Below are 47,048 nucleotides of genomic sequence, written 5' to 3'. Positions count from 1 at the left end.
GGGGGGGGGGGGGGGGGGGGGGGGGGGGGGGGCGGGGGGGGGGGGGGGGGGCGGGGGCCGGGCCGGGGGGGCGGGGGGGGGGGCGGGCCCCCCCCCCCCCCCCCCCCCGCGTCCGGCTATCCGCGCGCCCACCAGGCGGCCGAGGTGTCCCGCAGGGTGTTGGTCCCGCAGTGCACCTCGCCCATGCCCAGGTGGTACGTGTAGTAGTCGTCGATGTACGACACCGTCATGCCGGCGCTGCGGTAGGCGGCGGTGACGGCCTCGGTGAAGATGTCCTTGCCGCCGACGACCGGGCCCCACTGCTGGGGGGCGAGGTAGCGGGTGCGGGAGAGGACGACGCCGTTGACCGCGCCGGGGACGTACGCGCTCGTCATGACCGTCTCGGCAGCCTTGCCCGCGCCCTCGGCCGATGTGAGCCACTTCTGCTGGCCGTGCTCCTGGAGGCGTTCGGTGAGTTCGGGGCCGACGCGGGTCAGGCGCGGGACGCTCAGGTCGCCGGTGGGCTGCGTCTCGCGCAGGTACAGGGCGGGGACGCGGACGACCTCGGCGTCCGTGATGCCCGTCTCCCGCTTGAGGGTCGCGAGGTTCGCGGCGATGCGGTCGGCGGCCAGCTTGTTGTCGGCGACGAGGTGGCGGGAGGCGAGGGCCTGGTCGATGGTCTCCTTCGGGGCCTGCGCACCGGACTTGACGGGGACGGAGAACATCTTCGTCTTCCCGTGCCCGGCCTTCTGGGCGTCGCGCAGCAGCCGCAGGCCGGCGTCGGGGTCGGCGAGGCCGATGCGCCAGCCGCGCGGGGTGTCGGCGGGCAGGAACTGCACGAACTCGTCGACGTGGCCGACGCCGAGCCAGGAGGTGTCCAGGAGCAGCGGGTCCTGGAGGCCCTGGGAGGCGAGCATCGTGCGCATCTTCTGCGAGGGGCGGGCGCCGTTGTCCTTGCGCTCGCCCATGATGATGCGGCCGGCCGGGTAGGAGCGGCCCTGGTGGGTGTAGGGCGGGATGGTCTCCAGGTTGCCCATGGAGTTGAGCGACCAGTCCTTCGGGGCGTCGGGGTTCGCGATCTGGACGACGCCGGTGTCCCGGCCGCGCAGCTTCTCGAAGAGTTCCCGGCCCGCCTCGCGGTCGGGCTGGGCGGAGCGCAGCATGACGCGCATCGCCTGCCGTTTGCCGCCGGGGCCGGTCATGCTGACGTACGCCGGCTCGACGAAGTCCTGCGCCCAGGGATCGTTGTACTTGGTGAAGGTGATCAGGGGGGCGGTGATGCCGGCCTTCTTGACCTCGCCGGCGAGGTTCTTGACGAACTTCGCCTGCTCCTGGCCGTAGAGGTCGTCGTCGTCCCCGCTGATCTTCGTGACCATCACCTGCTGGGCGTTCTGGAGGTGGTGGTGGGTCAGGAGGGGGGCGACGCGCAGGGTGACGGAGTCGGTGGTGGAGCCCTTCGGGGTGGTGACGGTCAGCTGGATCACCACGCGGCCGTCCCAGGCGGCCTTGTCGCGGATGATGTCGGTGGCCTCGACGCCGAGTTCGACGCCGGTGCGCAGTTCGGCGGCGGTGAGGCGGGTGCGCGGGGTGACGAGGGTCCACTTGCCGGCGCGCTTGACGAAGACGTGGGCGTACTTGGCGCCGGTGGTGACCGCGAGGCGGGCCCGGGTGTTGGGCTTCGCGTCCGGCAGCGGGACCGTGCGGATCCGGGCCAGGTCGGCGGCGTCCGCGTCGCCGTTGACCTGGAGGTCGGAGGCGTCGTTGCAGGCGGCGAGCTGGGCGTCGGTGCCGGTGCGGGGGCAGCGGTTCGCGTCGTCGTCGAGGTTCGGCAGGGTGAGGGCGCCGCGGGCGACGCTCCAGGTGTCCTCGCCGGCCGTGTCGCTCGCCCCGGTGACGTCGGCCTGGCCGTCGCGGTTCACGTCGGCCCTCAGGTCGGCCTGCGGGATCTGCTCCACGCCGACCGCGACCGGGACCGCGAGCACCGATCCGGCGGCGGCAAGGGCGAGCACGAGCGACCCGGCGGGGCGTATCCGTGTACGACGGCGCACGGTGGGTTCCTCTCAGTCGGGGGGGTGTCCCCCAACAAGAGGCAAAGAGGCGCCTGTGCGTTCCCTGTGGCGGGTGCGAGTCCCGCGCCGGTACCGGTTTCCGCCAGGAAAGTGCTGTTCACAGGCCCGTAATCTGGATTGACGGTCCTTCACACCTCTGTTGGGAGCACTCTCATGACACGTGTTCTGCTGATCGGCCAGGTACACGAGACGATCGACTTCTCCGACCCCGCCGTGCCGCCCGGCCTCACCATCGAGACGATCGGGGAGAGCCTTCGGGCGGGCTTGCGGCTGGTGGGCGAGCGCGGCTGGAAGGTGGATCTGATAGCGGTCATGCCCGACAGCACGGCCGGACCGGCGGTCGAGAAATGGCTGGTCTCCCACCCGGCGTACGACTGTGTGGTGGTCGGCGGCGGCATCCGCCTGCCCGCGCGCAATCTGGTGTTCTTCGAGGCGGTGGTCAACGCGGTGCACCGGGCCGCGCCGGCCGCCGCCATCGGCTTCAACACCGTCCCCGAGACGACCGTCGACGCGGCGGCCCGCTGGGTGGCCACGCCGTGGTGAGGTCACCCCTCCGCCCAGGCCGCTTCTTCCGCCTGGAGCCGGTCGTATTCGGAGCGCGCCGCGGCGATGGCGGTCAGGTGCGTCGCACCCCATCGGTCGAGCGTGCGGAAGACGGGTCGGAGGCTGCGGCCCAGCTCGCTGATCTCGTACTCGACGCGCTGCGGGACGTCCGTGACGCACCTGCGGATCACCAGTCCGTCGCGTTCGAGCTGGCGCAGACGGGTCGTCAGGACCTTGGGGGTGATGTCCACGAGGAAGCGCTGGAGTTCGTTGAAGCGCATGCTGCCGTGGTGGTGGAGGCCCCAGAGGATCGGCGCGGTCCAGCGGTTGAACATCAGGTCGGCCACGTCACCGATCGGGCAGCCCCTGATCGTGTCGTCCATGTATGTCCTCATCGCCGGTCCTCCCCGCTCAGCAGCTACTAGAACATGCCCTGCCAGGCGCCCGCGATCACTTCCTGGGGCAGGGTCGCGTAGCGGGTGCGGACGGTGTGCAGGGCCTGGTCGGCGCGTGCGGCAAGGGACTTGGTGTCGACGCCGACGAGCTTCCCGGCGCGTTTGCGCGGGACGCCGTCCACGAGGACGGTCTCGATGTCGGAGGGGCCGGTGTAGAAGACGAGGGTGACCGCGGGGTCGGTGGTGGCGCGGGCGCGGAGCGGGTCGGGGGCGACGACGGTGATGTCGGCGCGTTTGCCGGGGGTGAGGGTGCCCCGTTCGGCGTGGAGGCCGGCGGCGCGGGCGCCGGTGCTCGTCAGGAGTTCGAGGGCGGCGCGTGCGGGGAGGGGTTCCCCGGTGACGCCGCCGGCCGCGCGGCGTTCGGCGAGGAGGAGGGCGCGGGCCTCGGCGAGCAGGTCGGACCGGGTGTAGCAGGAGGAGTCGAGGCCGATGCCCGCCGCGCCGCCGCGTTCGACGAGGCGGCGTGCCAGGTAGGGGCCCAGGGCCATGCCGCCCTCGGTCGAGGGGGTGGTGGCGAGGCCGATGCGGGCGCGGGCCATGACGTCGAGGTCGTCGTCGTCGAACTGGTTGCAGTGCGACAGGACCGTGGGCCCGGCGAAGTAGCCCTCGTCGACGAGGGGCGCGAGTGTGGACACGTACTGGCCTGTGTGCAGGGCCGCGTTCCAGTGGGCGGTGATGAACTCGGCGCCGAGGGAGCGGACGCGGTCGAGGAGCGGGCGCACCAGGTCGAGGGGGAGGTAGGCGGCGGTCTCGGGCAGCGCGACGCCGAGGCGCAGCCGGCCGGTGCCGGTGTCGTCGAGGGCGGCAAGCGTCGTGCGGGCGGCGTGGAACCGCGTGTCGTGGTCCGGGTCCGGGGTGCGGGTGAGGAGGTCGTTCAGGGCGTCGGGTCCGGTGGGGGCGGCGTGCTGCCAGTCGGGGGCGTTCTGGAGGGCGTAGGCGAACCATCCGCCGATGCCGCTGTCCCACAGCCCGCGCAGGAGGGCGTCGCCGACGGCGGCCGAGGTCTGGAGGTGGGCGTGGTCGACGACCGTGGTGACTCCGGCGTTGATCGACTCCAGTCCGCCGAGGAGGCTGCCGAGGTACGCCTCATCGGGGCCGAGGCAGCCGCCGTATCCGCCGCGCACCTGGCGCATGTACCGGGGGAAGCTCCAGTCGGTGGCGAGGCCCTGGAGGAAGCCCTGCCAGCTGTGCTGGTGGGTGTCGACGAAGCCGGGGACGACGATCCGGCCGCCGGCTTCCACGATCTCGGCGCCGCCGGCGGGGAGCCTCGGGCCGACGTCGACGATGCGGCCGTCGCGGACGAGGACGTCGGCCTCCGGCAGGTCGCCGAGTCCGGGGTCCATGGTGAGGACGTGGCCGCCGCGTACGAGGATGGTCTTCATCGGCTCTCCTTGGGCGTCGGTGAGAGGACGTGTCGGTTCGTCACCAGGCTATTTCGCCGGGCCCACCGGTTTCCTGACGGATAGCGGATCGGGGTCGCTCGCTCCGCTTTGCTTGTGCGTCGGGGCCGTCGTGGGCGGCTCCGGGAGATACTTCCGGCCTTCCTGCGGGGCCTGTGAGACTGTCGAACACGGTGCGCGACGGCTCCGTGACGTTGTTTCTTCATGCGTTCGCCGACCGCGCGACACACCTGACGATCCGTCAGCATATGAGCGGCGAAAGCGCCAAGAGCGGGTAAAGCGCCAGGTCGAATCCGGCTTTCGGGAACACTGTCGAACGTTTCGCCCACCGATTCGATCCCTCGGCCCACCTGGGGCCCCCACAGGCACTCACCGATCGGTCGATTCAGTCTCAAAACTAGAGCACAAATTCCACACAACTTCTCTTCATACTGGCGCCGATGGTCTAGATTGACCGTGCTTCAGGTGTTCGGGCAGAAGGCGCCATGAGTGATCATTCGGCGCTGCGCCCTGGAAAGTCCCTGGAGCCCGGGGGGCCTTGGGCGCGGGGAGCGTCCGGGGTTTCGGCGGGTCTCCACGAGCGGGTTGCTCACGTACCTCTGCAACAGCCGGGTTGTCACGCGCAAAGGGGAGGAACAGCACGGGAGGCGGGGGCCTCCTGAGGGGGAGCGACAGTGTGAGGCATAAACGTCGAACCACTGGGGACCCGGGGGGGTTCTGTGCAGCGAGGGGGAACAGTCGGCTCGTCCGTGCCGACGCGCAGGCGTCTGGCGGACGGGACGCTCAGTCAGTACGAGATCGACTGGGAGCAGCGGTACCGACGTACCGTGATCACCAGCGACACCGTGGCCACCGCCTTCGTGGTGATGTCCATCGGGAACCTGTTCGGGGCCCGGGACGCGGCCAACTGGCACGAGAAGTGGGGGATCCTGGCGTTCGGCACGGAAGTGCTGGTGCTGGGGGCGCTCGCGATCGGCCGGGCGTGGGTGCCGGCCGTGCTCGGCCAGGGCGCCGAGGAGTTCCGCCGGCTGGGGCGCGCGCTGTTCGCGGCGACCGTCGTCCTGGCGCTCGGCGGGATCGCCCTGACCTCGCGCAACATCAAACTGTGGATCTTCGTGGCGATCCCGGCGATCGCCGTCACCACGATGACCGCGCGCTATGTGCTGCGGCTGTGGCTGCACCGGCAGCGCAAGGAGGGCCGGTGCCTGAGACCGGTGCTCGCGGCCGGGAGCCCGGCGACCGTCCGGGACCTGATCACCAGGACCCGTAAGTTCCCGCACATCGGCTGGCGGGTCGAGGCGGTGTGCACGACCGGCGCGGAAGGCGGCCTCCTGGACGGCGTCCCGGTCGTGGGCCCGCTCGCGGACGTCGCGGTGCATGTCCACCGCGACGGCTACCGGGTCGTCGCCGTCACCCCGGACCCGCACTGGTCGCCGGACCGGCTGCAGCGGCTGGCGTGGAACCTCGAAGGCAGCGACGCCGAGATGGTCGTGGCGCCGGTGCTGATGGAGGTGGCGGGACCCCGGCTGCACGTGGACGCGGTGCTCGGCATCCCGCTGCTGCGGGTCAGCATGCCCGCGTTCACCGGGGGCCGGCGGGCCGTCAAGGGCGTCGTCGACCGGCTGGGGGCCGCGCTGCTGCTGGTGCTGCTCGCGCCGCTGATGGTGTGCGTGGCGCTGCTGGTGGCGCTGGACAGCCGGGGCGGGGTGTTCTACCGGCAGCGGCGCACCGGCAAGGACGGCCAGGAGTTCACCATGGTCAAGTTCCGCACCATGGTGGCCGGCGCCGACCGGGCGAAGGCCGCGCTCGCCGCCCTCAACGAGGGCGCGGGGCCGATGTTCAAGCTCCGCCGGGATCCGCGGGTGACCCGGGTGGGGACGCTGCTGCGCCGCTACTCGATCGACGAACTCCCGCAGCTGTTCAACGTCCTGGCCGGCTCGATGTCGCTCGTGGGGCCCCGGCCCCCGCTGCCGGAGGAGTCCGCCGTGTACGGCCCGGACATCCGGCGCCGGCTGCTGGTCAAACCGGGGCTGACCGGGCTGTGGCAGATCAGCGGGCGCAGCGACCTGTCCTGGGAGGAGGCCGTGCGGCTCGACCTCAGGTACGTGGAGGACTGGTCGCTCGCGCTGGACACGGTGATCTTGTGGAAGACGCTGCGTGCCGTGGTGCACGGGCAGGGGGCCTACTGATGCGCAAGGGACATGGGGGGATGAACGCGTCATGAGAGTCAGTGTGTTCGGGCTCGGCTACGTGGGCTGCGTGTCGGCCGCGTGCCTGGCCGGCATGGGTCACGAGGTGATCGGGGTCGACGTCAACCAGGTCAAGGTCGACCTGGTGAACGCGGGCCGCGCCCCGGTCGTCGAGGAGCGGATCGGCGAGCTGATCGCCGACGTCGTGGGGAAGGGGACGTTAAGAGCCACGGCCGACGTCCGTGAGGCGATCGGCAACAGCGAGGTGTCGCTGATCTGCGTCGGCACGCCGTCGGAGCCCAACGGGAGCCTGTGCACGACGTATCTGGAGCGGGTCACCGAGGAGATCGGTACGGCGCTCGCCGAGCGGGGCGGGCGGCACACGGTCGTCTTCCGCTCGACGATACTGCCGGGCACCTGCCTCAACCTGCTGGTGCCGATCCTGGAGAAGCACGCGGGCGCCGGGGTCGACGTGGGGGTGGCGGTCAACCCGGAGTTCCTGCGCGAGGGCACGAGTGTGCGGGACTTCTTCGACCCGCCGAAGACCGTGATCGGCGAGCTGGATCCGGCGAGCGGCGACGTGGTGGCGGCCCTGTACGAGGAGCTGCCGGGCGAGGTGTTCCGGGTGTCGGTGCCGACGGCCGAGGCGATCAAGTACGCGGACAACGCCTTCCACGGCCTCAAGATCGGTTTCGCGAACGAGCTGGGCGCGGTCTACCGGGCGCTCGGGGTGGACTCGCACCAGGTGATGGACGTGTTCCTCGCCGACCGCAAGCTCAACATCAGCCCCGCCTACCTGCGCCCCGGGTTCGCGTTCGGCGGCTCGTGCCTGCCCAAGGACCTGCGCAGCCTGGTCCACGCGGCGCAGCGGGCGGACGTGTCGGTGCCGATCCTGTCCCATGTGCTGCCCTCCAACTCCGACCACCTCCAGCGGGCGGTCGAGCTGGTGGAGCGCACCGGCAAGCGGCGGGCGGGCATCTTCGGGCTGTCCTTCAAGCCCGGCACCGACGACCTGCGCGAGAGCCCGCTCGTGGAACTGGCGGAACGTCTCTTCGGCAAGGGCTACGACCTGAAGATCTACGACGCGAACGTGAGCCTGTCGCGGCTGCTCGGCGCGAACCGCGAGTACATCGAGACGCGCCTGCCGCATCTCGCGCAGCTGCTCGCGGACTCCGTCGAAGAGGTCCTCGACCATGCCGAGGTGTGCCTCGTCGGCACCCGCGACCCGGACGTCCTGGCGGCCCTCCCGCACGGCGAGGGGCCCGTCATCGTCGATCTCGTCCGCCTCCCCGACGCCGAGATGCGCCGGGCCGAACCGGGGTACGTGGGCCTTGCCTGGTGACATGAGCGGCGGCGCGCGGCGCGCGCTGGTCCTGGTGGAGAACCTGTCCGTGCCGTTCGACCGGCGCGTGTGGCAGGAGTGCGCGACGCTGCGCGACGCGGGCTGGCGGGTCGACGTGATCTGCCCGCAGGGCGGCAAGCGGGACACGGAGGCCGAGGCGGAGATCGACGGGATCCGCATCCACCGCTACCCGCTGCACGCGGCGACCGGCGGCCCGGCCGGGTATCTGCGGGAGTACGGGGCGGCGCTGTGGCACACCTTCCGGCTGGCCCGCGAGGTCGGCCCGGTGGATGTCGTGCACGCCTGCAACCCGCCCGACCTGCTGTTCCTGCCCGCGCTGTGGCTGAAGCGGCGCGGGGCGCGGTTCGTGTTCGACCAGCACGACCTGGTGCCGGAGCTGTACCTGTCCCGCTTCGGCCGGGGCAAGGACCTCCTGTACCGGGCGGTGTGCCTGCTGGAGCGGCTCACCTACCGGGCGGCGGACGTGGTGCTCGCGACGAACGAGAGCTACAAGGAGGTCGCCGTGCGCCGGGGCGGGCGCCGGCCCGAGGACGTGTTCGTGGTGCGCAGCGCGCCCGACGTCGACCGGTTCCATCCGGTGCCCGCGGAGCCGGAGCTGAAGCGCGGGAAGCCCCATCTGCTGTGCTACCTCGGGGTGATGGGCCCGCAGGACGGCGTCGACTACGCGCTGCGGGCGCTGGCGAAGCTGCGGGACGAGTGCGGGCGCGACGACTGGCACGCGGTGTTCGTGGGCGGCGGGGACACCTTCGACGCGATGGTGGAGCTGTCGAGGACGCTCGGGCTCACGGACCGGGTGGAGTTCACGGGCCGGATCCCGGACGCCGACCTGGCGCGCTACCTGTCGACGGCGGACGTGTGCCTCTCCCCCGACCCGCACAACCCGCTCAACGACGTGTCGACCATGAACAAGGTCCTGGAGTACATGGTGATGGGCCGTCCGGTCGTCTCGTTCGAGCTGCGGGAGGCGCGGGTGTCGGCCGGGGAGGCCGCCGTCTACGCGCCCGCCAACGACGAGTCCGCGTTCGCGAAGCTGATCGTGGAGCTGCTGGACGACCCCGAGCGGCGGACCCGGATGGGCGAGGTCGGGCGGGAGCGGATCGGCGGCCCGCTGTCCTGGCGCAACTCGCAGACGGCGCTGCTCGCCGCGTACGCCGCCGCCTCCAAGAGCACGGGAAAGAGGCCGCACCGTTGAGCGACGAGACCATACGCCTGGCCACGGTCGGGCGGATCCTGCGCCGGCGCGGGCGGCTGCTGGCCCTGCTCGCCGTGGTGGGCGCGCTGCTGGGCTACGGGGTCTGTCTGGTGTTCCCGCCGAGGTACACGACGTCCGCGTCGGTGCTGCTGCCGGGGGCGTGGGAGGAGCGCGAGCTGCTCACCCAGGCGCAGATCGCGACGAGTTCGGTGGTGGTCGACCGGGCCGCCGCCACGCTCGCCTGGAAGGGCGTCGACGGCGCCGACCTGAAGGGCCGGGTGGGCGCGACGGCCGCCGACGGGAACATCGTCAAGATCTCCGGTACGGCCGAGACGCCCCGGCGGGCGCAGCAGCTCGCCGACCAGGTGGCTCAGCAGTTCGTGACGTTCGCGGCGCGGGTCGCGGGCGAGAACGCCGACCCGGAGGCCGCCTCGGGCCCCGAGGAGCTGCGGCAGCTGGTCGTGCAGACGGGCCGCCGGATCACGGAGCTGGCGGACGCGGCCGGTACGGGTCAGTCGGTGGAGAGCGTGCAGACCCGTACCGAGCTGACGAAGCTGCGGACGGCGCTGCAGGAGGCCGTCACCGAGCTGAACCGGGTCAGTCCGGCCGGCGGGAAGGCCGCCATGGTCGTCATGGGCCCGGCTCCCCGGCCGGACGGCGAGGCGTCGCCGACGCGGCTGCAACTGACCGTCGGCGGGGGCCTGTTGTTCTTCCTCTTCGCGGTCATCGGGCATCTGACGGCCGCCCGGATGAGCCGCCGGCTGCGCACGGAGGCGGAGATCGCGGCGGCGCTGGGCTCGCCGCTCCTGGGCACGGTCGACGTGCCCGCCGGAGCGCGGGTGCCGGGCTCGCGCGGCCGGGGACTACGTCGGCTGCTGGGCCTGGACGTCCGCTGGGACGTGCCGCCGCCGCAGCCGTCGGGCGACGAGACGGACCGGCGGATCCGCCACCGGCGGGTGTGTGCCCGCGTCCGTGAGCAACTGCCCTTCCCGCGCAGCCTGCTGGTCGTCGTCCCCGAAGGCGACGCGGCCGCCCTCGGCGCGGCCGGCCTTCTCGTCACCGAGTCCGAGGGCGACCCCCAGCTGCGGGTGGCCGAGGTCCTGATGGACCGGCCGGTCGTCCCGGACCGTGACACGGAGTCCGGCGTCCTGGTGGTGGTCGGGCCGGGCGAGTGGACCGCCGCCGAGCTGGCCGGGGTCGCGGAGGCATGCGCCGACGCGGGCCACACCGTCGTCGGCGTCGTCCTCGCCGCCACCGTCACAGCGCGTACGGCGCGGTCGGCCGACCGGCGTCCGAAGGTCCTCGCGGTGGGAGGCACCGGATGACCGAGCCGTCCCCGACTCCCCTGCTCGACCTCCAGTCACTGGTCGTCGCCGTGCGCAGGCGCCGCCGCCTGTGGTGTTCCACGGCGGTCCTCGGCCTGCTGGCCGGGGCGTCGGTGCCGGTGCTGCTGCCGCCCGACCCGACCGCGGTGGCGAAGGTGCTGGTCGCCCACCAGGCGGACCAGCCCAACGACCCCGGAACGCTGATCCGCACGGACGTCGCCCTGCTGGGCACGACCCGCATCGCCGACGCCGCCCTCAAGGCCCTCAGGTCCCCGCAGGCACCGGAGGACTTCATGCGGGACTACAGCGGACTCGGCCTGACCAACAACCTCCTGCAGATCACGGTGACGGGCGCCACCGACGCGCAGGCGGTGGCCCGCGCGAAGGCCCTCGCGGACGCGTTCGTCGCCGACCACGTCCGGCGCATCCAGCAGGCCGCCGACGCCGAGGCCAAGGGCTTCCTCGACCAGCGCACCCGGCTGGAGCGCGAACTCGCCCAGATCGACGAGACGATCGGCGACGGCTCGGCGGGCAGCGGGCCCACCGCGTCGGCGGACCTGGAGTCCCTGTTCGCGCGCCGCGCCGAACTCACCTCGCGGATCACCGACTTCGGGCAGCGCGCCGCCGAGGCCCGGATCGGCACGCCCCAGCTCGTGGCCGGCACGCAGATCGTGGACGCGCCCCGCGCGCTCACCCGCTCCCTGCCGAAGGCCGCCGCCACGGACGGGGTGATCGGCCTGGTCCTCGGGTTCTTCCTCGGGCTCGCGGTGGCGGCGGTCGGCACGGTCGTCGCGGACCGTCCCGTGCTGCGCCGGGAGATCGCCGGACACCTGAACGCCTCGGTCACCGCCGAACTCCCGCGCCGCTCCCCCCGCCTGTGGGGCCGGCGCCGGGACCGGGCGGCCCGGGAACGCCTCACCGCGTCCCTGGCCCGCACCGTGCGGGCGTCAGCGGAGCCGCTGTCGCTGCTGGAGCTGGGGTGCGCGCGCGGCGCGGGCGCTCTCGCCCTGGACCTGGCGCGGGCGCTCACCGAGGACGGTCCGGTGACCGTCGTCGACGCGCTGCCGGGTTCGCGCCTGGCCCGCCGTAAGCCGCGGCCGGGAGACCCGGCCGTCGTCACCGAGGCCCCCGCCCTCACCGAGGGCCGGCAGATCGGGGTCGGCTCGGTGGCGCCCGGCACCGCCTGGACCGACCTGCGGCAGCTCGGCACGCGGACCGTGCTCGTGGTGCGCGCCGGGCACGGCAGCGCGGCGTGGCTGCACACGGTGGCCCGGCAGCTCGCGGACCAGCGGGTCGAGGTGGCCGGGGTGGTGCTGATCGACCCCGATCCGCGGGACCGGACCGACGGCACGCTGTGGGGCGAGCGGCCCCCGGCGCCTGCCCGGCCGTTACGGAGGAACGGGGTGGAGCGGGTGCCGAAGTGGGCGACGCGGGTCCCGGACAGCGACCAGGAGGCGCGGTAGCACATGTGCGGCATCGCAGGTACGTACCGCTGGCCGGACGGCAAGGCCGTCACCGACCGGCTCACCCACGTCCTCGCCCACCGGGGCCCGGACGGGTCGGGCCACTACAGTCACCCCGTCGGCGACGGGGAGGTCCATCTGGGGCACCGCCGGCTGGCGATCATCGACCTCTCCGAGACCGGCGCCCAGCCGATGGCCAAGGAGGGGCTGGTCCTCACCTACAACGGCGAGCTGTACAACGCGCCCGAGCTGCGGGCCGAGCTCGAAGCCGCCGGGGCGCGTTTCCGGGGCACCTCCGACACGGAGGTCCTGCTGGAGGCGTGGCGGCGCTGGGGCACGGAGTGTCTGCCCCGGCTGCGCGGCATGTTCGCGTTCGGGGTGTTCGACGAGCGCACCGGTGACCTGGTCCTGGCCCGTGACCAGCTCGGCATCAAACCGCTGTTCCTCATCAAGCGCGGCGAGGGCCTGGTGTTCGCCTCCGAGCTGAAGGCGCTCGCCGCGGTGACGGGCGGTTCGCTGGAGGTGGACCACGCGGCGCTGGTGGCCTCGCTCCTCTACTACTGGGTGCCGGACTCGCGGTGCGCGTTCCGCGAGGCGGAGAAGCTGCCGCCGGGCAGCTGGCTGCGGATGCGGCCGGACGGGCGGGTGGAGCGCGGCCGGTACTGGAACCTCAGGGACGTCGCCGCCGAGGCCCGCCACACCCCGCAGCCGGACATCGCCGCCGCCGTCGAGGAGTCGACCCGGCGTCACCTGCTGTCCGACGTACCGGTGGCGACGTTCCTGTCCGGCGGCCTCGACTCCAGCTACCTCACCGCGCTCGCGGCCCGCGACCGGCCGGGGATCTCCGCCTACACGATCGGGTTCCGCGCCGAGGACTCCCGCTTCGAGGCGATGCCGGACGACCTGCGCTACGCCCGTCAGGTCGCCGCCCGGTTCGGGGTCGACCTGCACGAGATCGAGATCGCCCCGGACGTCCTGGAGCTGCTGCCCCGGATGACGTACCACCTGGACGAGCCGATCGGCGACCCCGCCGCGATCAACACGTTCCTGATCTGTACGGCCGCCCGGGAGGCCGGGGTCAAGGTGATGCTGTCGGGGATGGGCGCCGACGAGCTGTTCGCCGGGTACCGCAAGCACCTCGCGAACCTCCTCGCGCTGCGCTACCAGCGTGTTCCGCGTCCCCTCAGGCGCGGGGTGTCCGCGGTCGTGGACCGGCTGCCGGTCGCGTCGGCCCGCCGGGGCTACCGGTCGGTGCGGTTCGCGAAGCGGTTCCTGTCCTTCGCGGACCTGCCGGAGGAGACCGCGTTCCGGCGCAGCTACACCCTGTACGACCGGGACGAGCTGCTCGGCCTGATCGACCCCGACCTGGCGGGCACGGTCGACGACGTCCTCGGCGAGCACGCGGCCACCTACGAGGACAACACTCTCGACGACTTCGTGAACCGCATGTGCCTGGGCGACGCCCGGATGTTCCTGCCGGGCCTGAACCTCGCCTACACGGACCGCTCCAGCATGGCCGCGTCGACCGAGGTGCGGGTGCCGTACGTGGACGTGGAGGTCGTGAAGGCGGCGTTCGCGGTGCCGGGCGACCGCAAGGTCGTGGGACGGCAGGGCAAGGCCGTGCTGAAGGAAGCGGCCGGCTCGGTGCTGCCCCGGGAGATCGTGTACCGGCCGAAGGGCCTGTTCAGCGCGCCGCTGCGGGCGTGGATGAGCCGGGATCTGGCGCCGCTGGTGCAGGAGGTGCTGCACGACGGGGTGCTCGTCAAGTCCGGGTTCCTGCGGCGGGAGGCGCTCGCGCGGATGGTCGCCGAGGACGCCGCAGGTCAGCACGACTTCTCCAAGCACCTGTGGCATGTCCTGACCCTTGAGTACTGGTACCGCGGCGCGACCTCCGGGTCCGCTCCCCTGACGGCGTAGAGAGACGAAGAGGCTTCGGTGAAACAGGTCGTACAGAACTACAAGAGCGGCGAGCTGGCTCTCCTCGACGTGCCGGTGCCGGGGTGCAAGCCGGGCGGGGTGCTGGTGCGCACCGCCTACTCGCTGATCTCCACCGGCACCGAGCTGATGAAGGTCTCCGAGGCCGGCATGTCGATGCTGGGCAAGGCGCGCTCAAGGCCCGACCAGGTCGCGAAGGTCGTGCAGAGCGTGGCCGTGAACGGGGTGCCGGCGACCTACCGCAAGGTGATGGGGAAGCTGGACTCCTACACGCCGCTGGGCTATTCGCTGTGCGGGGTCGTCGAGCAGGTCGGCGACGGCGTCGACGACGTGAAGGTCGGGGACCTGGTGGCGTGCGCGGGCAACGAGCACGCGCTGCACGCCGAGCTGAACTGGGTGCCGAAGAACCTGTACGCGCCGGTCCCGGACGGCCTCGCGCCCCGGCACGCGGCGTTCGGGACGGTCGGGTCGATCGCGTTGCAGGGTGTCCGGCAGGGTGAATCCCGGCTGGGTGAGGTCGCGTTGGTGATCGGCCTCGGGCTGATCGGGCAGCTCGTGGTGCAGCTGCTGGCCGCCTCGGGCGTCCGGGTCGTCGGCGCCGACCCGGATCCGGCGCGCTGCGAACTCGCCGAGCGGCTGGGCGCGGTGGCCTGCGGGGACCCCGGGTCGGCGGCCGTGGAGTCGGCCGTGGTGGACCTCACCGACGGGCACGGTGTGGACCAGGTGTATCTGGCGGCCGGCGGCGGCAGCAACCAGCCCGTCGAGCTGGCGGCCCGGCTGAGCCGGGACCGGGGCCGGGTCGTCGACATCGGCAAGTGCCGCCTCGACCTGCCGTGGAACGCGTACTACGAGAAGGAGCTGGACGTCCGCTTCTCCCGCAGCTACGGGCCCGGCCGCTATGACCCGGAGTACGAACTCGACGGCCGGGACTACCCGATCGGCTACGTCCGCTGGACCGAGCGCCGCAACCTGGCGTGCTTCCTGGACCTGGTCGCGCGCGGGCGGGTCGACGTGGAGCCGCTGGTCTCCCATGTCGCGGACTTCGCCGACGCGGTGGAGACGTACCGGCGGCTCAAGGAGGGCGAACTCAAGGCGGTGGCCGTGCTGTTCGAGTACGCCGGACACGCGGACGCCCGGCACACGGCCGAGTCGACGCCGACGACGGTGACCATCCCCGCCGTGCACATGACGCCCGCGCAGAAGCCCGCGCCGCGCAGCGCCGACACCTCCGTACGCCTCGCCTTCGTCGGCGCCGGCAACTACGCCACCTCGATGCTCCTCCCCCACCTCACGGGCCGCGACGGCGTCGAGCTGTCCACGGTCGTCACCACGACCGCCCTGTCCGCCGCGAACGCGCAGCGCAAGTTCGGCTTCGCCGAGGCGACCACCGATCTGGACGCGGTCCTCGGTGACAAGGCGATCGACGCGGTGTTCGTCGTGACCCGGCACAGTTCGCACGCGGACCTGACCCGCAGGGCGCTGCTCGCGGGGAAGGCGGTGTTCGTGGAGAAGCCCCTCGCACTCACCGAGGACGAGCTCGCCGGGGTGCTGTCGGCGGTGGAGGAGTCCGGCAACGACCGGATCCAGGTGGGTTTCAACCGCCGGTTCGCGCCGCTGCTGCGGGAGGCGAAGGAGCGGTTCGGGGCGCGCAGCGGTCCGGCGTCCCTGCGCTATCTGGTGAACGCGGGCCAGCTGACGCAGGGCAGCTGGTACCTCCGGCAGGGCACCGAGGGTTCCCGGTTCGCGGGTGAGGGCGGGCACTTCGTCGACACGGCGAGCTGGCTGCTCGACGCCGACCCCACCTCCGTGTACGCCATCGGGGGCGACGACCTCCAGGTCGTTCTGAGCTACCCGGACGGCTCCACCGCGACGATCAGCTACGTCACCAGCGGCGCGGCCGGTTTCCCCAAGGAGACCCTGGACCTGGTCGCCGACGGCAAGGTGCTGCGCCTCGACGACTTCGTGCGCGCCTCGGTCTACGACCGCAAGCGGTGGGTGAGTTCACGGCTGCCGAAGGCCCGCGACAAGGGGCAGAACGCGCAGCTCGCCGCGTTCGTGAAGGCCGTGCGCACGGGCGGCCCGATGCCGGTGCCGCTGGACTCGCTGGCCGCCACCACCGCGGCGACCCTCGCCGTGCGGGCCTCGCTGGCCGACGGGATGCCGGTGACGCTGGCGGGGGCGCGATGAGCATGGACGCGGGCTGGTACCTGCGGCGGCTGTCCCGGATGGGGCCCGCCGAGGTCGCCGGGCGGGCCGGGGACACGGTGCGCCGGCGGCGGTGGCGGTCGGCGCGGCCCGTGTGCCCGGAGGTGACCGGCGCCCGGTTCACCGCCGTCCTGCCGCCGGAGGCACTCGCCTCGGTGCCGCCGGACGCGGTGAAACGGCTCGTCGCCGAGGCGGACCGGCTGATGGCGGGGCACGCCGAGTTCTTCGGGGTGGTCCGCGACGACCTCGACGACCCGGACTGGTGGTACGACCCGAAGACCGGGCGGCGCGCTCCCTGGGGGTACGCCTTCGACGTGCCCTACCGGGACGAGGAGGCGATCGGGGACGTCAAGCAGATCTGGGAGCTGTCCCGGCACCAGTACCTGACCGTCCTCGCCGCCGCCTACGCGGTGACCGGGAACGAGCGGTACGCGCAGCGGGTCGCCGCGCATCTGCGGTCGTGGTGGTCGGCGAACGCGCCGTTGCGCGGGGTGCACTGGACGAGCGGGATCGAGCTGGGCATCCGGCTGCTGTCGTGGGTGTGGATCCGCCGGCTGCTCGACGGGTGGCCGGGGGCGGGCGAGCTGTTCGAGGGCAACCCGGTGGCGGTGGCGCAGATCTGGCACCACCAGCGCTGGCTGGCCGCCTTCCCGAGCCGGGGCTCGTCCGCGAACAACCACGTCGTCGCGGAGGCGGCGGGGCAGTTCGCGGCGGCCTGCGCGTTCGACTGGTTCCCGTCCTCGCCGCGCTGGCGGGCCGACGCGCTCAGGTCGCTGGAGCGGCACCTGCGCCGCAACACCTTCCCGTCCGGCCTCAACCGCGAACTGGCCAGCGAGTACCACGGGCTGGTCCTGGAACTGGGTCTGGCGGCACTCGCCGAGGCGGACACGGCGGGCGTTCCGGTCCCGGCGTCGGTCCGGCTGGTGCTGCTGCGGATGACCGACGCGCTCGCGGCCATCGTCGACAACCGCCTGCGCCCCCCGCGCCAGGGCGACGCGGACGACGGGTACGGCCTGGTCGTGGACGGCGCGGGCACGGACCGCTGGGCGTCGCTGCTGGCGACCGGGGAGGCGGTGTTCGGGCGGCTCGACTGGTGGCCGATGGTGCCCGCGGCCGACGTCCGCACCCCGCTGCTGGCCGCGCTCGTGCGGCCGTACGCGGCGAAGGGCCGCCCGGTGGAGCGGCCCGCGTACTTCGCGGACGCGGGGCTGACCGTCCTGCGCGGGCCGGAGGAGATCTGGTGCCGTCTCGACGGGGGGCCGCACGGGTTCCTGTCGATCGCCGCGCACGCGCACGCGGACGCCCTGTCCGTGGAGGTCCGGCACGACGGGGTGGACGTGCTCGCCGACCCGGGGACGTACTGCTACCACGGGCAGCCCGCGTGGCGGCAGTACTTCCGCTCGACGCTCGGGCACAACACGCTGCGGCTGGACGGCGCGGACCAGTCCGTGTCCGGGGGCCCGTTCCTGTGGACCCGGCACGCCCGCAGCCGGGTGCTGCTCGCGGACACGTCGGGTGCGGGGGCGGCCCGCTGGTGCGCCGAGCACGACGGGTACCGGCCGGCCGTGCACCGGAGGTGGGTAGAGCTGACGTCCGCGACGCGGGAGCTGCGGATCGTCGACGAGGTGAGCGGCGGGCCGCGTGCCGTACAGCTGCTGTTCCACCTCGGTCCGGCGGTCACCGCGCGGCTGACGGGGAGTCGGGCGCTGCTGGCGTGGACGCGGGACGGCGAGGAGCGGTCGGCGACGCTCGATCTGCCCGGGGAGCTGGAGTGGCGGGCGCACCGGGGCGAGAGCGATCCGCCGCTGGGCTGGTACTCCCCCGGCTTCGGGCGCAAGGAGCCCGCGACGACGCTGGTGGGGACCGGGGTCAGCGGTGGCGTGGACGGGTTCGTCACCGTGCTCGGGTTCCACGGCTGAGGGGGCGGTGGGGATGAAGTGGCGGCACTGGGCGGGGCCGGCGGCGGTGCTGGCCCTGCTGGCGGCGACCGGCTGCGAGGACACGCCGAGCGCGGAGCCGAAGCCTTCGGGCACCCCGGCGACGTCCGTGTCGGTGTCCGTGGCCCGGGTGTGCGCCAAGCCTCCCGCAGGGCCGGTGTCGGCGCCGAAGGGCGCGGTCACCGTCGATCCGGCGGTCCCCGGCGACCTGGCGGCGAAGACGCGCGGCAACCCGCCGAACACCACGTTCTGGCTGCGGCCGGGCACGCACCGCCTCGCCCCGGACCGCTACGCGCAGGTCGTCCCGAAGGACGGCGACCGCTACCTGGGCGCACCGGGCGCGGTGCTCGACGGGCGGAAGGTCAACCAGTACGCGTTCGGCGGCCCCGCCCGGAACGTGTCGCTGCGCTTCCTGACCGTGCAGAACTTCGTCGCGCCGCACGACGAGGGCGTCGTCAACCACGACTCGGCCGACGGCTGGGTGGTCGAGCACTCGACGATCCAGAACAACTCCGGGGCCGGTCTGATGGCCGGCGCCCGCCAGCAGGTGCGCGGGAACTGCCTGCGCGGCAACGGGCAGTACGGCATGAACGCCTACAAGTCGCAGGGCCGGCTGACCTCCCTGGTCGTCGAGGGCAACGAGATCACCGGGAACAACACCGGTGACTGGGAGCGCAAGCGGCCCGGCTGCGGCTGCACGGGGGGCGTCAAGTTCTGGGCGGTGGACGGGGCCGACGTACGGGGGAACTGGGTGCACGGCAACCGGGGCACCGGGCTGTGGGCGGACACCAACAACAACGACTTCCTGATCGAGGACAACGTCCTGGCGGACAACGACGGGGCCGCGCTGATCTACGAGACCAGCTACAACGCGGTGATCCGGGGCAACACGATCCGGGGCAACAACCTGGTCGAGGGCCGCCGGTACGCGGAGCGCGGCGACACCTTCCCGCTCGCGACGGTCTACCTGTCCGAGTCGGGCGGCGAACCCCGGATCCACGCCCGCACCAGCAGGATCGAGGTCTACCGCAACGTCCTGGAGAACAACTGGTCCGGCATCACCCTGTGGGAGAACGCCGACCGGTTCTGCAACAGCCCGGCGAACACGTCCTCCGGCGACTGCACCCTCCTCGTGAAGGACACCCGGCGCTGCGTGCGGCCGGGCATCGCGAAGGCGCCCCTGTTCTCGGACTGCCGGTGGAAGACGCGGCGCGTGGACATCCACGACAACCGCTTCGTGCTGGACAAGACCGCCCTGGACTGCACGGCCCTGTGCGACCGGATGGCGGTCCTCGCGAACTACGGCACCTACCCGGACTGGTCGCCCTACCAGGGCGAGGGCGTGGCCGAGGCGATCACCCTGAAGCAGGACAACCGCTGGCACGACAACGTGTACGTCGGCCCGTGGACGTTCGTCGTGCACGACCCGAGCCGGGTCCTGGACCCGGGGCAGTGGCGCAGCGCGCCCTACCGGCAGGACGCGGGCAGCACCTTCCGTACCCAGGACGGTGGTTGAGGTGCGGGCGCCGAAGCTCGTCGGGACGGCGTGGGGGCTGCTGATCCTGAACACGCTGGGCTCGGCCGGGGCGAAGACCGTCGTACCGATCCCCCGGTCGCTGATCCAGATGGTGACGATGGGCGCGCTGGTCGTCGCGTTCACGCTGGCGCTCGCGCTGAACCCGCGGCTGCGGGTGCGGGGCAGCGCTTATCTGCTGCTGCTCAGTGCGCTGGTGGTGGTGAGCGTGATCGCCAGCGTGGACCTGGAGTCCGGGTTCGGGGCGCTGTTCCGGTGCGCCCGCCTCGCGCTGTTCGTGGGGACGCTGTGGCTGCTGAGCCGCTGGTGGGACGGGGACGAGACGTTCGTCCGGCATCACATCCGGATGTACTTCGCGGTGCTGATGTCGGTGGCGGCGGGCCTCGCGGTGTCGCCGGGGGCGGCCATGCCCGAGCTGTACGGGGGGCGGCTGGTGGGGGCGCTGTGGCCGCTGACGCCGCCGCAGATCGGGCAGTACGCGGCGGTGATCATCGGCCTGTCGGTGCTGCTCCTGCTGGGCGGGCGCACCGACCGGACCAGTACGGCGGTGGTCGTGGTGCCGTCGCTGGTGCTGCTGGCGCTGACGCACACCCGGACGGCGACGCTCGGGCTGCTGGTCGGGCTGACGCTGGCGATCGTGTCGCTGGTGCTGACGAGTTCGGCCGCGCGCCGGTTCTTCTCGTGGACGGTGCTGATCGCGACGGTCACGGCGGTGGGGTTCGCCTCCCTGGTCCAGGCGTGGTTCCTGCGCGGGCAGAGCGAGGAGAACTTCACCAGCCTGACCGGGCGGGCGAAGGTGTGGGACGCGCTGCTCGCGGCGCCCCGGTCGACGTCGGAGCGGCTCTTCGGGACGGGCCTGGGCGACAAGTCGTTCGCGGGGCTGCCGATCGACAACAGCTGGCTGGCCGTCTACAACGAGCAGGGTCTCGTCGGGGCCGGTCTGGTCGCGGCGTTCATGGTGGTGCTGGCCGGGGTCGCCCTGCTGAGGCCGCCGTCGCTGGAGCGGGCCTGCGCGCTCTTCCTGATCAGCTACTGCGCCATCGCGTCGTACACGGAGGCGGGTCTCGGGGACGCCTCGCCGTATCTGCTGCATCTCGCGGTCGCCGCCTCGCTGCTGGCGGCGCCCTCGCGCACGGACCCCGAAGTCCCCGGAGTGCCGCGTCTGCCGTCGGAGGTGACCTGACCGTGCACGTTCTCGTGGTGCACAACCGCTACGGCTCCGCGCAGCCGAGCGGGGAGAACAACGTCGTCGACCAGGAGGTGGCGCTGCTGCGGGAGGCCGGGCACCGGGTGGGGGTGTTCGAGCGGCGCAGCGACGACATCGCCGGGCGTTCCCTGCTGTCGAAGGCCGCGCTGCCGCTGCTGGTGCCGTGGAACCCGGGGGTGCGGACGCAGCTGGCGGCGCGGCTGCGGGCCGAGCGCCCCGACGTGGTGCACGTGCACAACGTGTTCCCGCTGCTGTCCCCGGCGGTCCTGGCCGCCTGCGCCGATGCCGGGGTGCCCGCTGTCGCGACGCTGCACAACTACACGCAGGTCTGTCCGCCGGGCACGCTCCAGCGCGACGGCGAGCCGTGCTCGGCGTGTGTGGGGAAGGCGCCGCTGCCCGCTGTCCGGCACGGCTGCTACCGGGGTTCGCGGCTGGCGACGGTGCCGCTCGCGGTGAGCCTGTCGGTGAACCGGCGGCGGTGGTGGTCGGGCGTGGAGCGGTTCTTCTGCATCTCCGCCGCGCAGCGCGACGTCCTCGTGCGGTCCGGGATGCCGGCCGGGCGGCTGCGGGTGAAGCACAACTTCGTGCCCGACTCGGGCCCGCGCCGCTCCGGCCCCGGTGAGCACCTGCTCTTCCTGGGCCGGCTCGCCGAGGCCAAGGGGGTCCGGCTGCTGATGGCGGCGTGGGACGCGCTCGGCGGTGCGGCGGGGGTGCCGCTGGTGATCGCGGGGACGGGCCCGCTGGAGCCGGAGGTGACCGCGTGGGCGGCGGGCCGCGACGACGTGTCGTACGTCGGCCTGTACGACGCGCAGCAGTGCCGGGAGGTCATCGCGCGGTCGGTGGCCGTGGTCGCGCCCTCGACGTGGATGGAGGCGTTCGGGCTGGTCGTCGTGGAGGCGATGGCGGCCGGGGTGCCGGCGGTCGCCGCCGGGCACGGGGCGTTCACCGAACTCGTCGAGGACGGGGTGAGCGGACTCCTGCACCGGCCGGGCGACGCCGCCTCACTGACGGACTGTCTGCGCCGGATCATCGCGGCGGGCCCGGAGCTGGGCCGGGCGGCCCGGCTCCGTTACGAGCAGGGCTTCAGTCCGGCCGTCGGGCTGGAGCGCCTGGAGGAGGGGTACCGCTCCGCGATCGCGGGGCGGACGCAACCGAGTGGGGGGAACCACTAGATGACACGATGCCGACTCTGCGGCTCGGAAGCGATGGCCAGCGTCGTCGACCTGGGGGCGACGCCGCCGTGCGAGAGCTTCCTCGCCGCCGACCAGCTCGACCTGCCGGAAATGACCTATCCGCTGCATCTGCGGGTGTGCACGGAGTGCTGGCTCGCGCAGATCCCGCCGCTGATCACCCCGGAGGAGACGTTCACGCAGTACGCGTACTTCTCGTCCTACTCGACGTCGTGGGTGGACCACGCCCGCACCTTCGTCGACGACGCCGTCCAGCGGCTGGAGCTGGGGTCCGACGCGTTCGTGGTGGAGGTCGCGAGCAACGACGGCTACCTGCTGAAGCACGTCGTGGACCGGGGGATGCGCTGCCTGGGCATCGAACCGTCGGTGAACGTGGGGGCCGCCGCCCGCGAGTCGGGGGTGCCGACGCTGACCCGGTTCCTGGACCCGGACACCGGCGCCGAGGTGCGCGCCGAGCACGGCCCGGCGGACCTGGTGGTCGCCAACAACGTGTACGCGCACATCCCCGACGTCGTCGGCTTCACCCGGGGCCTGCGCGCCCTGGTCGCCGACGACGGCTGGGTGTCGATCGAGGTGCAGCACCTGCTGACGCTGATCGAGGAGAACCAGTACGACACGATCTACCACGAGCACTTCCAGTACTACTCGGTCGCCGCCGCGATCCGGGCGCTGGCCAGCGGCGGCCTCACGCTCGTGGACGTCGAGCTGCTGCCCACGCACGGCGGCTCGATCCGGCTGTGGGCGCGTCCCGACGCCGTCGCCGGGGAGCCGACGCAGCGGGTGACCGACGTCCTGGACCGGGAGAAGGCCGCAGGTCTCCAGGAGCTGTCCGGGTACACGGAGTTCTCCGCCCGGGTGGCGACCGTACGGCGGGATCTGCTGCGTTTCCTCGTCGAGGCGGCCGAGCGCGGCGAGACCGTCGTCGGGTACGGGGCGCCGGGCAAGGGGAACACGCTGCTGAACCACTGCGGCATCCGCCCCGACCTGCTGCCGTACACGGTCGACCGCAACCCCTACAAGCACGGCCGGTTCACGCCGGGCACCCGGATCCCGATCCTCGCGCCCGAGCAGATCGGCGTCGACCGGCCGGACTACGTGCTGGTCCTGCCGTGGAACCTGCGGGCCGAGCTGACCGAGCAGTTGTCGTTCGTGCACGAGTGGGGCGGCCGGCTGGTCTTCCCCGTCCCGGAACTCAGCATTGTCGAGGTGAAGTCGTGAAGGTCGTCCTGTTCTGCGGCGGTTACGGGCTGCGGATGCGCAGCGGCGCTTCCGACGACGTGCCCAAGCCGATGGCGATGGTGGGGCCGCGCCCGCTGATCTGGCATGTGATGCGGTACTACGCCTACTTCGGGCACACGGAGTTCATCCTGTGCCTCGGCTACGGCGCCGACCACATCAAGAAGTTCTTCCTCACCTACGAGGAGACGGCGTCCAACGACTTCGTCCTCAGAGGCGGGCGGACCGAGCTGCTGTCGACGGACATCGCGGACTGGACGATCACGTTCGTGCAGACCGGGGTGGAGTCGCCGATCGGGGAGCGGCTGCGGCGGGTGCGGGAGCACCTGGACGGGGACGAGATGTTCCTCGCGAACTACGCGGACGTGCTGACGGACGCCCCGCTGCCGCAGATGATCGACCGGTTCGCGGCGCGGGACGCGGGCGCGTCGATGATGGTGGTGCCGCCGCAGTCGTCGTTCCACTGCGTCGACCTGGGCGACGACGGGCTGGTCGGGGGCATCACGCCGGTGAGCGATCTGCCGCTGTGGGAGAACGGCGGCTACTTCGTGCTGCGGCAGGAGGTCTTCGACCACATCCCGGAGGGCGGTGACCTGGTCGCCGACGGATGTGCCGAACTCGCCAAGCGGGGGCGGCTGGTGGCGCACCAGCACCGGGGTTTCTGGAAGCCGACGGACACCGTGAAGGAACGGGCCGCGCTGGACGAGGCGTACGCGCGCGGTGAGCGCCCGTGGGCCGTGTGGGAGCGCGGGTGATCCGCCTCGGCGCCGGGCGCCTGGACCAGGTCGTCGCGGTGGGCGCGCACTGCGACGACATCGCGATCGGCGCGGGCGGCACCCTGCTGGCGCTGTGCCGGGCGCATCCGGGGCTCCGGGTGGAGGCGCTGGTGCTGTCCGGCGCGGGCACGGAACGCGAGCAGGAGGAGCGGGAGGCGCTGACCGCGTTCTGCCCGGGCGCCGATCTGCGGCTGACGGTGCTGAAGCTGCCGGACGGCCGCCTCCCGGCGCACTGGGAGGAGGCCAAGGCGGCCGTCGAGGAGCTGCGCGAGCGCACCGAACCGGGCCTCGTCCTGGCCCCGCGCACCGACGACGCCCACCAGGACCACCGGGGCCTGGCCCAGCTCGTCACCACCGCCTACCGCGACCACCTGGTCCTGGGCTACGAGATCGTCAAGTGGGACGGCGACCTCGGCCGCCCCAACGCCTACCAGCCCCTCTCCGTGGAGCTGGCGGAGGAGAAGGTGCGCCTGCTCCAGACCCACTACGCCTCCCAGCGCCACCGGCCCTGGTACGACCGCGAGGCGTTCCTCGGCCTCGCGAGGATCCGCGGCATCGAATGCCACGCCCGCTACGCCGAGGCGTTCGCGGTCACCAAACTCACTCTCGACCTGGGGGATTGAACGTGCGTGTACTGCTGACCGGGCACCAGGGCTACCTGGGCACCGTCATGGCCCCGGTCCTCACGGCCGCCGGACACGAGGTCACCGGCCTCGACGCGGGCCTCTTCGCCGACTGCGTCCTCGGCCCGCCGCCCGCCGACCCGCCGGGCCACCGCGTCGACCTGCGCGACGTCACCGCCGACCACGTCGCCGGCTTCGACGCGGTGATCCACCTCGCGGCCCTCTCGAACGACCCTCTGGGCTCGCTGGCGCCCGAACTCACCTACGACATCAACCATCACGCCTCCGTCCACCTCGCGCGTCTCGCCCGCGAGGCCGGGGTGAAGCGGTTCCTGTACGCGTCGACGTGTTCCGTGTACGGCGCGGCGGGCGGCGACGACCTGGTGGCCGAGGACGCCCCGCTGCGCCCGGTCACGCCGTACGCGGAGTCGAAGGTGCGGGTCGAGGACGACCTCAACACCCTGGCCGACGCCGACTTCAGCCCCGTGTACATGCGCAACGCGACCGCGTTCGGGTTCTCGCCCCGGCTGCGGGCGGACATCGTGCTGAACAACCTGGTGGGGCACGCGCTGCTCTCCGGTGAGGTGCTGGTGCTGTCGGACGGGACGCCGTGGCGTCCGCTGGTGCACGCGGCCGACATCGCGCGGGCGTTCACGGCGGCGCTGTCCGCCGACCGGGAGGCGGTGCACGACCGGGCGTTCAACATCGGCAGCGAGGCCAACAACGTCACGGTCGCCGACATCGCCGGGCAGGTCGCCGAGGCGGTGGCCGGGTCGAAGGTGCGGATCACCGGCGAGACGGGCGCCGACCCGCGCTCGTACCGGGTGGACTTCTCCCGCTTCCGGGCGGCGGTCCCCGGTTTCGGCTACGAGTGGACCGTCAAGCGCGGCGCCCTCGAACTCGCCGACGCCTACCGCGAACACGGCCTCACCCGCGAGGACTTCGAGGACCGTTTCACCCGCCTCGCGGTACTGCGCGCGGCGTCCGAGGCGGGCACGGTCGACGACACCCTGCGGTGGCGCCGGTGAGCGCGCCGGGCGAGGAGATGTACGCGCTGGTGGAGCGGATGTACCCGCTGTGCCGGAGCATCACGGGCGACGGGGTGCGCGCGACGCTGGACCTCGTCGGCGAGCATGTGCCGCTGGAGGTCCACGAGGTGCCGACGGGCACGCAGGTCCTGGACTGGACGGTGCCGCAGGAGTGGAACATCCGGGACGCGTACGTCGCCGACGCCACCGGCCGCAGGGTCGTCGACTTCGCCGCGTCCAGCCTCCATGTGCTGGGCTACAGCGTGCCGGTGGCGCGGAGGATGCCGCTGTCGGAGCTCCGCGAGCACCTGTACACCCTGCCGGAGCACCCGTCGTGGGTGCCGTACCGCACCAGCTACTACCGGCCGACCTGGGGTTTCTGCCTGGCCCAGGACACCCTGGACGCGCTGCCCGACGGCGAGTACGAGGTGCGGATCGACTCCACGCTGGCCGACGGCCACCTCACCTACGCCGAGCACGTCGTCCCCGGCCAGGTCCCCGACGAGGTGATCGTCTCCTCCCACGTCTGCCACCCCTCCCTGGCCAACGACAACCTCGCCGGGATCGCGGTGGCGACGTTCCTGGCGAAGGCGCTGGCCGAGGAACAGCCGTACTACACCTACCGGTTCATCTACGCGCCCGGCACGATCGGGGCGATCACCTGGCTGGCCCGCAACGCCGAGCGCGTCGACCGGGTCCGGCACGGGCTGGTGCTGGCCTGCGCCGGGGACTCGGGACAGCTGACGTACAAGAAGAGCCGGCGCGGCGACGCGGAGATCGACCGGGTGCTGGGGCACGTGCTCTCCCAACGCCCGCACGAACTCGAGGAGTTCACCCCGTACGGCTACGACGAGCGCCAGTACTGCTCCCCCGGCTTCGACCTCGGGGTGGGCTCGCTCAGCCGGACCCCGTACGCGGGCTACCCGGAGTACCACACCTCGGCGGACGACCTGGACTTCGTGTCCCCGGCGGCCATGGAGGACACCCTCGCCGTGTGCCGGGAGGCGTTCGGGGTGCTGGACCGCAACCGGCGGTACGTGAACCTCAGCCCGTACGGGGAGCCGCAGTTGGGGCGGCGGGGGCTGTACGACTCGCTGGGCGGGCGCAGTGACGCGCAGCAGGCGCAGATGGCGATGCTGTGGGTGCTGAGCCTGTCCGACGGGGAGCACTCGCTGCTGGACGTCGCCGAGCGGGCCGGGCTCGGCTTCGACAGCGTCGTGGCGGCGGCGGACGCGCTGCGCGACGCCGGTCTGATCAAGGCGTGACGCCGGTGCGGGGGATCGTGCGGCGGCTGTCCTGGGGGCTCGCGGACCAGGCGGCCTCCAGCATCAGCAACTTCGCGGTGGGCCTGTACGTGGCGCGCTCGCTGGGGGTGAGCGCGTTCGGCGTGTTCAGCCTCGCCTGGGTGACGTACGGCGTGGTCCTGAACGTGTCGCGGGGGCTGGCCACGGATCCGCTCGTGGTGCGGTTCAGCGGGGTGCCGGAGCCGGCGTGGCGGGGCGCGGTCGCCCGGTCGACGGGGACGGCGCTCGGCGTCGGTGCCGTGCTCGGCGCGGTGTCCGTGGCCGCCGGGTCCGGGCTCGGTGGCAACGTGGGGACCGCGTTCGCGTGTCTCGGCGTGGTGCTGCCGGGGCTGCTGCTCCAGGACGCGTGGCGGTACTCGTTCTTCGCGGCGGGCGCGGGGCGCAAGGCGTTCGTCAACGACGTCGTGTGGGGTGTCGCGCTGGTCCCGGCCCTGCTGGTCGCGGCCCGGGTGGGGAGCGTGGCCGCGTTCGTGCTGGCCTGGGGCGCGTCGGCGACGGTGGCCGCCGGGTACGGCTGCGTCCAGTCCGGCATCCTGCCGCGCGTCGGGCGGGCACGCGGCTGGCTGCGCGAGCAACGCGACCTCGGTTACCGGTACCTGGTCGAGAACGTGAGTCTCGGCGGGGCGAGCCAGCTGCGCGCGTACGGCCTCGGGGCGATCGCCGGGGTCGGCGCGGTGGGGGCGGTGCGGGGCGCCGAGCTGCTGATGGGGCCGTTCCTCGCCGTGCTGATGGGGCTGTCGCTGGTGACCGTGCCGGAGGCGGCGCGGGTGCTGCGGCAGGCCCCGCACCGGCTGCGCTCGTTCTGTCTCCTGCTGGGCGGCGGGCAGGCGGTGGGCGCGCTGCTGTGGGGCGGCGCGCTGCTGCTGGTGCCGGGCCGGCTGGGCGAGTTCGCGCTCGGCGAGGTGTGGCACTCCGCCTCCGAGCTCATCGTGCCGATCTCCCTGGGCGTCGCGGGCGCCGGCCTCGGCACCGGGGCCGCGGCCGGGCTGCGTGCGCTCGGCGCGGCCCGGCGCAGCCTGCGCGCCCAGCTCTTCGCCTCCGCCTGCTATGTCGGCGGCGGCCTCGGCGGCGCCGCCCTGGCCGGCCCGGTCGGCTCGGCCTGGGGCGTCGCCGCCGCGACCGTCACCGGCTCGGCCGTGTGGTGGCTGCATCTGCGGACCGCCCTGCGCGAACGCCGCCCCGATCCGATTCCCGAAGTGAGGACGCCATGACCGACCGTCCGAGGCTGAGCATCGGCCTGCCCGTCTACAACGGCGAGGAGTACCTCGCCGAGTCCTTCGACGCCCTCCTCGGCCAGACCTACGAGGACTTCGAGCTGATCGTCTCCGACAACGCGTCGGCCGACGGCACCCAGGACATCTGCCGCAAGTACGCGGCGCAGGACTCCCGGATCCGCTACCTGCGCCTCCCCCGCAACATCGGCGCGACCCCGAACCACAACCACGTCCTCGCCGAGGCCCGGGGCGAACTCTTCAAGTGGGCCTCGCACGACGACCTGTACGCCCGCGACCTGCTGAAGCGCTGCGTGGAGGCGCTGGACGAGCGCCCGGACGTCATCCTCGCCCACGCCGACCAGGCGGTCATCGACGGCGAGGGGCGGGTGACGGTGCCCTACGACTACACCCTCGACACCGCTTCCCCGTCCGCGCCCCGGCGTTTTCGCAGCGTGCTGTTCGAGCCCGGCGGCGACGACTTCTACGGCGTGATGCGGACCGAGGCGCTGCGCCGGGTGAAGCCGATGGACAGCTACCACCACGCGGACCGCACGTACGTCGCCGAGATCGCCCTGCACGGGCGTTTCCACCAGGTGCCGGAGCTGCTGTACTTCCGCCGCGACCACCCCACCCGCGCCGAGCGCGCGAACCCGTCGAAGCGGTCCCGGTGCGTCAATCTGGACCCGCGCCGGGCGGGCCTCCTGCATCCGACGCCCCGGCTGCTCGCCGAGTACGTGTGGGGGTTCGCGTCCGCGATCCGCCGGGCGCCCCTGTCGGCGGCGGACCGGCGGGCCTGCTTCGGGCATCTCGCGGCGTGGCTGACGAGCCGGGCCCGGACGGGCGGCGGTGAGCGCGTCGAGGACCGGGCGCCGGTCGACCCCTCCTCGCTGACCGTGTCCGTGGACGACCTCGTCGCGGGGCGTGAGGGGCGGTGAAGCCGGTGCGCGTCGGGGTGTTCGGCCTCCTCGGCTCCGGCAACCTCGGCAACGACGGCTCGCTGGAGGCCGTGCTCCGACATCTCCGGGACCGGCACCCGTCGGTGACCGTCGACGCGCTGTGCGGCGGCCCCGAGGCGGTCACGGCGAAGTTCGGCATCCCCGCGACCCGCCTGCACTGGTACCGGGGCGAGTACCGCACGGCGTCCCGGGCGGGCTCGATCGCCGGGAAGGGGATCGGCAAGCTCGTCGACGTGTTCCGTACGGCCGCCTGGGTGCGGCGGCACGACGTGGTGATCGTGCCGGGGATGGGCGTCCTGGAGGCGACGCTGCCGCTGCGGCCCTGGGGGTTCCCGTACGCCCTGTTCCTGCTGTGCGCGAGCGGGCGGCTGCTCGGGACACGCGTCGCGCTGGTCTGTGTCGGTGCGGCCGGGATCGGGAACCCGGCGACGCGGGCGCTGGTCCGGTGGTCGGCGCGGCTCGCGGCGTACCGCTCGTACCGCGACGACAGGGCGCGGGACGCGATGCGGGCGATGGGCGTGGACACTTCGCGGGACGAGGTCTATCCCGACCTGGCGTTCTCCCTGCCGGTGCCTTCCGGGACTCCTTCCGGAACGGTGTGCGTCGGCGTCATGGATTTCCACGGCGGCGACGACGACCGTGCGCGGGCCGACGAGATCCACGGCCGGTATCTCGACGGGACGATCCGGTTCGTGCGGGTGCTCGTCGGGGAAGGGCGTCCGGTGCGGCTGCTGACCGGCGACACCTGCGACGCGTCCGTGGTCGCCGCGATCCTCGACGCGGTCGACTCACCGCTGGTGACCGCCGCCGAACCGGCCTCGCTGGCCGACCTGATGGCGGAGACGGCGGCCGCCGAGTCGGTCGTCGCGGTCCGCTACCACAACCTGATCTGCGCGCTGAAGACCGGGACGCCCGTGCTGGCGCTCAGCTATGCCGCCAAGAGCGACGCGCTGATGGCCGGCATGGGGGTCGGCGCGTACTGCCATCCGGCGCGCGCCGTCGACGCCGACCGGCTCCTCGAACAGTTCCGGGAGCTGGAGAAGAACGCGCCCGCCGTCCGCGCCACGCTCGCCGAACACAACCGTGAGGCCGCCCGGCGCCTGGAGTCCCAGTTCGCCGCCCTGACCACCGTCCTGTACCCGTCCAGCCAGGAGGCTCCTTGAAAGCGACCGCGGTTCCCGAGATCACCGGCGCGTACCTGTTCGAACCGACGCCGTACGCCGACGAACGCGGCTTCTTCTGCCGCACCTTCGACGCCGACGTGGTCCGGTCGGTGGGGATCGACCCGGACGCCTTCGTGCAGGACAGTCTGTCGCGGTCGGTGCGCGGGGTGCTGCGCGGCCTGCACCTGCGGTCGGGGGCGGGCGAGGCCAAGCTCGTGCGGTGCTCGTCCGGCCGGGTCTTCGACGTCGTCGTCGACCTGCGGGCGGACTCGCCGACGTACCTGAACCGGGCCTTCTTCGAGCTGTCCGGCGAGACCCAGACGACCCTGTACATCCCGGCGGGGTGCGCGCACGGCTTCCAGGCGCTCACCGACACCGCCGACACGTCGTACCGCATCGACCGCCCGCACGATCCCGCCGAGGACGTGACGATCGCCTACGACGACCCCGAACTGGCCATCCCCTGGCCGCTGCCGGTCGCCTCGATGTCCCCCAGGGACCGTCAGGCACCGGGCCTCGCCGAGGTCCTGAAGCGACGGGAGGTCTGACGTGGACACCGAGAAGTCACGGCTGGCGAACGAGCGGCTGCACGCGCTGATCCCCGGGGGCGCGCACACCTACGCCAAGGGCGACGACCAGTACCCGGAGAACCTGGCCCCCGTCATCAGCCACGGGCGCGGCGCGCACGTGTGGGACGTCGACGGCAACCGGTACGTCGAGTACGGCTCCGGGCTGCGCTCGGTCAGCCTCGGCCACGCCCACCCGCGGGTCACCGAGGCGGTCCGGCGGGAGATCGACCGGGGCGGGAACTTCGTCCGCCCGTCGGTCCTGGAGGCCGAGGCCGCGGAACGCTTCCTGGCGACCGTGCCGACCGCCGAGATGGTGAAGTTCGCGAAGAACGGCTCCGACGCGACCACCGCCGCCGTCCGCCTGGCCCGCGCCGCCACCGGCCGCCCCCGCGTGGCGCTCTGCGCCGACCACCCCTTCTTCTCCACGGACGACTGGTTCATCACCACCACCCCGATGTCCGCCGGCATCCCGCCCACCGACCACACGGTGACCTTTCCGTACGGCGACCTCGCCGCCACGGAGGCCCTCCTCGCCCGCGGCGACATCGCCTGCCTGATCCTCGAACCGGCGACCCACACCGAGCCGCCCCCCGGCTACCTCGCCGGTCTGCGGGCGCTCGCCGACCGGTACGGCTGCGTCCTCGTCTTCGACGAGATGATCACCGGCCTGCGCTGGTCCGAGGCGGGCGCGCAGGGCCTGTACGGGGTCGTGCCCGACCTCTCCACCTTCGGCAAGGCCCTCGGCAACGGGTTCGCGGTCTCCGCGCTCGCCGGACGCCGGGAACTCATGGAACAGGGCGGGCTGCGGCACTCCGGCGACCGGGTGTTCCTGCTGTCCACGACCCACGGCGCGGAGACGCATGCGCTGGCCGCCGCGATGACCGTGCAGAGCGTGTACGTCGAGGAGGGCGTCACCGCACGCCTGCACGCGCTCGGCGAGCGGCTGGCGGCCGGGGTGCGTGACGCCGCCGCCGGGATGGGCGTCGGCGACCACGTCCTGGTCCGGGGGCGGGCCAGCAACCTGGTCTTCGCCACCCTCGACGCGGAACTCCGCCCCTCGCAGCAGTACCGGACGCTGTTCCTGCGGTCGCTCCTCACGGGCGGGGTACTCGCGCCGTCGTTCGTGGTGAGCAGCGCGCTGAGCGAGGCCGACATCGAGCACACGGTGGAGGTGGTGGCCCAGGCGTGCGCGGTGTACCGCAAGGCGCTGGACTCGGGGGATCCGACGCCGTGGATGGGCGGGCGCGCGGTGAAGCCGGTGTTCCGGCGGCGGGTGTGAGGGCGGCGAGGGTGACGGGCCTTCGGCCGTGAGAGCTGGGTGACGTCGGCGATCGGCGGAGAGGCAGCGGGGGGGCAGCCGAAGGGCGTCGGAGATCGGCGGGAGGGGCAGCGGGGGCCGAAGGGGCGTCGAGGGCCGACGGGATCGGCCGGGGGCGTCGGTGTGAGGGCCGGCGGGAGCGGTCCGGGTCGCGGGTGTGAGGGGCCGGCGATGCCTCGACCCGCGCTCCCGTCCCGTGCCGTCAGCGGCGTCCGTGGCGGGTCGCGTCCAGGGTCCACGCCGTCGCCGGGGTCGCCGTCAGGGCCGTGCAGCAGCCGCCGAGGACGTCCGTCGGGTAGTGCGCGCCCAGGGTGATCTGGGCCCAGCCCATCGTGGCGCCCGCGGCCAGGGCGGCGCCCAGGACGAGTGCCAGGCCGGCCGTCCGGCCCAGACCGAGGCGGCCGGCCGCGATCAGTGCCACCGACAGGGCGAGCGCGGTGAGGAACGCGGTGTGGCCGCTCGGGTAGGACAGGTTGTCGGGGCCGTGGATCGTGCGGCCCACCACGTGTTTGAGCAGCGTCGCCGTGACCACGCTGACGCCGACGGACGCGAGGACGAGCAGCGCGGCGCGGGGCCACCGCAGCAGCAGGCAGCCCGTCAGGACGGCGCCGACCAGGAGCGCGGAGCCGAGGGGCTCGCCCAGGAAGTCGACGGTCAGGGCGACGTCGTGCCAACCCGGGCCCGCCTTCTCCAGCGCCGTCGAGATCGGGGCGTCGACGCCGCCGGGTTCGCCGTCACCGGCGTACAGGATCGCGAGGGCGGCGACCACCAGCGCCGCGAGGAGTGCGGTCAGCCCGAGCCAGCGGCGTAAGGGGGGAGGGAGGGCCGGGGTCACAGGTCGGTGCTCCGCCGTCGGACCACTGCCACGCGAGCCCCCCTCGTCGTTTCCCCCGGTCACCCTAACGTGGCGGTCACCCCGTCAGTGCGGCAGCCGGGAGACAGGGACTGATATTGCGCCACGCCCGCTCGACGTACTCCTCCTTCTCCCCGACCGGTGCGACGTAGTGCAGCGCGCTCTCGGCGGCCTCGTGGCCCTTGAGGCGTGCGATGACCCACCCGGCGAGGTAGTGCGAGGCGAGGCACCCGCCGGCGGTGGCGATCGTGCCGTCGGCGTAGAAGGGCTGGTCGAGGACGTCGACCCCGGCCGCGACGACCCAGGGTTTGCTGACCAGGTCCGTGCAGGCGGGGACGGTGTCGAGGAGCCCGAGCCGCGCAAGGACGAGTGCGCCGGAGCACTGCGCGGCGATGAGCTGACGCGCGGGGTCGAGGCCGCGCAGGACGTCCATGATCGCCGGGTCCTCGACGACCTCGCGGGTGGCGATACCGCTGCCGACGATGACGGCGTCGGCCGCGCACGCCTCCTCCAGCGTGGACATCCGCTCGACGACCACCCCGTTCATGGAGGTCACCGTGGGGGTGGGGGTGGCGAGGGTGACGCGCCAGTCGTCGTCCTTGACCCGGTTCAGAACGCCGAGGGCGATGAGGGAGTCGAGTTCGTTGTAGCCCTCGAAGGTGAGGATGGCGATGTGCACGGCGGTGTTCCCTTCCGGAGGCGGGACCCCGACGGTAGGAACCAGCGGGCAGGACAGTCAAAGAATTGTCCTGCATACACTTCGGGGCATGGCGGCTTCGCGGTACAAGGTCCTCGTCGACGCGTTCGCGGCCGACATCCGCTCGGGCCGGCTCGCGGCGGGCGCACGCCTGCCGACGCACCGGGGGCTCGCGGCCCGCGAGGGCATCGCCGTGGTGACCGCGACCCGGGTGTACGCCGAGCTGGAGGCGATGGGCCTGGTCAGCCGGGAACAGGGCCGGGGCACCTTCGTACGGGACGTCGCCGTACCCGACGGGCACGGTATCGACCAGCAGATCGTCGCGACGGACGCGGTCGACCTGAACTTCAACTACCCGGCGCTGCCCGGCCAGGCCGACCTGCTGCGGCAGGCGCTGCGGGAGCTGGCCGGCTCGGGCGAGCTGGACGCGCTGCTGCGCTACCAGCCGCACCGGGGCCGCGCCCAGGACCGGGCGTCGATCGCGCGGCACCTGCGGCGCCGGGGCATCGCGCCCGGCGCGGACGAGGTCCTCGTCGTCAACGGCGCCCAGCAGGGTCTGGCCGTCACCGTCATGGCCACGCTCGCCCCGGGCGACGTCGTCGCGGTCGACGCGCTCACCTACCCCGGTTTCAAGGTCCTCGCGCGGGCCTTCCGCCTCGACCTGCAACCCCTCCCCGCCACCCCCGAAGGACCGGATCCCGACGCCTTCGAGCGGCTGTGCACGACACGCCCCGTCCGCGCGCTCTACACGATCCCTACCCTGCACAACCCACTCGGCTGGATCATCCCGGCAGCCGCCCGCGCCCGCCTGGCCGAGATCGCCCGCCGCCACGGCGTCCTCCTCATCGAGGACGCCGCGTACGCCTACCTCGCCGAGGACCCTCCCCCACCGCTGGCGGCGCTTGCCCCGGACATCACCGTCTACGTCTCCGGCCTCTCCAAGAGCGTCGCCACGGGCCTACGCGTCGGATTCGTCGCCGCTCCACCGCACCTGGTGGCGCCACTGGAGCGCGCGATCCGGGCGACCACCTGGAACACCCCGGCCCTCACCACAGCCATCGCCTGCCGCTGGCTCGACGACGGCACGGTGGACCGGCTGGAGACGGAGAAACGCGAGGACGCGCGGACCCGACAGTCCATCGCCGCACAGGAGTTGGCGGGCCTGCCCCTGATCGCCCACCCCTGCTCGTACTTCACCTGGGTACCCCTGCCGGACGACGCCCGCGCCGACCGCCTCACCGCCACCCTCGCCCGCCTGCGCATCTCGGTGAGCACAGCGGAACCGTTCACCACCACGGGCCACACCCCCCAGGCGCTACGGCTGGCCCTGGGCTCGACGGACCTCGACAGTCTGCGGTCGACGCTGCGGACGGTACGGCGAGTTGTCACCGAGGACGCGTCCGCCTGACGACGTCGGCGCCGGTCGCTCTCGCGGGGTCCGGCACCGGTGCCGGACCGCGCGAAGGCCGGCTCAGCGGACCGTCACGTCGAACACCGGGGACGCCGTGGTGCCGTTGACCATGCGCAGGTCGTTCTTGCCCTTGAGGCCGAGTTTGACGCGCAGGGTGTACGTGCCGGTGCGGGTGGTCGGGGTGGAGGCGGGCAGGGTGACCCACTTGCCGTGCTGCTTCTGCTGGAGGGTCAGCTTGGTGCCTGATGCGAGGCCCGTGGTCGTGCCGGTGACCCGGAACTCCTGCCAGGCGCGGACCGTGGCGACGGACGGCTCGGCGGTGATGGCGGGCTTGGCGGCCGGGGCCTGCTGGACGGCGGCCTGGGGCGCGGCCGGGGTGGCGGCCGTGGCCGTGCCCGCGAGGGCGAGGGAGGCGATGCCGAGCGTGCCGACGACAGCGGTGCGGAGGAAGTGACGCTTCGAGACGATCACCGGTCAGTCCCTTTCTGTGACGCGGAGAGAGCTGGTCACCAGGAACGACGACTGCGCAGCGAATCGGGTGCATCGGGATATGTCCCTGTTCTGCAACAGCCGCACCCGTCCGGCACTTTGCCGGGATATGCCCGCTCGTGACGGTTTCGGGACAGTGGTCCGCGGGGGCGCCGGGTACGTGTACGGCGCAACGGCCCGCACCACAACCGTACGAGGAGCCCCGCATGACCCTGAACCGCAAGCTCGTCACCGCAGCCGCCACCGTCCTGCTGGCCGCCGGCGCCGCCGGAACCGCCCAGGCCGCACCCCGCGCGGCCGCCGAGCCGTCGGCCTGCCGGCCCGCGAACCACCTGGCCACGATCGCCCAGGACCAGTCCAGCGCCGGGCACATCCACTTCCGGGTGACGCTGACCGCGCCGCGCGGCTACTCCGCCTGCACCCTCGCGGGCTCCCCCACGGACGTCCGTTTCTCCTCCCACGGCACGCCCCTCGCGATCACCGCCGGGCGCTACGGCGACCAGACCACCGCCGTGACGTTCGGCCCCGGCCACCCCGTCCACTTCGACATCCAGGTCCCCAACATGGGCAGCACCGTCCCGGCGGACGAGGCGTCGTTCACCCTCAGGACCCCCGGCGGCGGCACCATCCCCGGTACGTCGTTCGCGGAGGGCACGTTCCGGGTCGCGACCGGCACGCTCATCGGCCCGGTCCTGTCCGGCACCTGACCCTCACCAGGGCGCCCCCGCCGAGGGTCGGTCCGAGACGGACCCTCGGCCCCCGCCCTCGATCCGGTACCCGACCCCCGGCACGGTCACGATCAGCCAGGGTTCCCCGAGCCGCTTGCGCAGAGCCGACACCGTGATGCGTACGGCGTTGGTGAACGGGTCCGCGTTCTCGTCCCACGCGCGTTCGAGGAGTTCCTCGGCGCTGACGACACCCCCTTCGGCGGCGACGAGGACATCGAGGACGGCGAACTGTTTCCTGGTGAGCGCGACGTACCGCCCGTCGCGGTAGACCTCCCGGCGGAAGGGGTCCACCCGCAGGCCCGCGATCTCCCGTACGGGCGGCCTGCTGTGCGCGCGCCTGCGGTCGAGCGCCCTGAGCCGCATCACGAGTTCGCGCAGGTCGAACGGTTTCGTCAGATAGTCGTCCGCGCCGAGTTCGAACCCGGACGCCTTGTCGTCGAGGCGGTCGGCCGCGGTGAGCATGAGGATCGGCGTGCCGGTCCCGGAGGCGACGATGCGTGCGGCGATCTCGTCACCGCTGGGCCCGGGGATGTCCCGGTCGAGGACGGCGATGTCGTACGTGTTGACGCCCAGCAGCTCCAGCGCGGTGTGGCCGTCGCCGGCGATGTCGGCCGCGATGGCCTCCAGGCGCAGGCCGTCACGGATGGCTTCGGCCAGGTAGGGCTCGTCCTCGACGATCAAGACACGCATGGGTCCAGGCTAGGAGGCGGCGTATATCGCCGGCGTATCGAGAACCGCATACGGGGCGGCAACCGGGCGATGTCTTCACTGACGGCATGAACAGCGGCCCGAGGGTGCAGGAGCGACGATGACGCAGGTGGATACGGCGGAGCGCGTGCGGGACAGCGGTACGCGCTCCGGTGCCCCGGTGACGCCGGGGCCGTGGAGGCGTGGCCCGGTGCCGGCGGTGCTCGCGCTCGTGCTGGGGCTGTTCATGCTGGCGCACACGTGGCTCCCCGGCCGTGGCGGCCTCGGTTCCCTGGTCGAGACGTTCCTCCCCTGGTCCGGCGTGTTCGTCCCGGTGCTGCTCGTCGCCGCGCTGTGGCGCCGGTCCGCCGTCGCGGTGGTCGCGCTGCTGCTGCCCGCCCTGGTGTGGTCCGGCCTCTTCGGCGGGCTGCTCGTCGACAAGTCCCGTACCGGCGGCGGCCTCACCCTCGTCAGCCACAACGTCGGCGCCGACAACCCGGACCCCGCCGGCACCGCCCGCGCCCTCGCCGCGTCCGGCGCGGACGTGCTGGCGCTGGAGGAGATCACCGAGGAGGCCAGGGCCACGTACGAACGGGAGTTGGCGGCCGTGTACCCCCACCACTCGGTCCAGGGCACGGTCGGGGTGTGGAGCAGGCTCCCGTTGTCCGACACGCGCCCGGTCGACACCGCGCAGGACGTCGGCCCGCTGGGTGCCACCAAGCCGGCGGCGTCCCGGCTTCCCGGCAACCGGGCCCTGCGCACCACGGTGACCACCCAGGACGGCCCTCTGGCGGTCTACGTCGCCCACCTGGGTTCCGTACGCCTCACTCCCCGCGCCGGCTTCTGGACCGACTCCCGCGACAGGAACGCCCAGGCCCTCGGCGAGGCTCTCGCCGCCGAGCGCAGCCCTCGCGTCGTCCTCCTCGGCGATCTGAACGGCACGACCGACGACCGCGCCCTGCGCGGCATCACCTCCCGTCTGCGCTCGGCCCAGGCTCTCGCCGGGGACGGTTTCGGCTTCACCTGGCCGGCCGCCTTCCCGGTCGCGCGGATCGACCACATCCTGGTCCGGGGCGTGGACCCGACGCGCGCCTGGCTGCTCCCCCGGACCGGGAGCGACCACCTGCCGGTGGCGGCCCGGCTCGACCTGTGAGGTCCCGGCCTTCCGAAAAACGCATCGCGTCGACCGTTTGAAAGCGGATCTCGGCACAGTGCCGGATATCCGTCCTCCTCAATCCTGTGAATGCGCCGAGGAATGCGGAACGAAAACCCTTCCAGGTAAGGGAGTTCCGCCCCGTCAGGTAAAACGGGGCAAAAGAGGGGGTCACATGGAGGTTATGCCGGTGCGCGACGGTCGGACCGGCGGTCGCCCGGACGTGCTGCTCCGCCGTACCGGGCGACGCACGTCCTTACCCTCGCCGTCCCTGCATATTCACTCTGAATACTTCTGTCTCGGTGCCGCACGCGAAACGTTTCGGAGGGTGTCTCGGTCCATCCGTACTGTGCTCGGTCTGGGCGGTGTGCTTGCATGACCGAGCCGTTATCGACGGAGGGACGATCAATGTTGAGTACGTCCAGCGGCCAGACGCCGCAATCGAGTTCGAGTTCACTCACCGACACGACGACGATCCGGACCCGGGTCGAGGTGCCGGTCCTGAAGACCGACGGTTCCTGGCGGACCGCCGAGATGATCAGTTTCAGCGGGCTCGCGGACGGCCGGGAACACATCGCCGTCGTGTTCCCGTCCGAGAGTTCCGCGCCGCTCGTGCGGGTCCATTCGGAATGCCTGACGGGCGATGTGTTCGGTTCCGCGCGCTGCGACTGCGGCCCACAACTCACCGAAGGTGTGGACCAGTTCGCGGAGAAGGGCGGGATCCTGCTGTATCTCCGCCAGGAGGGCCGCGGTATCGGGCTGTACAACAAACTCGACGCCTACCGTCTCCAGGACGAGGGCCTGGACACGTTCGCGGCGAACCGGGAACTGAACTTCTCGGACGACATGCGCGACTACCGGGTCGCCGCGCAGATGCTGGACGCGCTCGGGGTGTCGACGATCCGGCTGCGCACCAACAACCCGGACAAGGTGAAGCAGTTGGAGAGCTACGGCATCACCGTGGCGGAGGTCATTCCCACCGGCATCCATCTCAACGAGCGCAATGAGAACTATCTGCGGGTGAAGGCCGAGTGGAGCGGGCACACCATCGAGTTCGCGGGAGAGTCACTGTGATCCAGCACCGTGGTCCCATCAGCGGTATCGCCGCCTGGGGGGACGAGTACGTGGCCACGGCCGGCTACGACAACCAGGTCATCTGCTGGGACCAGCGCACGGGCCGCGCGGTGTCCCGCTCGTTCCACGACCACCTGGCCAACCAGTGCCAGTTCGCGCCGGACGGCCGGCATCTGCTGACCTCGTCCAGCGACTACACCGCCCGCCTGTGGACCGTACCGGACCTGCGGCTCGTCGCGGTCCTCGGGGACCAGCGGGACGACGTGGAGATGTCGGTCTTCCACCCGTCGAAGGAGCTCGTGGCGACGGCGTCGCGGGACCACCGGGTGCGGGTGTACGACTTCGGCGGCCGGCTGCTGCACCGTTTCGAGGGGCACACCGCGGATGTCATATCCGTCGAATGGGCGCGCGGCGTCGACGAGTTGATCTCGTCCAGCGACGACGGCACGATCAAGCGCTGGTCGCTGGAGAGCGGCGGCATGATCGACGACCTGGACATGGACGGGGTGGAGACGGACACCATCGCCATCTCCTCCTCGGGGACGATCTTCGCGGGCAACGACGAGGGGCAGATCATCGTCGTGGCGGACGGCGAGACGGTCACGGTGCCCGCGCACGACGCGGGGATCAAGCGCCTCGTCCTCGATGACACGCGTCACCTCCTGGTGAGCCTGTCGTACGACCGCACGATGCGGCTGTGGGACGTGTCGTCGGGCTCCCCCGAGGCCCTGGACACGGCCGACCTGCCGCCGGACGTGTGGCCGCGTTCCTGCGCGTTCGCGGGCGGCACCCGGCTGGTGTTCGCGACGTTCGGCGCGACGTACCGGGGCTACGACTACCAGGCGCGCGCCTGGGACACGGCGGCGGTCGCGCCGACCGGTGGCGTCAACGCGGTCCTGCCCGAGCACGGCGGCTCGATACTGACCGTCGGTGACGCGGGCATCGTGCGCCGCGGCGGCGAGCCGGTCGCGGAGACCGGGAGCCTGTGCAACTTCCTCACCCCGCTGGGTCCGCTGGTCCTGTCGGGCGGTCAGCTCGGCAAGGTCTTCGACGCGCTGACGGGCCGTGAGCTGTACCAGCACCGCTCGCCGCTGAACTGCGGGGTGGCCTTCGAGCGCGACGGCGAGCAGTACGCGGTGCTCGGGGCCTACACCGGTGAGGGTCTGCTGCTGAAGCTGACCGGGGACACCGCCGTGCATGTGCGGGACCTGGAGCTGAACGTCAACGCGGTCAAGGACGTCGCCGTCTCCGGCGACTTCCTGTTCTCGGTGGCCGCGGACGCCTCCGCGACCTGGTACCGGCTGAGCACGCTGGAGAAGGTCGCGACCGTCGAGGACGCCCACGACAAGATCGCCAACGGCTGCACGGGCCTCGCCGACGGCTGGTTCGCGAGCATCAGCCGCGACCTGAAGCTGCGGATCTGGAGCCCCGAGCGGACCGCCGAGGTCGTGGACACCCCGCACACGCACTCGGTGAAGTGCGTCGCCGCCGACACCGACGGCCGCCTGATCGCGACCGGCAGCTACGACGGCCACATCGCCGTCTACGACCGGGCCGACGCCCGCTGGACGGTCGTCGACCGCCCCACCACCTCGGGCATCTCCTCCCTCGCCTACGACGCGGGCCGCAAGGTCTTCGTCGCGGGTTCGTACGACGGTCAGGTCTACACGGTCGCCGGCTGACCCACCCTCGGGACCGGGGCCGTGCCGCACCTCCGCCGCGCCCCTTCCGTCCGGCCTCCTCGCGTCACCCCCAGCGAAGCGCCTCCTCTCAGCGACGCGCCGCACGTGTGCGCACGGCCCCTTCCCGTTCCCGGCCCCACCCGTGCCCCCATTTACACGACAGGACGTCATCACCCATGCCCAGCCACCGGATAGCCGCCCGCTACACCCTCACCCCCGCGTCCGCCCCGCCGCTCGACGAGTCGGCGTACGCGGACGTGCTGCGCACCGACTTCCAGGACCACTACGCGCACGGCCGTGACGTGTGGACCGCCGAGCACGCCATGCGGGAGGCGCCCCGGCTGCTCCTGGCGGCGCTCGGCGACCGCACCGACGCGCCGCACGTCCTCGACGTCGGCACCGGGCACGGCCGGGACGCCGCGATCCTCGCCGACGCGGGCTGCCGGGTCACCGGCATCGACCTCGTGGAGTCCCCCGAGTGGGCCCAGCTGAGCGCCCGTACCGACGGGCGGGCGCGGTTCGAGGCGTGCTCGCTGGACGACCTCGCGGGCCCGGCGCTCTACGACGCCGTCCTGGACAACGGCTGCCTGCACCACCAGCACCCCGACGGCTACAGCCGCTATCTGGACCGGGTCTGTGAACTCCTGCTGCCGGGCGGCCTGTTCACGATCTCGGTGTTCGAGTCGGCCGACGGCCCGGGGCGTCTGTTCACCAACGACGCGAGCCGTCTGTACCGGGAGTTCACGGAGGAGGAGCTGACGGGCCTGGTCCTCGGGCACGGCTTCACCCCCGTCGACGTCCTGTCGGTGCCCCGGGGCACGGCCGGCCTGCACTACCTGGTGGGCATCTACCGCACGGCCTTCGAGGACCGGTGAGCCGGGTCCGTACCACCGCAGCCCTGCTGGCCGCGCTCCTGCTGGCCACCGCCTCCCCGGCCGCCGCCCGGCCCGCGGACGACGGCTGGGCCGGCACCTGGGGCACCGCGCCCGCGCCGGCCGCGCCGGACGGGATCTCCCGGACGGGGTTCGCCGACCGCACCGTACGGATGACCGCGCACACCTCGGTCGGCGGCAGCGAGGTCCGCCTGCGGCTGTCCAACGCGTACGGGACGAGCCCGCTGGTCCTCGGCCGGGTCACGGTGGGGCTGGCCGAGTCGTCCGGGTCGGCCGCGGCCGTGCCCGGCACGCTGCGCGCGGTGACGTTCGGCGGCGCGGCGGGCACGCGCGTCGCGGCGGGGGCGCAGACGGTGAGCGACCCGCTGCCCTACGACGTGCCGGCGGGCGCCGATCTGCTGGTGAGCGTGTACCTGCCCGAGCCGACCGGGCCGGCGACCTGGCACTGGCTCGCCCAGCAGACCGCCCACGTCTCCGAGCCCGGCGACCACACGGGCGCCGCACTGCCCGCGGCCTTCACCCGCGCGGAGACCTCCTGGTTCTTCCTGACCGGCGTCGATGTGCGCGGCGCCGGTGCTCGTGGCACCGTCGTCGCGCTCGGCGACTCGCAGACCGACGGCTCCGGCTCCACCCTCGACGGCAACGGCCGCTGGACGGACGCCTTCGCCCGCCGGCTCGCCGCCGACCCCGCGACGCGCGGCACCGGCGTCCTCAACAAGGGCATCGGCGGCAACCGGGTCCTGCGCGACGGCACCGAGACGGAGCGCCCGCAGCGCGGGACGCGGGCGCTCGGGCGGCTCGACCGGGACGTCCTGGACCAGTCCGGGGTGTGCGCCGCCGTCCTCTACGAGGGCATCAACGACCTCCAGCTCGCGCCGTTCGCGAGCGCCGAGGAGGTGCTCACCGGGCTGCGCACGCTCGCCGGGCGGCTGCGCGAACGGGGCGTCACCGTCGTCGTGGGCACCCTCACGCCGTTCAAGGACTCGCCGTTCTGGACGGCGGACGCCGAGGCGCGGCGGGCCGCCGTCAACGCCGTGCTGCGCACCGCCCCGGAGTTCGACGCGGTGGCCGACTTCGACGCGGCCGTCCGTGATCCGGCCGATCCCGCGCGGGTGCGCGGGGAGTTCGACTCCGGGGACCACATCCACCTCAACGACGCCGGCTACCGCGCCCTGGCCGGCGCGGTGCCCGTGCCGGCGCTGACCGACTGTGCCCTCCAGGGGAGGAACCGATGACCGACGCCCCCGTGCTGGCCAACCCCAACACCCTCTCCGACCGGGCGGCCATGGGGCTGCCCGACGTCCACGTCGCGCGGACCGGCGGCTGGCCGCTGCGCGAGCACCGCGACCTGCTCGCCGTACCCGCCGAGGCGCTCGTCGCCGTCGCGGAGGATCCCGGGCAGTCGTTCGCGCGCCGGTACGCGGCGGGCACCGTCCTCGGGCTGATCGGGGACCCCCGGATCCGGCCCGACGACCCGCCGATGGCGGACGTCCCCGCCGCGCGGGTCCGGCTCGGCCTGGACCCGGACGACGCCGGGCAGGTCACCGCGCGCTGGCGGCACGCGGGGGTGATCGAGGAGTGGATCGTGAAGGAGTGCCCGGCGTACGAGGTCGAGGTGCCCGCGTTCCGGATCGCCCTGCACCCGGTCACCAACACCGAGTACCGGCGGTTTTTGGAGGACACCGGCGCCACCGGGCTGCCGACGTCGTGGCGGTTCGGCGTCCACCCCGACGGGCTGGGCAACCATCCGGTGTGGACGGTGTCGCCCGAGGCCGCCGACGCGTACGCGGCGTGGCTGTCGGTGCGCACCGGCCGTGCCTTCCGGCTGCCGACCGAGGCGGAGTGGGAGTACGCGGCCGCCGGGCCCGCGGGGCGGGAGTTCCCGTGGGGTGAGGCGTTCGAGCCGGGCCTGGCCAACACGGTCGAGTCGGGGCCGCTGACCACGACGCCGATCGGCGTGTACCCGGGCGGGCGTTCGCCGTTCGGGGTGCACGACATGGCGGGCAACGTCGAGGAGTACACGGCCGACGACTACCGCCCCTACCCGGGCGGCAGCTTCGTCGGCGACGACCTCGCCGTCACCCGGGGCGCCTACCGGATCGCGCGCGGTGGCAGCTTCACCCGCTTCGGCGACCTGGCCCGCACCCGCCGCCGGCACGGCTGGTACGAGCGGGACATCTACGCCATGGGCTTCCGCCTCGCGGAGACGCCGTGAGCGCCGGGACCTACGAGGCCGCGATGCGCCGCGCGGTCGAGCTGGCCGCGACGGCGCTGGGCGCGACCAGCCCGAACCCGGCGGTCGGCTGCGTGATCCTCGGCGCGGACGGCACGGTCGTGGGCGAGGGCTTCCATCCCGGCGCCGGGCAGCCGCACGCGGAGGTCGGGGCGCTGGCCGCCGCCGGGGAGCGGGCGCGGGGCGGGACCGCGGTGGTCACCCTGGAGCCGTGCGCGCACACCGGGCGCACCGGTCCGTGCGCCGAGGCCCTGCTGCTGGCCGGGGTCGCCCGGGTCGTGTACGCGGTCCCGGATCCCGACCCGGCCGCGGCCGGGGGTGCCGAGCGGCTGCGGGCGGCCGGTGTGGAGGTGATCGGCGGGGTGCTGCGGGCCGAGGCCGAGCGCGGCAACGAGCTGTGGCTGACCGCCGTACGCCTCAAGAGGCCGTGTGTGACCTGGAAGTTCGGGTCCACTCTGGACGGGCGGACGGCGGCTCCCGACGGGACCTCGCGGTGGATCACCGGGGCGGAGTCCCGGAGGGACGCGCACACGCTGCGGGCGGTGCACGACGCGGTGCTGGTCGGTTCGGGGACACTGCGCGCCGACGATCCGCACCTGGGTCTGCGACACGGGGTGGCGGGCCGGCCGCCGCTGCGGGTCGTCCTCGACCGGGAGGGCCGCCTCCCGCCGGGCGCGCGGGTCCTGGACGACGCGGCGCCGACCCTGGTGGTGACGGGCCCGCACGTGCCGGGGCCCGCGGTCGACGGGCGGCACGAGGTGCTGCGGGTGCCGGTCGTCGACGGGGCGCTGGACGTCGGTGTCCTGCTCGACGCCCTGTGGGCGAGGGACGTGCGGTCCGTGCTGCTGGAGGGCGGCGCCCGCCTCGCCGCGTCGTTCGCCGCGCGCGGACTCCTGGACCGGGTCGTCGCGTACGTCGCCCCGCTCCTGCTCGGCGGCGGCGCCCGGCCCGTCCTCGACGACATCGGTGCCCCCACCCTGGCGGCGGGCCTGCGGCTGCGGCTCGGCGAGGTGACCCGCCTCGGCGACGACGTACGGCTGCTGCTGCGCGCGGCCGACCTGCCCGGCGGCGAGGAGGGCGCGCGGTGAGCCCGCGGATCGCCGTGATCTACCACAGCCGGCGCGGGACGGTCCGGACGCTGGCGGAGCTGGCGGCGCAGGGCGCGCGGGAGGCGGGCGCCGAGGTGCGGCTCCTGCGCGTCCCCGAGGAGACCGGGGAGACGGCGGACCCCGGCTGGCCGGAGGAGGTGGCCGAACCGGAGGACGTCCTGCGGGCCGAGGGCCTGGTGCTGGCGGCGCCGACGTACTACGGGACGGTGTCCTCGCCCTTCAAGCGGTTCCTGGAGTCGACCTCCCCGCTGTGGGGTCAGGGCCTGCTCGCCGACCGGGTCGCCACCTGCGTGACCGTCTCCACGCAGCGCCACGGAGGCCGGGAGGCGACCCTGACCTCGCTGCACCACACCCTGTGCCACTGGGGCTGCTGGGTCGCCGGCTCCGACCCGGCCGACCCGGCGACCCTGGCGGCGGGCGGCACGCCGTACGGGCTGGCCGCCGACAACAGCCAGGGCCGGCCGTCCGCCCCCGAGCAGGAGGCGGCGCGGGCCCTGGGGCGCCGCCTGGCGGATCTCACGGCACGTGCGCATCCCCGCCGGGGGCCGGTGGGCGCCCGCATCCCGCCGCGCCGCTCCGTCCTGCCCACGCCCCCGGAACTCCAGGACCCGGCACAGCGGCGTCCCGTGCGGCTGGTCGTCGTCCACCACGGGGAGGATGCCGCGACCCGGATCCTCGCCCAGGAGGCGGCGGCCGCCGCGCGGGTGCTGGGGGCCGAGGTGCGGTTGCGGCGGGTCGGGTCGGGCGGCCTGGGGCGGGACGCGGTCTGGCTGGGGCCGCGTGCCGTGCCCGCCGCGGCCGAGGACGTCGTCTGGGCGGACGCCGCGTTGTTCGGGGCGCCCGTCCGGCTCGGCGCGCTGGCCGCGCCGCTGCTGGAGTTCGTGCAGAGCCTGGAGCCCGCGGACGGTGACCGGGGGCCCCTGTGGGGCAAGCCGGCCGGGGGTTTCGCGATCACCCCGGCGCGGCACGCGGGCGCCGAGACGTCCCTCCTGGACCTCGGCCACATGCTGCTGCACACGGGCGCCCTGCTGGTCCCGCCCGGCTACACGGACCCGGCGGTCGAGGCGGCGGGCGGCAACCCGTACGGCACCTCGTGCTCACGCGCCCCCGACGGTCTGCCCACCGCGCAGGCCAGGGCCGCCGCCGCGCACCAGGGCCGCCGTACCGCCTTCGCGGGCGACCTCCTGCGCCGCGCCCCGCAGCCGGCCGCACCGACCCCCGTCCCACCCGGCCCCGCCGGGCCGCCGACATCGATTGGAAGCGCGGTATGAGTGTGAGCGTGCAGCAGTACGACGGCATCGGCGAGACCTACGAGGGGTTCAAGTCGCTGCCGATGGCCCGGTGGGCGGAGTGCCCGAGCTTCCTGTCGATGCTGGGGGACGTGCGGGGGAAGTCGGTCCTCGACCTCGCCTGCGGTACGGGGTTCTACAGCCGGCGGATCAAGCGGCTGGGGGCGGCGCGGGTGCTGGGCGCGGACGTGTCCCCGGCGATGGTGGAGGCGGCCCGGGCGATCGAGGAGCGGGCTCCGCTGGGGGTGCGGTACACGGTCGCGGACGTGACGCGGCTGCCGGTGCCCGAGCGGCCGTTCGACGTGGCGAGCGCGGTGTATCTCCTCAACTACGCGGAGGACGCGGCGGAGATGGAGGCGATGTGCCGGTCGGTGCGGCGCAGCCTCGCACCCGGTGCCCGGTTCTGTGTGCTGACGCAGGCGCCGGAGTACCGCTTCGAGGGTCCGTCGACGGCGAAGTACGGGTTCACGTACGAGCCTGTCGCCACGTCGCCGATCGGGCCGCGGGTGCGGATCGTCGCCGGGCTGGAGCCGCCGGTCGAGTTCGAGACGTCGTACCCGCGCCGTGAGGTGTTCGA

At 73.1% G+C, this 47,048-nt stretch carries 40 protein-coding genes (1 of these 40 running past the window's edge); 33 read left to right on the top strand and 7 right to left on the bottom strand.

The window, feature by feature from the left end; genetic code table 11:
• Positions 1-116 precede the first annotated feature (116 nt).
• Complete coding sequence (locus tag ACLZOT_RS38555) at positions 117-2,027, bottom strand: protein-arginine deiminase domain-containing protein (protein ID WP_416973814.1); 1,911 nt, start codon at positions 2,025-2,027, stop codon at positions 117-119.
• A gap of 174 nt (positions 2,028-2,201) precedes the next feature.
• On the opposite strand from ACLZOT_RS38555, the gene ACLZOT_RS38550 reads away from it, so the two are divergent.
• Positions 2,202-2,591 (top strand): hypothetical protein, encoded by a 390-nt coding sequence (locus ACLZOT_RS38550; RefSeq protein WP_416973813.1) that lies wholly within the window; start codon positions 2,202-2,204, stop codon positions 2,589-2,591.
• A 2-nt stretch (positions 2,592-2,593) separates the two neighbouring features.
• On the opposite strand, the gene ACLZOT_RS38545 is transcribed toward ACLZOT_RS38550, so the two are convergent.
• Complete coding sequence (locus ACLZOT_RS38545) at positions 2,594-2,986, bottom strand: winged helix-turn-helix transcriptional regulator (protein WP_416973812.1); 393 nt, start codon at positions 2,984-2,986, stop codon at positions 2,594-2,596.
• A gap of 26 nt (positions 2,987-3,012) precedes the next feature.
• The gene (locus tag ACLZOT_RS38540; protein WP_416973811.1) at positions 3,013-4,428 is read right to left on the bottom strand and encodes an amidohydrolase family protein; all 1,416 of its coding nucleotides are present in this window, start codon (positions 4,426-4,428) and stop codon (positions 3,013-3,015) included.
• Positions 4,429-5,165: 737 nt separating this feature from the next.
• Between ACLZOT_RS38540 and ACLZOT_RS38535 the strand changes: the two genes are divergently transcribed.
• Genes ACLZOT_RS38535 through ACLZOT_RS38435 form a run of 21 tightly spaced genes read left to right on the top strand, consistent with a single transcriptional unit; the run spans position 5,166 to position 32,134 of the window.
• The gene (locus ACLZOT_RS38535) at positions 5,166-6,635 is read left to right on the top strand and encodes a sugar transferase (protein ID WP_416973810.1); all 1,470 of its coding nucleotides are present in this window, start codon (positions 5,166-5,168) and stop codon (positions 6,633-6,635) included.
• 31 nt (positions 6,636-6,666) lie between these two features.
• Positions 6,667-7,977 carry a nucleotide sugar dehydrogenase gene (locus ACLZOT_RS38530; RefSeq protein ID WP_416973809.1) on the top strand — a complete coding sequence of 437 codons (1,311 nt, stop codon included), beginning with the start codon at positions 6,667-6,669 and terminating at the stop codon, positions 7,975-7,977.
• A 1-nt stretch (position 7,978) separates the two neighbouring features.
• The gene (locus ACLZOT_RS38525; RefSeq protein WP_416973808.1) at positions 7,979-9,190 is read left to right on the top strand and encodes a glycosyltransferase family 4 protein; all 1,212 of its coding nucleotides are present in this window, start codon (positions 7,979-7,981) and stop codon (positions 9,188-9,190) included.
• Positions 9,187-10,515 carry a polysaccharide biosynthesis protein gene (locus ACLZOT_RS38520; RefSeq protein WP_416973807.1) on the top strand — a complete coding sequence of 443 codons (1,329 nt, stop codon included), beginning with the start codon at positions 9,187-9,189 and terminating at the stop codon, positions 10,513-10,515. The genes ACLZOT_RS38525 and ACLZOT_RS38520 overlap by 4 nt, the downstream gene beginning before the upstream one ends.
• Positions 10,512-11,978: a Wzz/FepE/Etk N-terminal domain-containing protein gene (locus ACLZOT_RS38515; RefSeq protein WP_416973806.1), complete on the top strand. Its 1,467-nt coding sequence runs from the start codon at positions 10,512-10,514 to the stop codon at positions 11,976-11,978. The genes ACLZOT_RS38520 and ACLZOT_RS38515 overlap by 4 nt, the downstream gene beginning before the upstream one ends.
• A gap of 3 nt (positions 11,979-11,981) precedes the next feature.
• Entirely contained in the window at positions 11,982-13,895 is a 1,914-nt protein-coding gene (gene asnB, locus ACLZOT_RS38510; protein WP_416973805.1) for an asparagine synthase (glutamine-hydrolyzing), read from the top strand.
• Positions 13,896-13,913: 18 nt separating this feature from the next.
• Positions 13,914-16,100, top strand: a complete 2,187-nt coding sequence (locus ACLZOT_RS38505) for a bi-domain-containing oxidoreductase (protein ID WP_416973804.1) — start codon at positions 13,914-13,916, stop codon at positions 16,098-16,100.
• Complete coding sequence (locus ACLZOT_RS38500; protein WP_416973803.1) at positions 16,097-18,037, top strand: alginate lyase family protein; 1,941 nt, start codon at positions 16,097-16,099, stop codon at positions 18,035-18,037. The genes ACLZOT_RS38505 and ACLZOT_RS38500 overlap by 4 nt, the downstream gene beginning before the upstream one ends.
• 7 nt (positions 18,038-18,044) lie before the next feature.
• On the top strand, positions 18,045-19,571 hold the full coding sequence (locus tag ACLZOT_RS38495) for a right-handed parallel beta-helix repeat-containing protein (RefSeq protein ID WP_416973802.1): 1,527 nt from the start codon (positions 18,045-18,047) through the stop codon (positions 19,569-19,571).
• Between the two features lies 1 nt (position 19,572).
• A complete protein-coding gene (locus tag ACLZOT_RS38490) occupies positions 19,573-20,772 on the top strand; it encodes an O-antigen ligase domain-containing protein (protein WP_416973801.1) in 1,200 nt (399 codons plus the stop codon).
• 2 nt (positions 20,773-20,774) lie between these two features.
• On the top strand, positions 20,775-21,968 hold the full coding sequence (locus ACLZOT_RS38485; RefSeq protein WP_416973800.1) for a glycosyltransferase: 1,194 nt from the start codon (positions 20,775-20,777) through the stop codon (positions 21,966-21,968).
• On the top strand, positions 21,969-23,204 hold the full coding sequence (locus ACLZOT_RS38480) for a methyltransferase domain-containing protein (RefSeq protein ID WP_416973799.1): 1,236 nt from the start codon (positions 21,969-21,971) through the stop codon (positions 23,202-23,204).
• A complete protein-coding gene (locus tag ACLZOT_RS38475; RefSeq protein ID WP_416973798.1) occupies positions 23,201-23,977 on the top strand; it encodes a glucose-1-phosphate cytidylyltransferase in 777 nt (258 codons plus the stop codon). The genes ACLZOT_RS38480 and ACLZOT_RS38475 overlap by 4 nt, the downstream gene beginning before the upstream one ends.
• Positions 23,974-24,621: a PIG-L deacetylase family protein gene (locus ACLZOT_RS38470; protein ID WP_416973824.1), complete on the top strand. Its 648-nt coding sequence runs from the start codon at positions 23,974-23,976 to the stop codon at positions 24,619-24,621. Before ACLZOT_RS38475 ends, ACLZOT_RS38470 begins: the two co-directional genes overlap by 4 nt.
• A gap of 2 nt (positions 24,622-24,623) precedes the next feature.
• Positions 24,624-25,649 carry an NAD-dependent epimerase/dehydratase family protein gene (locus ACLZOT_RS38465; RefSeq protein ID WP_416973797.1) on the top strand — a complete coding sequence of 342 codons (1,026 nt, stop codon included), beginning with the start codon at positions 24,624-24,626 and terminating at the stop codon, positions 25,647-25,649.
• Positions 25,637-26,914: a DUF4910 domain-containing protein gene (locus ACLZOT_RS38460; RefSeq protein ID WP_416973796.1), complete on the top strand. Its 1,278-nt coding sequence runs from the start codon at positions 25,637-25,639 to the stop codon at positions 26,912-26,914. The genes ACLZOT_RS38465 and ACLZOT_RS38460 overlap by 13 nt, the downstream gene beginning before the upstream one ends.
• On the top strand, positions 26,911-28,164 hold the full coding sequence (locus ACLZOT_RS38455) for a hypothetical protein (protein ID WP_416973795.1): 1,254 nt from the start codon (positions 26,911-26,913) through the stop codon (positions 28,162-28,164). The genes ACLZOT_RS38460 and ACLZOT_RS38455 overlap by 4 nt, the downstream gene beginning before the upstream one ends.
• Entirely contained in the window at positions 28,161-29,102 is a 942-nt protein-coding gene (locus ACLZOT_RS38450) for a glycosyltransferase family 2 protein (RefSeq protein WP_416973794.1), read from the top strand. Before ACLZOT_RS38455 ends, ACLZOT_RS38450 begins: the two co-directional genes overlap by 4 nt.
• On the top strand, positions 29,099-30,286 hold the full coding sequence (locus ACLZOT_RS38445) for a polysaccharide pyruvyl transferase family protein (RefSeq protein WP_416973793.1): 1,188 nt from the start codon (positions 29,099-29,101) through the stop codon (positions 30,284-30,286). Before ACLZOT_RS38450 ends, ACLZOT_RS38445 begins: the two co-directional genes overlap by 4 nt.
• The gene (gene rfbC, locus ACLZOT_RS38440; protein WP_416973792.1) at positions 30,283-30,834 is read left to right on the top strand and encodes a dTDP-4-dehydrorhamnose 3,5-epimerase; all 552 of its coding nucleotides are present in this window, start codon (positions 30,283-30,285) and stop codon (positions 30,832-30,834) included. The genes ACLZOT_RS38445 and rfbC overlap by 4 nt, the downstream gene beginning before the upstream one ends.
• A gap of 1 nt (position 30,835) precedes the next feature.
• The gene (locus tag ACLZOT_RS38435) at positions 30,836-32,134 is read left to right on the top strand and encodes a glutamate-1-semialdehyde 2,1-aminomutase (protein ID WP_416973791.1); all 1,299 of its coding nucleotides are present in this window, start codon (positions 30,836-30,838) and stop codon (positions 32,132-32,134) included.
• A gap of 241 nt (positions 32,135-32,375) precedes the next feature.
• On the opposite strand, the gene ACLZOT_RS38430 is transcribed toward ACLZOT_RS38435, so the two are convergent.
• Together ACLZOT_RS38430 and ACLZOT_RS38425 are read right to left on the bottom strand one after the other, a co-directional pair.
• The gene (locus ACLZOT_RS38430; protein WP_416973790.1) at positions 32,376-33,008 is read right to left on the bottom strand and encodes a phosphatase PAP2 family protein; all 633 of its coding nucleotides are present in this window, start codon (positions 33,006-33,008) and stop codon (positions 32,376-32,378) included.
• Positions 33,009-33,084: 76 nt separating this feature from the next.
• Entirely contained in the window at positions 33,085-33,705 is a 621-nt protein-coding gene (locus ACLZOT_RS38425; RefSeq protein WP_416973789.1) for a DJ-1/PfpI family protein, read from the bottom strand.
• Positions 33,706-33,793: 88 nt separating this feature from the next.
• Between ACLZOT_RS38425 and ACLZOT_RS38420 the strand changes: the two genes are divergently transcribed.
• Positions 33,794-35,131 carry a PLP-dependent aminotransferase family protein gene (locus ACLZOT_RS38420; RefSeq protein ID WP_416973788.1) on the top strand — a complete coding sequence of 446 codons (1,338 nt, stop codon included), beginning with the start codon at positions 33,794-33,796 and terminating at the stop codon, positions 35,129-35,131.
• Between the two features lie 63 nt (positions 35,132-35,194).
• Here ACLZOT_RS38420 and ACLZOT_RS38415 read toward each other — a convergent pair whose 3' ends face one another.
• Positions 35,195-35,605: a hypothetical protein gene (locus ACLZOT_RS38415; RefSeq protein WP_416973787.1), complete on the bottom strand. Its 411-nt coding sequence runs from the start codon at positions 35,603-35,605 to the stop codon at positions 35,195-35,197.
• Positions 35,606-35,829: 224 nt separating this feature from the next.
• Between ACLZOT_RS38415 and ACLZOT_RS38410 the strand changes: the two genes are divergently transcribed.
• On the top strand, positions 35,830-36,330 hold the full coding sequence (locus ACLZOT_RS38410; protein ID WP_416973786.1) for a DUF4232 domain-containing protein: 501 nt from the start codon (positions 35,830-35,832) through the stop codon (positions 36,328-36,330).
• 3 nt (positions 36,331-36,333) lie between these two features.
• On the opposite strand, the gene ACLZOT_RS38405 is transcribed toward ACLZOT_RS38410, so the two are convergent.
• A complete protein-coding gene (locus ACLZOT_RS38405) occupies positions 36,334-37,041 on the bottom strand; it encodes a response regulator transcription factor (protein WP_416973785.1) in 708 nt (235 codons plus the stop codon).
• A 244-nt stretch (positions 37,042-37,285) separates the two neighbouring features.
• On the opposite strand from ACLZOT_RS38405, the gene ACLZOT_RS38400 reads away from it, so the two are divergent.
• From ACLZOT_RS38400 to ACLZOT_RS38360, 9 genes are all read left to right on the top strand, one after another.
• Positions 37,286-38,191 (top strand): endonuclease/exonuclease/phosphatase family protein, encoded by a 906-nt coding sequence (locus ACLZOT_RS38400; RefSeq protein ID WP_416973823.1) that lies wholly within the window; start codon positions 37,286-37,288, stop codon positions 38,189-38,191.
• Positions 38,192-38,599: 408 nt separating this feature from the next.
• Positions 38,600-39,265, top strand: a complete 666-nt coding sequence (gene ribA, locus ACLZOT_RS38395) for a GTP cyclohydrolase II (protein WP_416973784.1) — start codon at positions 38,600-38,602, stop codon at positions 39,263-39,265.
• Complete coding sequence (locus ACLZOT_RS38390) at positions 39,262-40,947, top strand: WD40 repeat domain-containing protein (protein WP_416973783.1); 1,686 nt, start codon at positions 39,262-39,264, stop codon at positions 40,945-40,947. The genes ribA and ACLZOT_RS38390 overlap by 4 nt, the downstream gene beginning before the upstream one ends.
• 176 nt (positions 40,948-41,123) lie before the next feature.
• Positions 41,124-41,822: an SAM-dependent methyltransferase gene (locus ACLZOT_RS38385; RefSeq protein WP_416973782.1), complete on the top strand. Its 699-nt coding sequence runs from the start codon at positions 41,124-41,126 to the stop codon at positions 41,820-41,822.
• Positions 41,819-43,075 (top strand): SGNH/GDSL hydrolase family protein, encoded by a 1,257-nt coding sequence (locus ACLZOT_RS38380; protein ID WP_416973781.1) that lies wholly within the window; start codon positions 41,819-41,821, stop codon positions 43,073-43,075. Before ACLZOT_RS38385 ends, ACLZOT_RS38380 begins: the two co-directional genes overlap by 4 nt.
• Complete coding sequence (locus tag ACLZOT_RS38375) at positions 43,072-44,055, top strand: formylglycine-generating enzyme family protein (RefSeq protein WP_416973780.1); 984 nt, start codon at positions 43,072-43,074, stop codon at positions 44,053-44,055. The genes ACLZOT_RS38380 and ACLZOT_RS38375 overlap by 4 nt, the downstream gene beginning before the upstream one ends.
• A gap of 23 nt (positions 44,056-44,078) precedes the next feature.
• Positions 44,079-45,161 carry a bifunctional diaminohydroxyphosphoribosylaminopyrimidine deaminase/5-amino-6-(5-phosphoribosylamino)uracil reductase RibD gene (gene ribD / locus ACLZOT_RS38370; RefSeq protein ID WP_416973822.1) on the top strand — a complete coding sequence of 361 codons (1,083 nt, stop codon included), beginning with the start codon at positions 44,079-44,081 and terminating at the stop codon, positions 45,159-45,161.
• Positions 45,158-46,453, top strand: coding sequence for a flavodoxin family protein (locus tag ACLZOT_RS38365; RefSeq protein ID WP_416973779.1), 1,296 nt, complete (start codon positions 45,158-45,160; stop codon positions 46,451-46,453). The genes ribD and ACLZOT_RS38365 overlap by 4 nt, the downstream gene beginning before the upstream one ends.
• On the top strand, positions 46,450-47,048 hold the 5' portion of the coding sequence (locus ACLZOT_RS38360; RefSeq protein WP_416973778.1) for a class I SAM-dependent methyltransferase. Its footprint extends 148 nt past the window's final position; the window shows 599 of its 747 coding nt (coding positions 1-599); its start codon is at positions 46,450-46,452; its stop codon lies off the right edge, out of view. The genes ACLZOT_RS38365 and ACLZOT_RS38360 overlap by 4 nt, the downstream gene beginning before the upstream one ends.

The sequence above is a fragment of the Streptomyces sp. 4F14 genome, assembly GCF_048159485.1.
Classification (GTDB): Bacteria; Actinomycetota; Actinomycetes; order Streptomycetales; family Streptomycetaceae; genus Streptomyces.
This window is presented reverse-complemented; position numbering and strand designations above follow the sequence as displayed.

What these genes read in the sequence shown, in the direction of transcription:
- ACLZOT_RS38420 (WP_416973788.1), top strand. Translation starts at nt 33,794, where the DNA reads ATGGCGGCTTCGCGGTACAAGGTCCTCGTCGACGCGTTCGCGGCCGAC.
- asnB (WP_416973805.1), top strand. Translation starts at nt 11,982, where the DNA reads ATGTGCGGCATCGCAGGTACGTACCGCTGGCCGGACGGCAAGGCCGTC.
- ACLZOT_RS38530 (WP_416973809.1), top strand. Translation starts at nt 6,667, where the DNA reads ATGAGAGTCAGTGTGTTCGGGCTCGGCTACGTGGGCTGCGTGTCGGCC.
- ACLZOT_RS38525 (WP_416973808.1), top strand. Translation starts at nt 7,979, where the DNA reads ATGAGCGGCGGCGCGCGGCGCGCGCTGGTCCTGGTGGAGAACCTGTCC.
- ribA (WP_416973784.1), top strand. Translation starts at nt 38,600, where the DNA reads ATGTTGAGTACGTCCAGCGGCCAGACGCCGCAATCGAGTTCGAGTTCA.
- ACLZOT_RS38405 (WP_416973785.1), bottom strand. Translation starts at nt 37,041, where the DNA reads ATGCGTGTCTTGATCGTCGAGGACGAGCCCTACCTGGCCGAAGCCATC.
- ACLZOT_RS38500 (WP_416973803.1), top strand. Translation starts at nt 16,097, where the DNA reads ATGAGCATGGACGCGGGCTGGTACCTGCGGCGGCTGTCCCGGATGGGG.
- ACLZOT_RS38480 (WP_416973799.1), top strand. Translation starts at nt 21,969, where the DNA reads ATGACACGATGCCGACTCTGCGGCTCGGAAGCGATGGCCAGCGTCGTC.
- ACLZOT_RS38450 (WP_416973794.1), top strand. Translation starts at nt 28,161, where the DNA reads ATGACCGACCGTCCGAGGCTGAGCATCGGCCTGCCCGTCTACAACGGC.
- ACLZOT_RS38515 (WP_416973806.1), top strand. Translation starts at nt 10,512, where the DNA reads ATGACCGAGCCGTCCCCGACTCCCCTGCTCGACCTCCAGTCACTGGTC.
- ACLZOT_RS38550 (WP_416973813.1), top strand. Translation starts at nt 2,202, where the DNA reads ATGACACGTGTTCTGCTGATCGGCCAGGTACACGAGACGATCGACTTC.
- ACLZOT_RS38375 (WP_416973780.1), top strand. Translation starts at nt 43,072, where the DNA reads ATGACCGACGCCCCCGTGCTGGCCAACCCCAACACCCTCTCCGACCGG.
- ACLZOT_RS38400 (WP_416973823.1), top strand. Translation starts at nt 37,286, where the DNA reads ATGCTGGCGCACACGTGGCTCCCCGGCCGTGGCGGCCTCGGTTCCCTG.
- ACLZOT_RS38540 (WP_416973811.1), bottom strand. Translation starts at nt 4,428, where the DNA reads ATGAAGACCATCCTCGTACGCGGCGGCCACGTCCTCACCATGGACCCC.
- ACLZOT_RS38385 (WP_416973782.1), top strand. Translation starts at nt 41,124, where the DNA reads ATGCCCAGCCACCGGATAGCCGCCCGCTACACCCTCACCCCCGCGTCC.
- ribD (WP_416973822.1), top strand. Translation starts at nt 44,079, where the DNA reads ATGCGCCGCGCGGTCGAGCTGGCCGCGACGGCGCTGGGCGCGACCAGC.
- ACLZOT_RS38545 (WP_416973812.1), bottom strand. Translation starts at nt 2,986, where the DNA reads ATGAGGACATACATGGACGACACGATCAGGGGCTGCCCGATCGGTGAC.
- ACLZOT_RS38410 (WP_416973786.1), top strand. Translation starts at nt 35,830, where the DNA reads ATGACCCTGAACCGCAAGCTCGTCACCGCAGCCGCCACCGTCCTGCTG.